Raw genomic sequence first — 57,671 nt, 5'->3', positions numbered from 1 at the left:
CTACCCATATTTTACCTTTATGAAGATCTACAATCTTCTTACAATGTGCTAAACCAATACCTGTTCCTTCATATTTACTGTATAAATTGAGCTTTGAGAAAATATTAAAAATCTTATCGTAATTTCCTTCATCTATACCAATACCGTGGTCTGTAATTTCAAATTGAAAAAACTCCGCATAAGGTTTACACATGATGACTATATGTGGGGGGATATTTTCTTTGTGAAATTTGATTGCATTTGTAAAAATATTTTGAAACAGTAGTCTTAATTCTGTCTCATTGCCAATCAAAGTATTGGGTAGAGTGTGAATCTCAAATGTTGTATTGGTATCATGAATTACTTTATCGAGATCTTTTATAATGTCATCGACTAAATTTTCACAGTTCACAACTTCTTCTTTTCGATGCAGGCCAATATTAGAATGTTCTAAAAGACCAAGGATCAATTTACCCATTCTATCTGCTGACTCCGCTACATATCCTAACATCTGTTGAGATGTATCAGAAAGGATATTTTCATTGTCAGCTATAATAAGTTCCGCAAAACTTTTAATACTATTTACGGGTTCCTGTAAATCATGAGAGGTAATGTAGGCTAGTTGTTCTAATTCATTATTCTTTTGTTGAAGAATTAGATTTTCTTTTTCCTTTTGTTCCAGTTCTTTCTTTTTAGTAACATTTACATGACAACCAACCATACGAATCGCATTGTCATTTTCATCCCATTCTATAACCTTACCTTCACAATAGACCCAAACGATACTGCCATCTTTGTGAAAATATCTTACTTCATTAGTATAGGGGATTTTTCCTTTAGATTTTACATGATTGTTAAACACTTCAAGAACTCCTGGTAAATCATCAGGATGTAAAATGCTTTGCCATTCATTTTCACCATTCAGTTCATCTACTTTATATCCTAACATACGTTTGTAAGTTGGGCTTAAATAAGATTTTCCTTCTGGAATATTCCAATCCCAAAATCCTGCAAGTGATCCTTCAAGGATATTGTCAAAAATGAGTTCTTTTTCTTGGAGTAATTCTTTGACATGTTTAAGCTCAGAGACAAGTTCTTGGTGTTGAGTATTAGAATGCATTTTTATAGAATATAGAGTGAGTATAGTAATGTTAAATTGAAAAATTATCTTTGAACATTCAAATAAAAATTACTGTAATCTAACTACATCTTTAATTCATTATATTTATTGAAAAAGTTGCCCCATTTTTATCTTTAGAATACAATTTAAAGTCATAATTATGCTTGACTAATATGTCTCTACAAAGCATAAGACCGATTCCTTGACCTGTAGGTTTACTACTATAGAACGGTGTGAAAAGTTTAGCTTCTATTTCTTTACTAATTGGAGTGCCTGAGTTCCAAATCTCTAAAGTTTGTGTTTCATGATTGAATGAAATAACAATTTCTCGATGGTGGCTGACTTCTAAAAGAGCTTCTTTTGCATTCTTTATGATATTAATAAAAAGCTGTTCTAAAAGTTGTTTGTCGGCTGATATGATAATGTCATTTTCTAATTTTAATTGAAGGGAAATGTCATGTTTTACTAAATCAGGTTTATAAATATCTACGATATATTGTAATATGTCCTTAAGGTTAATTTCTTTAAAATCAGGCTCAGGTATTTTGACGACAGATGCAAAGTTTTTCATAAACATTGCCATTGAATCGTTTCTTTCTTTGATAATGTTCAATGCATCAAGGTAGTCCACTTTTAATTCATCATCATTTGGTGCAAACAATTTTAAAGTATCCACAAAAGAATTGATAGCACCCACAGAGTTATTGACTTCGTGACTCATCATTCTGATCACTTTACTGTATGCTTGTTTCTCTTTTTTGATATCGTCTAAATAAAGGTCTTGTATAATAATAAATTGTTGTTGAAAACCTTGAAATATAAAAGATGATTTATGACACCTGTATTTCCGTCCACCTGAAAATTGAATTTCTTTTGCTTCCTCTAAAGGCAAATCAGCTATTGCATGTAATAATGGATGATTGCTTTCTAGAAGCGTCTTGTTTTTGATGATGTCAAAATCTAGTTCTAGCATATTAAATGCTGTTGGATTAGATTTGATAATTTTTTGGTCATAATCTAAAATGATAATACCATGAGGAGTAGCTTTTATCAAATGTTCTAGAAAGTAACTTTGTTCTCTTTGTTCAACTCTTTCATTATGCAATCGATCAATCATTTTATTGAATACAGTGACCAATTTATTGACTACTGGATGAGGAGTTGGAAGTAATCTTGATTGAAAATCGTCATTTTGAAGTAAACGCAATGCATTATTGAGTTCTTTTAATGGTTTACTGACAAAAAAGAAAAGACGAATATTCCATACCACAGCAATTCCAGCAACAATTTCTGCCGCTAAAAAATGTAGGGGGTATTCTATTCGATGTTGAAAAGTTAATCCGATTAAAGTTCCGACAATAAGTAGCGTTAATAAGCTATATTCAATCTTGAGCATCTGTAATTTCGTATTTTTCTATCTTTCTGTAGAGTGCATTTCTAGAAATACCTAACTGCTTGGCTGAAGGTGCAATTTTAAAACGATTATCACCCAATGCATTCTTAATCATGACAATCTCCATTTCTTCTAAGGTCATTCCATTTGGTACAATCTCTTCTTTAATTTCATCATTTTGGAAGGCATGAATGTTCGTAGGATTATTTTCAAAATCACTAATTTGTAGTACATCTGACATACTCATTAATACTGAACTCTCCACCCAATTCTTTAGCTCTCTAATATTTCCTTTCAAAGGTTGTTTTTGTAACCATTTTAATGTTTCAGGAGCAAATGATTTTCCAGTAATACCATAAGAATCTTCAAGTTGATCCAAAAAGTGTTGAGCTAATAGAGGAATGTCACTTTTCCTTTCTCTAAGAGGAGGGAGGACCACAGTGATTAAGTTAATTCTAAAGAATAAATCTTCTCTGAATTTACCTTCTTTGACTAAATCAGGTAAGGTTTTATTGGTTGCAGAAATGATTCTAAAGTCAGCCGTTTGTGTTTTCGAAGAACCTAATGGCTCAAACTTTCTTTCTTGTAAAACTCTCAATAATTTCACTTGAGAAGACAGGTCTAACTCGCCCATTTCATCTAAGAAGATACTACCTTTATCTGCTACACTAAAACGTCCTTCTCTATCTATATAAGCACCAGTAAATGAACCTTTTTTATGGCCAAACATTTCTGATTCAAATAAAGACTGAGAGATACCACCGAGGTTCACTTTTACAAATTCATTGTCTACTCTTGGACTGTTATTATGAATGGCTTCTGCGATTAACTCTTTACCCGTTCCGCTTTCTCCCATAATGAGAATAGGAGCATTTGTTTTTGCGACTCTACCAACCGTTTCTAATACTAGCAAAAGCTTAGGATCTTGTCCAATAATATTAGAAATATTGTATTCTTGCTCCAGTTTTTTTCGAGTAGGAGATTTCTCTATTGGTTGAGATTTATGTTTATTTTTTTCTACAGCAATGGCGTCTTTTATACTTTTTAGAAGATGATCATTTTCCCAAGGTTTATTAATAAAATCAGCGGCCCCATTTTTCATTCCATCAATTGCTAATGGCATGCTGCCCCATCCAGTAAATAATACCACAGGAAGGTTGGGTTGTATAGATTTTATTTTCTTTAATGCTGATAATCCTTCTTCACCTGTTGTTTCTACTTTAAAATTCATGTCTAACAAAACACATGAAAAATCAAACTCAGATAGGAGAGGATAGGCCTCTTTTGGATGAGGTGCTAGAATAGGTTTGAAGCCGTTCATTTTTAGAAATAAACCGACAGACTTTCTCACTGCCTCATCATCATCAATAATTAGAATGTAGTTTGCCATTTATGTAGTATTAGAATTTAAAAGTAGTCCAAATTATGATTAATTTGGACTACAAATTTATTTAATCAACCTAGAATTGAAGTATTATTTGTAAAATATTTTTTATGATTCTGTGCAAGTGCAACTAACACTACCCGAGGACGCACTTCCTTTAAGTTTAACTTCAATATTTTGTGCATTAAGAATTTGAAAAGAATGACTTACACTTTTTGAGTCCATATCTAATAATTGATCAATCACCTCTCCATTTTCATCCTCTATAATAATTGTGATTTTTCCTTTGTCTACATTTAAGCTGTAGGTTAAAACATTTGTTTCCTTATCACATTCAATAGTAAATCTCTCATTTCCATCAAAATAATCAAACATCAAATCCAGACTTTTTGAAGATTGATGGATCAATAAATTATTGTATTTAGGAGTGATCTTGTTTAGAGTAACACAACTAGATAAAGCAAAATTAATGAGTAGTAGAAAAGGTAGATATTTCATAGTATAATAACATTTAAAGTTCTTGAAGTGCTTCATTAGGAGTGATCTTCATAGCCAATTTACTTGGGTAATAACCACAAATAATTGTAATGAATAAAACAAAGCATAATGATAAAACCCCTCCCATAAAGTAATCTTCTAAAGCATAATTAAAAGCACCAGTTAAGGGAAATTGAACAGCAAATAAACTCCCCACGAAAACACCAATAATAAAGAGTAAAAAGACCTCGGAAAATATTTGTTGGAATATAGCATTTGTTGAAGCTCCCATAGCCCTTCTAATACCTATCTCAGATTTTCTTTTACTGATATTATACCATAATACTCCATATAGCCCAGTAGTGATATTGATTACAAGAAATAAACAGATAAATGTCATGATAAATAAAGGTATTAATTCCGCCTTATTTTTGGAATCCTGCATGTTCTCTAAATAATCTACTGACAACCTTAATTTTGGATGAATTTTTTCTAGTCCATTCACTACTTCCGCCTCAATAGTTCTAGGATCATTATCTGTTTTAATGAAAACAACAGGTTGATGCGAGTTATTTCTGGAATAATAAATAAGACCAATATTCATCTCATCCTCAAAATCATTTTCTTTATTATAATGATCAATAACACCAATTATTTTTACCTTACTATATTTATTAGAAATTTCATCTTGATCATTTAAATAGGGCTTCATTTTATCGTATAACTTCTGATTAACGATCATTGTTTTGTACCCTTTTTTGTGGTCAGTATCAACAAAATTTCTTCCTTTTACAAAATTGAAATCCATTAGGTCAATAGTTTCAATAGTAACATATTGTGAGGCAAACCATTGTGTTTCTACAGAATCTACATGAATTCTTTCAGTATTATAGCTATTAGAATAAGGATGAGAATAATCTATTTCAGCAAATTGATTTACTTTCTCATTTGATTTTAGATAAGTATTAATCCCATCAAAAATCTCATTGATCTCATTTTCATCTTGAACATCGGCATCCATTCGAATCGCCATAATGTTTTTTGTTTCAAAACCATTGGGTCTTGAATAATTCTCGTACTTTTTATAAAGAGTAGTAAATAAAAGAAAAAGAATAAGGAAAGAGAACCCTATTTCTACAATCATTAATGCGTTTTTTCTTTTTCTTGCCCAAAGTATATATAATAAATGCTTGATCATTGTTTATCAGATTTTAAAGCATTGCTAATGCCGAAGTTAGAAGTTTTGAAAGAGGGATATAATCCAGATAGCAAGCTGAATATGAAAACGCAGCCTAATCCATAAAGAAGTAATATTGGATAAATTTCAATTTGTTCTCCTTGTTCAAACCAAGAATATCTATTCATTAATTTTACACCAATGACTGCTAATATATAACCTATAATACCTCCTAAAAATGTGGTAAATAGATTCTCCACTAATAGTTGTTTTAAGATATCAATTTTAGAGGCTCCAAATGCTTTTCTAATGCCAATTTCTCCAGCTCTTTCTGAAATTCTTGTCACATTTAGGTTAATTAATGAAAGTGCTGGTACTCCCATACAAACCCCAAAAACTATGATAAGATAGATGTAATAAGTTTCTGGGTTATCCATACTAAACAGATTATCAAATAACCATTCCTTTTCAGTCATAAATTCAGCATTAATTTCTTTCTCATGCTTTGTAGGGTCTTTTGGTAGAGACACTACAACAGATTGAAATTCATCATGTCCAGCTTCTAGCATCTTTTCGTTAGGGTACAAAAAGTACATTTCAAAACTACCCAAGAAAGAGTGCCAATCTTCATCTGTTGTTTGATAGATATTTACAGGAGTATATGCATCAGCATATACATCAACTCTAAAATTATTTTCCTTTTCAACAACACCAACAATTTCATAAATAACAGAGTTGACTTTTATTTTCTTTCCAAGAGGATCTTTTTCGCCAAATAGATCAAGAGACATTTGATCTGTAATTAACATTATATTTTTTCTTTCAGTAATATCATTTTCATTGATCATCCTTCCTTTTTGTAAATTAAAAGGGAACATTTCCATGAAATTTTGATCAATACTCATCCTTTCTATTTTAAGTGAAAGTTCTTCATAATAGGCTTTACTAGAGGAATGATGCTCTGATATAGACATTTTTTCAGGTAAAGACATTTTAGAGAAATAATCTTTGTAAGCACTATAACTAAATGGAGAATTTGACCAACCTCTCTCTTCAGACCTAGTTATCTTTAAAATCTTTGCTATTAAGATCCGGTCAATATTTTTATAAGCTCCATTACTACCATAAGACGTTTCAAGAACAGATCCAATGAAAAGTACTACCATAATCGTAATACTAATACTAGAAAGAATGATAAATGAGAAGAACGGATTTTTCTTCAAGGAGTACCAAGCTAGTTTAATGTATGTTTTCATAAGTTAGGCAGTTTCTAAAGAGTTTTGTGCTTGAACAGATACTTGACGACCATCGAAAATTCTAATAATACGATCCGTCATTTTGGCTTGTTGTTCATCATGTGTTACCATGACGATAGTCGCTCCATCCTTATTTAGCTTCATCAACATTTGCATTACTTCATCACCCATTACTGAGTCTAGGTTACCTGTTGGTTCATCAGCAAAAATGATGGAAGGATTTCCCACGATAGCTCTTGCAATAGCTACTCTCTGACGTTGTCCCCCTGATAATTGAGAAGGTTTATGGTCCATTCTGTGAGATAAACCAACTTTTTCTAATGCCTCTTCAACTCTTCTTTTCGCTTCTTTCGAAGAAACTTTACGGTAAAGTAGAGGCATTCCTACATTTTCTCTAACACTTAAATCGTTGATCAAGTGAAAAGATTGGAAGACGAATCCTAAATGTTCGTTTCTGAATTTAGCTAGTTTTTTGTCCGATAATTTTAATGGGCTATTTCCATCAATTTCTAAAGCTCCTTCTGATGGAAGATCCAAAAGACCCATAATGCTAAGTAATGTTGATTTACCACATCCTGATGGTCCCATGATTGAAATGAATTCTCCTTTCTTAATTGAAAGAGAAACATTTTCTAATGCCCACGTTTCAACGGCATCTGTTTTGAATACTTTGCTGATATTTTTTAATTCAATCATGTTGGTAGATTTAATATTTTAAAATGACACGAGTAGAAAACTGTTTCGAACTGTACCAAAGTTCACTAATACATATGAAAAAAGCGTTCAAAAAATTTTAACCGGCTAATATTCAGTTGTTTGCATGATTTTATTGTGATTTAATTAAAGATTAGAGTGATTCAGTATTTTACAAAGTGTTCCGTTTTGTAGCACTTTACTATAATTTGTAATTCAGTAATTAAAAGTTTACTTTAGATTATACTTAACAAGCAACTATTGAATTCATGAAAAAACTTTTATTTTTTTGGGTAGGAATTACTCTATCCTTCTGTGATGTTTTGGCACAATCTTCAGAGTTACATAATAAATATTCTAACACATACATTGAGTATGATGAAATGATTGAATATTATTTAAAACAAAATGAAGGAGCTAAAATGCCAGATGGACCAATGTATTATTATTATAATACGAACTACGGTTATCTATTAAATGTCAAATATCAGGGAGAGGTTAGGCCAATAGCTAAAGAGAAAATGGATGCATTAGATAATCATCTAAAATCTTCAGGTTTTCCTATGACTGCAGATTCATTATTTGCTGATGAGGTTTTAGTTGAAGATGCGGGGATGAAATTCTGGATTCCTATCCAAAAACAATTATTTCATTTTTGGGAAGATGAATTACAGAAAGGAAATGATGCAATCATCAATATTAGGGTATATGGTTCTTTTGAAAGTGAAGAGTTTGTATGGCTTTATTCGATCAATTCTTTTGAAAGTGGTAATGCATATAATGCCTTATGGAATCATATTGATTCATCAATGAAAAGTAATGAATTTAAGAATGCATTTAATATCATTAATGTATTAAAAGAGATGCAGGAGGATATAGAAATATATGCTTATGAAGGTGAAGTTTATTACTCTTATTATTTCGAAAGTGAAGATGGAAAACATTTAGAAAATGCTTTAAAAAGTACAAATACGTATTTAGGAAAAGTAAAGAATGATGATAGAGCATTGTATGTGAAAGCATTAATTCTTTATGAAATGAAAAATTTTAATGAAGCTAGTGAATGCATACAAAAGGCAAAGAAAATAGCAAAAAAGAATAAATCAAATATGCTAGAAAGCATTGTTGAGCTAGAGAATACTTTAAAACAAGGATAGAAAAAAAGCAAAATAGACGAATAATCTATTTTGCCTTTTTTTATTGCATTACATAACGGATGTTTTCATGTGCTTCAAAATCATATAAAGTAACAGTGCGTAGCTGATAGTAACTCATCCAGTACAATTTTAAGGTATTGATATATGCATTTTTTGCTTGATCCTTTTCATCTGTAGACCATACTAACTCTCTTATGCTAATATCTCCCAATTCATATCTTTGAAGTGCAATAGAATACTTTTTTTGAGCGACATCATCCGCTTTTTTAATGTAATTCACTTGCTGAGCCATTGTTTCAAGTTGCTCACTGGCATTGATCACTTCTCGTTGAAAATCTAATTTCTCTTGAGCTATTTGAGATTGAGTCAGTTCATAGGTAGATGTTGCCGAATGTATTCTAGCTTTTGCTCTTCCCCAATCTAATATTGGAACGGCCAAAGTAACATTGACTTGTTGACTTTGAATTGTATTGCTGTAAGCATCTCCAATCACGTCTGCTTGATTACTCATTCCAAAAGCAACCTCAACATTAGCTTGAAAACGATTGTCTCTTTTGGCTTTAGCAATTTGACTTTTTCCTTCAATTAATCTACGTTCATAGTTAATGAAGTCTTTTCTATTTCTTTGTGCATATTCCCAAGCCACATCTGTATTGATATTTTTCAAATTATAAGAGGAGGGAACCATTAATGAAATTTGCTCTGCATTTATACTATCCACCCTTAAATAATTCATTAATGCTCGCATAGCTGTTCTGTAATTTAAATTTGCAGATGCATAAGCTTGTTCCGCAGAGATAACATTCAGTTCTACTTGTAATACCTCACTTTCACTAGCCCGACCAATCTCTTTTTTTGCCTTTGTAATTTGAACAATCTTTTTGTTGTCTTGGACATTTTGTAATGCAATTTGACTATTCCATTGTGCGACAAGGGCATCAAAATAAAATTGTGTGGTTTGTACAGCAATCCATTCCATATCTTCAATATATTGTTTCTCTGCTTCTTGAAGTTGGAGAGGAGCTAATTTTTTTTGCCATTTCAATGCGTTATATTGGAACAAAGGCTGGCTAATTCCAACATAAATTGGTTGCGCTTGATATTGGTGAAATTCAGATTGAAAATCATCAAAACGATTGATTTGACTTCCAATAAAAACTGATCCACCAGTTGCTGCAATTTGTTGTGTTAAATTCAATTGCATGCTAATGTTATTTTGTTCTACTGCCTGATAAATAACACTTCCATCAGGTTGAGTAATGGGATTATAGTTTTTACCATAGGAAGTAGGACTTCCTTGTAATACCATTTGTGGTCTTAAGTCTGTCTGAAATGATTTGAAATTTGCTCTTTCAATTTCCAATGCATTTCCTGCAATTTTCATGTAATTGGAGTTAGACTGAGCCAGGTCAATGGCTTGTTTTAAATTTAATATTTTCTGACCCATAGACGAAACAGAAAAAAACAGACCTATTAGAAGTAGGATAGAAGTTTTCATTTTAATATTGATTAAATGGTCAAAAAATTAGTTCAGTTCAATGATAGTTGAATTAATATATCGGTCAGTTGGCGAGATAATAATAGAATCTCCTTCTTGAATATTATTTTCTAATTCTATCCAATCAGCATTTCTAAATCCTGTTTTTACTTTTGTTTTTTCACCTCTTCCATTTCTAATGACAAAAATTTCTTCTTCTATTTTACCTTTGAAAGCACCTCTGTTTTTGACTCTCAAAACTCCTTTGTGTTGTTCACGAATGATGGATAAATCAACTAACATATCAGGGCGTAGAATATCAAGGTTTTTTTGGTCATTAAGCTGGACAAGGACGGTAATCATTCCATTTTCTGAAGAAGGAGAGATACTAGAAATGATGCCGGTGTACGTAGCTTTTGAAGATTTTACCATAACATCCATCCCAATTGAAAGTGTAGCAACATACTGTTCAGCTACTTTACCTCGAATTCTAAATTGATCAAGGTTAGCAATACGTGCTAAAACTTCACCTTCATTCACACTAGTACCTACTTTGTCTTGGATGAAAGTAATGACGCCTTCCATTCCACTTTTTGCTTTTGCCTGTTCTAGCTTTCTTTCTTGCTCTTGAATTTTTTTAAGTTGGATGGATAAAGACAATTCTAAAGATTTAATTTCTTGTAAGATCCCTTTTTCTCTTATTGATAAGTCATGTTGTAATTGTTCTTGTTTTAATTCTTCAACGGCTAATAAGGTTTGGGCTTGTTTTACTTTTTCTTGTGTAGAACCTCCAATGGCTAATAGTTTTTCTTCCCCCTTAAGGTCTTCTTTTCGACTACTTAATTGTAAAGCATTGATTTCAGCAGATTTTTTTAGGTTAAATAATTCTTTTTGAAGGCGTAATTTTTCCTTGCTGATTTCAACACGTTTCATCTCAGCTTCATCTTTCATGGAAGATAATTGTGTCTCTGCAGAAGCAATATTTAATTGTAATAAAGATTCATCTGCTTTTACATAATCACCAATACCTTTATGTGTGGCTTCAACAAAAGATGAAAAAGGAGAAGTAATAGCTTTTTGTAAGGTAGGTTCAACTTTACCACTTCCAGAAATCGTTAAGGCAACATCACCTCTTTCTACCATAGCAATAGAAATATCATTGCGATCTATCTTTTTAGATAAAAAGTTATTGATGATATACAGTAGCGTAAAAACAGCAAGTCCAGCTAACCCCAATTTGATGAATTTTTGCTTTTTATTCTTTTGTTGCTCTTCTTTTGTAATGATTCTGTCCATTGTAGTGTTCGATTTAAGTTATACACTTTGTACAATGAAAAGAATCAACCAATATGTGTTAATTATCTGTTTATTAGTTAGTTGTGGTTTGTTTTATAGCTTTTTTTAATGAGATATATGCTCTTAGTGGGAACAAAGTGTTCCATTTCGTAGCACTCTATTAATTTTCAGGTTCCCATTCCATAATTTGGCTAGCTCTTGTTTGTTTCTTGTTGAGGTAATTTTTCTTTACATATCCAAAATTTAGATTTATACCAAAACGGATACCAAGAGATTGACTGTTTTTCCAATTGGTTACATTTTGAATTACATCATCAGAAATAGCATATACTTTTATGCCAGGAAAGCCCACTGTAATAGCACCACCGACTCTTGAAACGCCACTTTTGTCGGCAGTATAATTGACGCCTAATCCTAAAAAGTCAGCAAAACGTTTATTCATACTCACAGAAACACGTGGATTGAAGTAATCGTCTGTATAACTAAACCCAAAAGTAGTTCCAACAATAAATTTATGCCCCAGATCAACACTTCCTGCAAAGTTTACATAAAGAGGTAGGTTAGTAGTATAGCTTTCAAAATCACCATCCTCAATCTCATGAAAATCAAAGAGTGAAACTAAGGAATCATATTGTTCGCTTGATTGATCATAATTGTCGGCATCAAGTAAATTTTGAGGATTGGACCCCGTTAATACTACTGAGTTATAACCTTGTCCCCCTAAGAAGTAATCTTGACGAGAACTTGACCATATGATTTGACCAATATTAGTTGCAGCAAATTCTAATAAAACACGATCTGTCAACTGGTAAGTGACCCCTAAATCAATAGCATAGCCATTACCAGCACCACCTGCTAAATAGGAACCGATTTCAGCATCTGTTAAATTTTTATTTTCATCTAATAACTTATTTAAACCTGCAGTTCTCATTGGACGATCTCCTACACTAACTGTAATAGGGTAGTTAGTCGCATCTTCTGTTTCTATCGTAATTTGTGCCTCATTTAAATTTATATTTAATAAACCTGATAAATATTTAGCATTTATACCTATCGTCCATCTGTCTTTAATATTGTAATTGAAACCAAAACCATATTCTCTGTAATGAGAAAGGTCAACAGTAGGAGCAACGTTAAATTGTCTATTGAGATTGTCAGAGTGTGCTGTCCCTTTTGCAAAAAGATCTCCTACATCTTCATTAATATGAGTGATGCTTGAAATTCTTTCTCGAACAAAAAGACTAAAACTAATTTTATCATTAGTTACAGTTAACCCTACTAGATCTACTACTGCTGTAGTCTCCATAACATTTAGGCTTTGTAATTTCTCAAAGAATTTTTCAAGATCGATATTTGTTCCATCTCTATCTTCAGTGAAAATATTATTATAGGAGAATGTAGTCGATTCAGCATTAGCATATATAGATGGTAATACAATCGATGTTTTATAGACACTTTTATGGGCTGGGTTTAATTGTAATGATTGAGGCATATCCTTCATAAAATAAAGCATCGTCTCTTGTTGTCCATAACACAAAATGCTGTACAAAAGAATAAGTAGTGTTGCGATATATTTCTTATAATCCATTCGGAGATACTTTTACAGATGCTGCAATTCCAGCTTTCACAAATAATTTTTGATCGGGGGTAAAAGGAACCACTCTTCCATCAGGAGTGCTAAATGTTCCTCTTAAAAGTAAGTAGTTTGCAGTCATTATCCGTTGGGCATCATCATGTGTGATCCGAAATGCTGCTTTTACTAAGGTTGGTTCTTGGATAATATTATTATCATCCAAAATAGCGGATTCCATAAAGGTAAAATCATGTTGATTCCCTTCAGGATTTACATCTAATCGATATGGGGCAGGATCATCAGGACTGTCAGCAGTATAAACTGAAATTGTACCATTTAATGGAAAGTAATTTAAGAACTCCAATTTTAAGATAGCAGAATCTAAAAAAGTAATACTTTCATTAAAATCATTATTTCCAGTAAGAGAAGCAGTAAAAACAACATTATCTAAACCTAATTTAAAAGGAATAGTTAAGATCAGTTGTCCTATCAAATGAGAATCACTTTCGATAAAATAGTCAATATCTTGTTTGAATTGTAGTTGAAGACTCCCTCTTAGAAGGATTAAATGAGGTTTTTGTCCGAGTAGGCTCTCTGGCTTATGAATAGAAAGTGTATCTACTCGTTCAATATTTGGAATCAAAGGACGATCAATTTCATTAGATGTAAATAAAATAGAGTATTCACTACTATCAATAGAACTGATTGCTAATGCTTCTATATTATTGGTTAAAATATCAATACCAAAAGTATTATAAGTAATAAAGTCCAAAGTAAGATCTCCAAGTTCTACAGTACCTTCTTCTAAAGTATTGTCAAAGATGTCAATTTCTAATTCTTGTTGCACAATAGGAATATCTATATCAATATCTTCTCTTGGGGTAAAATGAATTCCACCAATAGAAGTTAATTGAATCCCTGCATTATCATCAGAAGTAATTTGGAATTCGGTATTTACATTATTCGTTTTATTGGAAAGACGTAATGCAATGGTGTAGTTATTATTTCTATTTACTGTTATATCATCGACATCTAGTCTAGCTTCAGTTACTTCATTTGGGTTTAATTGAGTAGTCTGAGTTCTAGCGATTAAAGTGTCAGTATCATTAAACCTAATCAAATCAATAGTCAAAGTTGAAGTTGTGGATGTAGGGTTAATAAAATGAGCAGAAAAATAACCTTTATCAATATTTAGAATATTAATATCAAAATAGGGACTAACAGTATTAATGGGTAAAACGATATCATTAGTAAGTGGAATTCCTTGAAATGAAGCTAATAAAGGTATATTCAAACCACTAAAAATAGTGAAGTAATCATTATTCAATACCTCATGACCTATTAAAAGAGGCTTAACTTCTTCTTTTTCTTCTTCTTTTTCCCAACTTTTATACTTGATATACCAAGGAATAGAATCTGTATATAAATCTTCAATATCATCTTGACTTATTAAATCCTCTAAGTCAATTTCACCATCCAATAAAGGTAGGGCAATGAATTTTGTGTCTAAATCTTTAATGCCAATATTATCAAACTCACTAGCGTTAAATCCGCAAGATGTAAACAATGTTATAGAAAGCAGTAAAAATTTAAAGTATGGTTTCATGTTTTTATAAAAGATTGAAACATGAAAATACATTTTTTTTATCTATTGCTAAGCATATTTCTTGGAAAAATCATTAAATGTAAAATTTCTAATCTAAAAATAGGATTATTTAATTTTGTTAAATTATTTCAAAAAGTGTATAAATTACATGAATATTGCTAAATAAGTATAGGTGTGCTAAATAAGTATACTTATAATGTGTGTCATACACTTAAATATTAAAGAAATATATATTCATTTATATGAAAATTTCAGAAATAGCATGTCCACAATGTCATCACGAAGAATATACAAAGAGCGGTTTTGTAAAAGGAAGGCAAAGATTTAAATGTAAAAAGTGTGGGTATAATTATACTGTAGCAAAAAAAGGAAGAGAAACCGACCGAAAGTTTGTAGTGAAGGCATTACAACTTTATCTGGAAGGGGTTAGTTTTCGTGAAATTGAAAGGATTGTAGGGGTTAGTCATGTTTCAGTGATGAATTGGGTAAAGAAATATAATATTCCTCGTTTAGAGTCAGATGCTTATGCTCCAAATTATAAAGTTATGAATCACAGTGAGCTATTGACATATATAATTAATAGAGAAAATTTAGAAAATGGAACATCGCTGATCACTCAAGTAGGAGATAAGTACATGGTGATTTCATGGGAAAATAAAAAATAGCTATACTAAATTAACGTAAGTATATATAAATGATCATTTTTTGTTGCTCAATATCTATATTCAAAATCGAAAACTTCAGTAATAATTTATTTTACTAGGTCTTACATAAAGATCTATTACTCAAACTTTACACACTAAATGATCAGCAGAATTAACAACTTGGAAGACTACGCTGTAGCATACAGACGTAGTGTGAGCGAACCTGAAAGATTTTGGTCAGAGGTCGCGGAACAATTTGTATGGAGAAAGAAATGGGATAAGACAGTAGAACATGATTTTGATAACTACAATGTAAGTTGGTTTACAAATGGTAAACTAAACATTACCGAAAACTGTCTAGATCGTCATCTACTTTCAAGAGGTGATAAAACAGCAATTCATTGGGTTGCCAATGATCCACATGAGAAAGATAGAATATTCTCTTACAGAGAACTACATGAGCAAGTATGTTTATTTGCTAATGTTTTAAAGAGAAATGGAGTAGGCAAAGGAGATAGAGTCTGTCTTTATATGCCGATGGTTCCAGAATTAGCAATTGCTGTATTAGCATGTGCTAGAATTGGTGCAATCCATTCTGTAATTTTTGGTGGTTTTTCTGCTCAAGCTTTAGCAGATAGAATCAATGATGCAGGAGCGAAAATTTTAATCACTGCTGATCAAGGTCCAAGAGGAAAGAAAGTCGTTGAATTGAAACAAATCGCAGACGAGGCATTGTTCCAATGTCCTGATGTAGATAAAGTAATTGTTTATCAACGTACAGGTGGAGATGTGAAAATGGATCCTGAGCGTGACGTATATTGGCATGATGAAATTAAATCTGTACCAACAGTTTGTGATCCTGAAGTGATGGATTCAGAAGATCCTTTATTTATTCTGTATACTTCTGGTTCAACAGGTAAACCTAAAGGTGTAGTACATACTACAGGTGGATACATGGTTTATACATGGTATTCGTTTAGAAATGTATTCCAATATCAAGAAAATGATGTGTATTGGTGTACTGCTGACATTGGATGGATTACAGGTCACTCCTATATTGTTTATGGTCCTTTGTTAGAAGGTGCAACTTCAGTAATGTTTGAAGGTGTTCCTACTTTCCCAGATGCTGGTCGTTTTTGGAGAGTTGTAGACCGTTTAAAAGTAAATATCTTCTATACTGCACCAACTGCAATTAGAGCACTAATGGCACAAGGCCTTGAGTATGTAGAATTATATAAATTAGATAGTTTAAGAGTTTTAGGTACGGTAGGGGAACCTATTAATCGTGAGGCTTGGGAATGGTATCACCAACATATTGGTAAAGGCCGCTGTCCAATTGTGGATACTTGGTGGCAGACTGAAACAGGTGGTATTATGATTTCACCAATTGCAGGTGTGATCCCAACAAAACCAACCTATGCTACATTACCTTTGCCTGGTATTCAGCCTGTATTAGTAGATGCTGATGGTAATGAAATTGAAGGAAAAGGTGTAGAAGGTAACTTATGTGTGAAATATCCATGGCCTTCAATGTTAAGGACTACATGGGGAGATCATGAGCGTTGTAAAAACACGTACTTCTCTACATTCAAAGGTTTGTATTTTACAGGTGATGGTTGCCGACGTGATGAAGATGGCTATTATAGAATTCTAGGTAGAGTAGATGATGTAATGAATGTATCTGGTCACCGTTTAGGTACTGCAGAAGTTGAAAATGCGATCAATATGCATACTGCTGTAGTAGAATCAGCAGTTGTAGGGTACCCTCATGATATCAAAGGACAAGGTATTTATGCTTATGTTGTTTGTGATTCAGAGCAATTGGAAGTGAGTACAATTACAGAGCTAAAGGAGCAAATTTTAGAGGTTGTAATTGACAAAATTGGAAAGATTGCCAGACCTGATAAAGTACAAATCGTTAGAGGATTACCGAAAACGAGGTCAGGAAAAATCATGAGACGTATTCTTAGAAAAATCGCTGAAGGCGAGACAGGTAACTTTGGTGATACCTCAACTTTATTAGATCCATCAATAGTTGAAGCAATCAAAGAAGGTGCCGTTAAAGATGGTGCGGTGAATGCTTAAAATTGAATAAGAATAGATCTATTGGCTAGTAGTTTGCGGACTACTAGCCTTTTTCGTTTTTAGAGCCAACGAATAATTAAAAAGCATCCTCTAAATGCAAAGTATCAATCAATACTTCTTTATCCAACATAATACTAACAATGTCATAACGAACCATGGAGTAGGGTTGAGTGTAATTTTCCAAAAAATAAATGGCAGCTTCTTGAATACAGTGGATCTGTTTGTCTGATACATGTTCTTCAGGAAAACCAAATGCACTGTTTTTTCTTGTTTTCACTTCTACAAAAATGATAAAATTACCTTTTCGGCATATGATATCAATTTCATTCCTTTTGTATCGATAGTTTTGAGTAACTATTTGATAGCCTTTAGAGAGTAGTAATTCTACTGCTTTTTCTTCTCCTATAGAACCAGTAAGTTGTTTGTCTGTTTTAGTTGATGTCATCCATGTTGTATTTTTGGAGTAATCGGTGCCAAGAATCTTTATCTATATTATCGACAATTTCAGAATTGATTTTTTTGTATAATTTACTATTTCGAGGCATAAAGAAGGAATAATAATTCTGTTTGAAATTAGCTTGAGAAATATCAAATGAATTTCCAGCACCTTTTTCTTTAATGATATAACGCATAATTGGTTTGTCATGTACAAATGCTACAATTTCACCATTATTGAGTGCGTCTAGTCCATCGTCAGGAGTAATAAATGTTGTAGGGTTAATTTGATGTTTTAATAAATAACTTTCTGCTCCAGAGTGAGCAGTAACACCAATATTACCTTTCATTTTTCTAAGTTCAGCAACAGATTTAATTTTTGCTTCTAATTGATTTACTGTTAGTGTTGATGTAATTGTGGCTGTAAAACTAGAAATTAAACTTATGGCTACAAACATCCATACCATTGAAATAACTCTACCTAATGTTGTTTTTGGAGTTTTATCGCCATAACCAACTGTTGTAATGGTAACAGTAGACCACCAAATACCATCCATAATGCCATCAATACCATCCCTGAAATCTGTATGATTATATTTTTTTTCTACCCACCATACGATTGTACCAAAAATGAAAACAATAATTATCAATGTGAAAAATAACTTCATGAAGCCCAATGAAAACAAATTACTAAAGAAAAGTGTGATCTGATCTTGTTCATTTTTCTTCACGACTACACCAAGGGAAGTGGTCATAAAAGGATAGGTGACATCAAGTTGTCTTATTCTCGTCGAACTTACAGGCATGGGGTTAGCCGAAATATCAATTTGTCTTCTTGATAAAGCTAGAATTAAGCCGGGCATGTGTTCGTATTCAACAAACTCATACACAAGGTGCAAGTCCTCTGCTACCATATGCCATAAATCAATGCTCAAGCCATAGAAAGTCCCATCCACGCTTTTGATGACAAAAGGAGGATCTTCTCTTACCCCAACTCTTAAGATGTGATTTTCAAGAATTTTCTTTCTTGACGCTAAACCGTTTTCTTGTGAGTATGTAGCTAATGGGACAGCAATTAAAAAAAACAAGAGCAATTGACGAATCATGCAGTTGTAAAAATGAGATGATTTTGGTAGAACAGTTTTACTATTATTAAATATAAAAAAGAATTTTCAAAGTTCTTAGTTTTTTGAAAATGAAATCAGTATTAATTGGAAGTGTAATGAAAAAGTAAAGCCAGATCATAATTAAAAAGTACTTCAAAATATAAAATGATTTTTCGATTAAAGTTATCTTATTAAATTAACTAATTGTAATTTACTGATATTCAGCTTGAAGTGGAAACTTAAGGAGAGTGAATAAAGTTGAAATGATTATAACAAAAACCTAATTAAAATGAAAAATCATTTCACAACTTGGCTAATTATCATTATTGTATTTATCCTATCATTAGAACATACTTACGGAACAACACCAAAGTCATCTATTGTTGAGGCAAAAACAGGAGAAATTATTTTGACTGGAGGGTGGACCTACACAGGTTTTATGATGTCTTGGGAAGTTCTTTCAGAAAAAAATGCTTCACATTTTAATATACAAGCTTCTATGGATGGGATCATTTGGGATGATATTGGGGAAGTAAAAGTAAATCACTCTTTAGGTGAAAAAGCCAAGTATGAATATCTTATTACTTATGTTCAATATCAACATTTTCGATTAGTTGTACACAATACTGATGGTTCTTTAGATTACCTTAATGTTGTGGGAAACGGTCGAAAAAATAATATATCTAAAAAATAAATTTTTTAAAATACATGAATTAAAAAAAGATACCTAAAGTTGAAGATTAAATCATAGATTGACACCTTTAATTACCTATTGAATAATAGACGATTAAAGGTGTTGTTTTTACAGTGATATTATTGATTTTTTAAAGTGAATGTTAAAATGAAAGAAGAACTATTTTGCAGTTATTTAATAATATTAAATTCATAATTTTAGCAGCCTTATTTGTGTAATTGCTTAAACGAATATAATTAATAAATTTGTTTTAGTATGTTTGTCTCAGAGCAAGTAAATAACCTCAACGACAACATGGACAAATATTCCTATATCGCAAATGCTCATGGGGATTACATCGAGCAGATGTATGAGTCATTTAAGCAAGATCCAAACTCAATTGATGAGTCTTGGAAGAGATTTTTTGAGGGTTTTGAATTCTCATTAGAGAAATTCGGAGAAAACCCAGACTTAGACACAAAGACAACTAGCGCTAACGGTGCGAGCAAAACTGCAGGTGGTGTTTCAGAAGAAATGCTTCAAAAAGAAGTAGCGGTAAGACAATTAATTAATGCTTATCGTTCTAGAGCTCACCTTTTATCAGATACGAACCCAGTTCGTAAAAGAAAAGACAGACATGCTCGTCTTGAGTTAGAAGACTTTGGCTTATCTTCAGTAGATCTAAACACAGTATTCTCAGCAGGTTCTTATTTGGGAATGGGTTCTGTTCCTTTAAAAGACATCTTAGCACGTTTAAAACAAATCTATTACGGTTACATCGGTTTTGAATTTATGTCAATCCGTGAACCAGAAGTTTTATCATGGATTCAAGACAAAATTGAAAATGAGTACCCTTCTCATGAATTTTCAGACCATGATAAAAAACGTATCTTAAGCAAGCTGAATGAGGCAGTTGTATTCGAAAACTTCCTACATACAAAATTTGTAGGTCAAAAGAGATTCTCTTTAGAAGGTGGTGAATCAACAATTGCAGGTTTAGATACAGCGATTTTTACAGGTGCTGACCTTGGAGTAGAAGAGGTAGTTATTGGTATGGCTCACCGTGGTCGTCTAAACGTATTGACAAACATCATGGGTAAAACATATGATGAGGTGTTCAATGAGTTTGAAGGACAAGCGGTTCCAGATGAAACTATGGGTGATGGTGATGTAAAATATCACTTAGGTTTCTCTTCACAAATCGAAACACATAACGGAAAGAAAGTACGTTTGGACTTATCTCCAAACCCGTCTCACTTAGAAGCAGTTGACCCTGTTGTTTTAGGTGTTGTACGTGCGAAAGTAGATTCTATTTACGATAAGGATTCAAAACGTATTCTTCCAATCTTAATACATGGTGACGCGGCAATCGCAGGTCAAGGTATTGTATATGAAACAGTACAAATGTCAAATCTTGATGGTTATTCTGTAGGTGGTACTATCCACTTTGTGATCAACAACCAAGTAGGATTTACAACTGACTTTGACGATGCTCGTTCATCTATCTACTGTACAGACGTTTCTCAATTAATTGAGTCTCCTGTACTTCACGTAAATGGTGATCATCCTGAGGAAGTTGCTTATGCAATGAAATTAGCCGTTGAATTCCGTCAACGTTATAACAGAGATATCTTTGTAGATATGGTATGTTACCGTCGTCACGGACACAACGAATCTGATGAACCTAAATTTACACAACCAAAGCTTTACAACATTATTGCAAAGCACCAAAACCCTCGTGAGATTTACGTTAAGAAATTAATCGAGCAAGGTGAAATGAACGCTCAATTGGCAAAATCGATGGACAAAGAATTCCGTCGTTTGTTGCAAGATCGTTTGAATAATGTTCGTCAACATCCACTTCCATATAGACCTCAAGAATTAGAGATCCAATGGAAACAGTTGAAAAGAGGTAAAGAGGCTGATTTCGATGAATCACCAAACACTTCTATTTCAACGACAACAATTGAAGCGGTAGGTCATGCCTTAACAACTGTACCTGACGGTTTCAAACCATTGAAGCAAATTGATAAGCTATTAGCAGAGCGTAAAGAAATGTTCTTCGATAAAAAGGAATTCAACTGGGCAGCTGCTGAATTATTAGCTTATGGTTCGATCTTATTAGATGGTAAAATTGTTCGTTTATCAGGACAAGACGTTCAGCGTGGTACTTTCTCACACCGTCATGCAGTTTTAAATGATGCAGAGACAAATGAGAAATACAATTCACTAGCGAATATCAGCAAATTACAAGGACCTTTCTACATCTATAACTCATTATTATCAGAATATGGTGTGTTAGGATTCGAATACGGATATGCAATGGCTAATCCTAGTTCGTTGACAATTTGGGAAGCACAATTTGGTGATTTCTCAAATGGAGCGCAAACTATGATTGACCAGTTTATTACTTCAGGCGAAAGTAAGTGGGGTAGATCAAATGGATTAGTGATGTTATTACCTCACGGTTATGAAGGTCAAGGTCCAGAACACTCAAATGCTCGTCCTGAAAGATACTTACAATTAGCGGCACAATACAATATCGTAGTAGGTAACTTTACTACTCCAGCTAACTTCTTCCACGCAATCAGAAGACAGTTAACTTGGGACTTCAGAAAGCCATTAATTGTAATGTCTCCTAAGTCAATGTTACGTCATCCGAAGTGTGTTTCTTCAATTGAAGACTTCACAAAAGGAAAATTTGAAGAAGTTTATGATGATGTAACAGTAAAAGATCCTAAGAAAGTAGAAAAAGTACTACTTTGCACGGGTAAAATTTACTACGACTTAATGGAAAGAAAAGAAAGAGATAATCGTGATGACGTAGCCATCGTTAGAATCGAGCAAATTCATCCTTTCCCTGAGAAGAAAGTAAATGCCATTTTAAAGAAATATTCGAAACGTAAGTCATTAAAGTGGGTTCAAGAAGAGCCTGTAAACATGGGTTACTGGACGTTTATTATGAGATCATTCAGAAACGAAGAGGAGTTGATCAACATGAAGTTAGTTTCTCGTAAACCTTCAGCATCTCCAGCAACTGGTTTCCCTAAAGTACATAAGGAGGAATTAGAGCGTATCGTCTCTGTTGCTTTCGATAAAGAGGACCTATAAACATTAAATTATGATTATTAAAGAAGTAGCTTTTAATTCTCCTGAACACGATTTAACAGTAGCATTACGTGATGAGGTTTTACGTAAACCACTTGGGTTAGAATTTTCAAAGGAGGAATTATCAGAAGAGTTCGATAGCTATCACTTAGCAGCTATGAACGACAATGATGAAGTTGTTGCTTGCCTTGTATTAAAACCAATTTCTCCTGAAGAAATTAAAATGAGACAAGTGGCTGTGAGAGAGGATCAGAGAGGAAAAGGCTTAGGCTCTTTAATGGTTCAATTTAGTGAATACTTCGCAATGGATCACGGCTTTCACCTAATGTCACTTCATGCTAGAGAAGTAGCAGAGAAGTTTTATGACGCAATGGGTTATGAAAAGGAAGGTGAGAAGTTTGAAGAAGTAGGAATACCTCATTATAAATTTATAAAAAAATTAGATTAGAACTCTCGCGAGCAATCGCACAAAATATATAATTATGAGCTTACAAATGAACGTTCCAGAAGTAGGTGAATCGATCACTGAAGTAACGGTCGCAAGATGGTTAGTCGAAGACGGAGACACTGTCGAATTGGATGATGTACTTTGTGAATTAGAGTCTGACAAAGCCACTTTCGAATTGGTAGCTGAAGCAGATGGTGTAATAAAAATCGCTGAAGGTGCTGAAGAAGGTGAAACTTTAGAAATCGGTGCTCATTTATGTACAATCGAAGAAAGTGCTGGCGCTCCTAAAAAAGCAGCAGCAACGGAAGAGAAAGCAGCAGCTCCAGCAGCTTCTGAAGGTCCAAAAGCAACAGGTGAAGTTTTAGAAATGGTAGTACCTACAGTAGGTGAATCTATTTCTGAAGTAACAATTGCTACATGGGCGAAAGAGGATGGAGACTATGTTGAATTAGACGATCTTCTTTGTGAAATCGAATCAGACAAAGCGACATTCGAATTAACTGCGGAGGAATCTGGTATCTTAAGAATCGTTGCTGAAGAAGGCGAGACTTTAGAAATCGGTGCTCCAATTTGTAAGATTGAAGTAATGGAAGGTGGTGCTCCAGCGGCAGCAACTTCAGAGGCTCCAGCAGCTTCTACTCCAGCAGCGGCAGTATCAGGTGATACTACTTATGCTACAGGTCATGCTTCACCAGCAGCAGCTAAAATTTTAGCAGAAAAAGGTATTGATCCAAACACAGTAAAAGGTACTGGTGTTGACGGTCGTATTACTAAAGAAGATGCTGAAAAGGCACAGAAGCCAGCTGCAGCTCCTAAGAAATCCGCTCCCAAAGCAACGGAAGCTCCAGCTCCAGTAGCTGCTCCAGGTGAAAGAGTTCAAAGAAGAGAGAAAATGACTGCTCTTCGTAAAACAGTTGCTCGTCGTTTGGTTTCTGTGAAGAACGAAACAGCTATGTTGACTACTTTCAACGAAGTAGACATGAAGCCTGTTATGGATCTTCGTAAGAAGTACAAAGAGATGTTTAAAGACAAGCATGAGATTGGATTAGGTTTCATGTCATTCTTTACGAAAGCTGTAACTGTTGCCTTACAAGAATGGCCAGCAGTAAACGCTTACATCGATGGTAACGAGATTGTATACAATGATTATGCAGACGTTTCTATTGCAGTATCAGCTCCAAAAGGTTTAGTTGTGCCTGTTATCAGAAATGCAGAGTCATTGAGCTTAGCAAACATCGAAAAAGAAGTAAGACGTTTAGCCTTAAAAGCACGTGATAATAAATTGACAATTCCAGAAATGGAAGGAGGTACATTCACGATTACAAATGGTGGTGTATTTGGTTCAATGTTATCAACTCCAATTATCAACGCTCCACAGTCAGCAATCTTAGGTATGCATAACATCGTTGAGCGTCCAGTTGCGATCAACGGAGAAGTACATATCAGACCGATCATGTATGTTGCTTTATCTTATGACCACAGAATCATTGATGGTCGTGAGTCGGTAAGCTTCTTGAAGCGTGTGAAGGAGTTATTAGAAGATCCAATTCGTTTATTATTGGATGTATAAATCTGAATAAACAGACATAACAAATATATATTAGAGGAGTGCTGGAAGTATTTCTGGCATTCCTTACTCTTTAAAAAATACCTTATTAAGGACTAGATATGACATACGACTTAACAGTAATCGGTTCAGGTCCCGGTGGCTATATTGCTGCCATCCGTGCTGCACAATTAGGAATGAAAGTAGCTTTAGTTGAAAAATACTCAACTTTAGGTGGTACATGTTTAAATGTTGGATGTATTCCTTCAAAAGCATTATTGGATTCATCAGAATTATACCATCAAGCAGTTCACCGTTTTGCAGATCATGGTTTAGAAGTTGAAACTCCAAAAATTGACTTTACAAAAATGATTGCAAGAAAGGGCGAGGTTGTAAAACAAACAACTGACGGTATCTCTTTCTTGATGAATAAAAATAAAATTGACGTTTACCAAGGTTTTGGTTCTTTTGTGGATAAAAACACAATTAAAATCGATGGGGAAGAGTCAAAAGTAATCAATACTCAAAAGACAGTTATCGCTACAGGTTCTAAACCAGTAATGCTACCTTTCATCGAGTTTGATAAGAAAAGAGTAATTACATCTACAGAGGCTTTGAAATTAGAAGAAATTCCTAAGCATTTGATCGTTATCGGTGGTGGTGTAATTGGTCTTGAATTAGGTTCTGTTTATGCTCGTTTAGGTGCTGAAGTAACTGTAGTAGAATATGCGGATTCATTAATCCCTACTATGGATGTATCTATGGGTAAAGAGATCCAAAAAGTATTGAAGAAAGAAGGCTTCAAATTCAACTTGAAGACAAAAGTAGAGTCTGTAAAAGTGGAAGGAGAGGAAGTAGTGGTTAAAGCTACTGACAAGAAAGGGAAAGAAGTGGAAATCAAAGGTGATTACTGCTTAGTTTCTATCGGTCGTAAGCCTTATACAGATAAATTAAACTTTGAAGCTATCGGTGGTAAAATGGACGATCGCGGAAGAATTGACGTAAATGAAAATTTACAAACTTCTGTTGAAGGTGTTTATGCTATCGGTGATGTGATCAAAGGTGCAATGTTAGCACACAAAGCAGAAGAAGAAGGTGTATTTGTAGCTGAACATATGAATGGTCAAAAACCACATATCAATTACAAATTAATTCCAGGTGTTGTATATACTTGGCCAGAAGTTGCTTCTGTAGGTTATACTGAACAAGAACTGAAAGAGTCTAAACGTGCTTACAAGGCAGGTTCATTCCCATTCAGAGCTTCAGGTAGAGCGAGAGCATCAATGGATATCGATGGTTTGGTGAAAGTATTAGCTGATAAGGAAACAGACGAAATCCTTGGTATGCATATTATCGGTCCAAGAGCGGCAGATTTGATTGCAGAAGGTGTTGTAGCAATGGAATACAGAGCTTCAGCGGAGGATGTTTCAAGAATGTCACATGCTCACCCAACTTACTCTGAGGCAATCAAAGAGGCTTGTTTGGCAGCAACAGGAGATAGAGCATTAAATATGTAATAGATCCTTAGGATAAATATAAAAGGGAAGTAGTAGACTAATTAAGTTTATTACTTCCCTTTTTTTTGTAAATATTAGATCGGTCAAAAGTGAGTGATTTTCTATTTCACTTTATTCCATCTTTGATTTTAAGTCAGAACTCTTATAAGAAAATAAATTCGTAATATCTCTATCGATTAGTATTATGAACGATGGATAAAATCATTATTTATATCGTATAGTCTTTTATGTGGAGATTAACTGTTAAAAATTATATATGTAGTTAATAAATTCTGATGAATTATTGCCTAAAACTAAACTAGAATGTTGTTTAATTTTTAATTTATCTTCATAACTAAAACATTGATTTGTTAACAAATTAATGATATAATTTGAATAATCTACAAGAAATAATAAAAATTTCTCCAAATTTTCAGCACATGTAAACTCTATTTCTTCTGATTTATAATTTGTAAGTAAATATTCATCAGCTTTTAAAAGTATAATACTTTCATTGCTTTTAGAAAGGCAAAGTTTCATGTGATCAATTTCACCAAAAATTAAATAATTATCAGATTCTTCTATATCCTCATAAAATATAAAATTACCCATACCAAAATTACTTGCATCGTATGCATAAATAAAATCTTTTAAGAGATTTCCTGTTTCCTCATGCTTTTTAGTTAAACTCCAAATTTCTAAGGTGAACTCTGATTCTTCATCATCTTCTGTATAAAAATACATTTGTTCTAAATTTGGTAAACTACTTACTATTTTCTCACTTATTTCTGATAAAAATGATTTCTCCATTTTAAAAATATGGTTTTGATTGAAATTATAATGTATTACTTTATTAGTATACAATTCTATAGATAGAGTGAAATCCCCAAAGTAGGAGAATCTAGTAATGTATTAAAATTGAAAAAGTCATTTCTGAAATCTTTTTCATAACCTGTTATTTTTGCATTAATAGTTGAATAGGAGAGATCAAATAACGTTAAATTCATGCTAAACTTTTTTGAAAAGAAATATAAGAAACCAATATTTCCACCCACTAAAAAAGTAGAATTCTTATCAAAATTAACTTCCTCGATAAATAAACCATATGCTACATAAGGTTGAGTGTAAATATAAAACTTGTCTTGAATAGGAAAATGTATTCTTGTAAATGCACCAAACATCAAGTTGTTTTTCTGTAATGAAGTTTCATCTACAATAATATTTTCATTGCTCGTTGCATATTCTATATAGCCACCTAATGCAATTTTTGGTGTTAGCATAATTCCCACAGAAGGCCTAATGCTGAATGAAGTTGTAGTTTGACTTTCTCCAGAAACAGTAGTAGTTGTACTCGTAAAATTAAAAGTACCATCTAAAAGTAAAGTTCCTTTCTCTTGAGCAATTAAAAATCTTATGTTGAAATATAATAAACTAATTATCAGAAGGATGAATTTCATATAAAAAAATTAGATTAAACAGATGCTTAAAGGTAGTAAGTATTCAATGATTTACGAATGAAAAATTATTACAAATTTAAGTACTATACCTTATGACATTATCGAATTGATATTGTTTTCTAAAATAAATATATGATCTCTAAAAAGTCCATATCCTTGAACGTTTTGTCCATTTCCTTCCAATTTCAACCTACTACATTTGTATCATAAGGTTAAAAAAAAGAAACACTTTTAGCCTTGAAGAAATAAACTTTTAACACAGATCAATATTAACCCATTATCATGAGAAATTTTAAAATTAACACGATTGAATCAGCTCCTGAAGAAAGTAAAGCATTATTAGAAGGTAAGCAGAAAAGTTATGGTTTTATTCCCAATTTATCTGCAACAATGTCTGAGTCACCTCAGTTATCTTTAGCATATGATAATTTACATACTGCTTTTGTTAACTCATCTTTTAATAATGAAGAATTAACAGTAATATGGCAAGCAATTAATGTAGAAAACGAATGCCATTATTGTGTTCCGGCACATACTGCAATCGCAAATGCAATGAACATTGACCCTGCAATTACAGAAGCCTTAAGAAATGAAACAGTATTACCTAATGAAAAATTAGAGGCTCTAAGAACTTTTACTGTAGCAATGGTAAAAGAAAGAGGCTTTGTGAGTGATGCTCATTTAAATGCTTTCTATGCTGCAGGTTACACACAAAGAAATGTATTAGATATAATTTTAGGTTTAGCCCAAAAAACGATCAGCAACTATACAAATCATGTTGCTCAAACACCACTAGATTCCGCATTCCAACCATTTGAATGGACAAGAAAAGAACTAGCCGTATAGATGAACAAACAGAGAGAAAGAGGGGTGATAGTATTTATCACCTCTTTTTGTATTTTATGGAGATAATTATATTTGCAGTATGAAAAAAGAAGAGGCGATTAGTTTTGTATATAATGGAAGACCATTAATTGAGAAAGTAAAGATTGAAGTACCTTATAAAAAGGAAAGAGTCTTCCAAAATGAAGGTTGTTTCCTATATATGAAAGATGCTCACATCAAATTACATTCTTCTCAAGATAATGTAGAGGTGAAAATCAAAGAAGCCATTCTTTTGAGGTGTGATACTTACTTTTTGGAATTTTTAAAAGCTCAAAAAGAAAAAGACAGTGTAGAAGTAATTGCAGTACACTTGTATCCTGAGTTATTGAAAAAATTATATATCAACGAATTACCTAAACTTTTTGAGAAGAAAAATACCAATCCAAAAACGAAAATAGTTGAAGATGAAATTCTCATTTCAAGATTTATTGATTCCTTAGAATTTTACTTTGATAATCCATCTTTAGTGAATGATGATCTGTTGGAATTAAAAATTAAGGAATTGATATTATTATTGATACAAACTAATAATGTGGACTCTGTATTAGAATTAGTCAATGACCTTTATTCACCTAGAACAACACAACTCAAAAAGGTGATAGAACTACATGCTTTTTCAAACCTATCTGTAGAGGATCTAGCCAAAATGTGTAACATGAGCTTATCTTCTTTTAAAAGAGAATTTCAAAAAGCTTATGATGAAACACCTTCAAAATATATCTCGACGCAACGAATTTTTAAAGCAAAAGAACTCTTAAAGAAAACAGAGATGCCAATAAATGAGATTGCTTATGATTTAGGATATAATGATCCATTATATTTTACAAGAATATTCAAAAAAAAAGAAGGTGTTTCTCCTTCTCGATATAGATCTGATAGCCTTAAAATATCTCTTTAAAGTATTTGATTATCCTACTTAGTTCAATTTTCTCATCGTAAATTCTCAAGGTATTTATTAAATTCATAACGTACTTTCATAGGTTGTTTATTCGATTTTTTCGTTTTTTACTTTAATTTTTTTCTTAAAGTTGAGTACAAACTTTGAAATCGTTCCTTTACTAAATAAATGATCTACTTACTTATGAATTATTTAACTATGAGAAAAGTCTATTTATTTTCGCTCTTATTCTTTTGTTCGCTTATTTTTTCTTGTTCAAGCGAAAGTGACGATACTGTAAACCCAAATACAAATGCAGGAAATCAAAATCAGAATTCAAATAATGATGACGATGATGATACTACTGAAGAAGAAGATCCCCTTGCTGTTTATCGTAAGATTTATGCTGCCTCTGATATTTATATCGATGGTGAATTTGTCGTAATTGAAGTGGATGGTTTACCTGATCACGGAAGTCCATATTATCAAGATACAGAGTGGAGTGAACGTTATGAAGCATATAACTCTCAGGATTTTAGGCTAAACCCTAATAGAATTTCATCATTCGACCGTGTAGTGAAGATACCGTTAAATCCAGAGGAAGCTTCTAATCATCAATCTACCTCATTAGGAACAATGGGTATTGCTGTTAACGGTGTGTCATTTTATAATCAATATGCAGGTCCTAATGATCAGCCTCTGACTAATGAAATTTATAGTTTTGATCAATATAATGGTCACCCTCAACAGTCAGGTGAATACCATTACCATATTGAACCGTCTTATTTAACAGCACAAGATTCAATTGGAAATGAAGGGTTATTAGGCTTTTTACTCGATGGCTTTCCTGTTTATGGTCCTTATGAAAATGGAACGGCGGTGACGAATGATGATTTAGATGATTATCATGGTCATGAACATGCTACGGAAGATTATCCTGATGGCATTTATCACTATCATATTACTGCAGAAGATCCTTATATCAATGGAAATGGCTATTATGGAACACCCGGTACTTCGACAAACTAGTCTATTTTTATTCTTCTTATTCTTGTTTTCATGTACAAATAAACATGAAAACAAGAATGTCTATCTATTTGAAACTGTTTATGCAAAAGATGTAGAATCTAATTCTTCTAGAGGTATTTTTTATGTCAATGGTCATAAATTTACTGGAAGTATTTATTGGACTTATCCCAATGGCATTGATACATTAAGAGTTAGAAGATATGTGGATGGAAAGAAAGAAGGACAATGGTCAAGATATTATCCCAATAATGTAATAGAAGATTTACGCTTTTATCATTCAAGTCAAAAAGTTGGTGAACAAATAGGATATTTTCCTAATGGGAAAATTCATTTTGTAAATCATTTTGAAAATGATGTTTATGAAGGCAATGCCAAAGAATGGAATATTCATGGCTTGTTAATTAAGGATCAAAACTATAAGAAAGGTCAAGAGGAAGGAAAACAACAGGTGTGGTATAATAATGGGAAAATCAAAGCGAATTATATCATGAAGGAGGGAAGGAGATATGGCCTTTTAGGAACAAAAAATTGTATCAATGTATCTAATGAAACTTTTTAAAAGTATAGGTTTTGGAGTTGTGGTATTTGTCTTAGGAAGTTGTACGACTTCAGAGAAAAAACTGCCTTTTTATAATACACCTGATTTTACCCCTCATTTTCTATCTTCAGACACAGAAATAGAGCAGAAGATATCTCATTCAATTGCAGATTTTAAGATGAAAAATCAGTACAATGAAACGATTACACAAGAAATCATTGAAGGGAAGATTCATGTAGCAAATTTTATCTTTACAAGTTGTGGGAGTATCTGTCCAGTAATGACAGAAAATATGAAAATTGTGGATGATGAATACGCAGAGGATGAGAATGTGAAGCTAATGTCTTATACTGTGACACCTTGGATTGATAACGTAGATGTTTTACATGAATATGTCAATGCAAAAGATATTACTTCTAAAAATTGGCATTTTCTGACAGGTTCAAAAAGTGAAATTTATCAATTAGCCCGACAGTCTTATTTTGCAGAGGAAGACTTAGGTTTTACAAAAGATAGTACTGAATTTTTACATACTGAACATTTTATTTTAGTGGATCAAAATAAGAAAATAAGAGGGATTTATAATGGTACATTAAAATTGGAAATGAGACAGTTGGTAAAAGATATTGCGACACTAAAAGAAGAAGCCTAAACTTTCATGTTTAGGCTTCTTGTTAATCAAAATGTATAACCGATTTGTACCACAAACCGCAGTCCTGCAGTCCAGGTTCGGAAATTACCATCATTACTAATTTCTTCTCCTTCTAATAACCCTTCTAAACCAGGATATTTTTCGAGTAATCCATCTCTTACTTCTTCTAGTATGTCAGCTTCTTCTGGAATATGTAAATCACTATTGATCTTCATTTTTCCATGGTAAATACCATATCCTGGGCCAATCATAATTAGATCAATTGCCAATCGTTTTTTTACGATAAATTGATAGCCAAGCTCTAATCCGATATTAAAAATCGTTAGACTTCCTCTGATTTTTGTATCAGATGTACCTGGTGCAACTGGTTGTCCACCAATACTATCTAAGGAGATATCATTTCTTAGATTATAACTATAATAGGTGAAATATGGACCCCAATATAATCCATCAGGAGCAAAACCTCTGTTTCTTTTCTTAAAATAACGTCGATAATCAGCAGCAATACTGAACCCTTTATTTTCAAAGTCCTTAGCAGTACCATTACTCAAATTAAGACTAATAATTTTAGGAAAGGCTAACCATCCCGCATTTAAGGATACAGATTGGAAATCACTAATTCTTCTTTCATATCCAAAAACATAATTGCCTTCTCCCCATAAAAGATAAGGTGTTAGATTAAACCTCACGACGTTTTTTTTCATCATTGTTTTTGTTGAATCATGAACGTATTCCGGAGGATCTGAAAAGGTCTTTTTTTGAGCAAAAGTAGTATTAAGAATAAGAAAGATTGAAAAGAGTAAAAGATAGGTTTTTTTCATTTTTTGAGCTTAAAGTAATTCTATATTGAATTTACTCTTTTATTAGTAAAGATACTAATTCTATTAACCCAAAATCTAAAACTGCACCAATTGGTAATCCAAGGAAGAATCCATATATAATTAATCTCCTAAAATACATACCTGCGAACCCATAAAATAACTCTTCAATCTTAGCAGGATCCATTTCGTTTATTTCGGTGACTACCATGCCTTTGAAGTCAATAGTTCGAATTAAGGAGGCAGTATGTGGCGATGCAGCTTTCATTAAACCGTCTAATACTTTAGAAAGAAGGTAATTTTTGGTCTCTCGAGTTAGACATTTATTAAAGTCATTCAAGAATAGTGTAGAAAACTCTTTAAGTAACTGTTCAATCACTTCTCGATTTTGGACATTTTCAAGAGACTTGGCAATTCCTTTTTCAGCATCATATACTAATTGTTCATGATTGATAATATTTTTGATGCCATTTTGTTCAAGGTGTTGTGCAACTTCAAAGGCGATACTACTAATGAGCTTTTGTGATGACCTCGATTTAAGAATTACATCAAAAGTACTTTCAATTCCTTCTTTTAATTGATCTTCACTTGCATGTTTAAAAATCTCATTGACCTTTTTAGAAAGGATGATTTTTTTAGTAATCTGTTTAATGATCTTTGAAAGATCGGTAATGATTAAATCTCTTTTTTCATCATTATTTAATTGATCTGTAATGTGATTTCTTACTATCGTAATTTCTGGAGCAAGGTTTTTACTGAGTTGTTCATATAATTCCGTTTCAGTAATGTCACCTACACTAAGTATATTTTCAATTTTAGACTCAAAAATTTCATCGACTATTCTATTCAATACAAATTGGACACTCGTCAATAATCGTTGATTGCGTAATAGTCCAAGAATAGTTTCTTTAATTGGCTCATTATTGATGGCAACATTTAAGTCTTTAATCTTCGTTTGACGAGATATAATTGAGATTTTATCTTGAATCTTTTTAGTGATATCAGGCAGACCTCTCAAAAGAAGATCTGGAATTTTTTTATCAGTTAAAGCTAAAGTTGTGCGCTTGATATTTCCTTCGTATAAAGATGCAATTCTACGTTTTTCTACCACGGCAGCGTACACATCATCCGCAATTTTTTCATTATTTTCCTTTAAATGATGAATTACTTTTCCGATTAATTGTTCAACGATTTGAATACTGTTGGCTTGAAGTGCTTCATACGGTTTACCTCCAAACAAAGTACGAATAGGTTGTTCTTTATTCGAGATGTTGACCATTTGTTTCTCAAAGAATTCCAATAATTTAGATTGAAATTCTTCTTTTTCAATTTCTTTAATGAGTAGGTGCCAAATACTTTCCTTTATTTTCAATTTATTGTCACTGAAAATAGGAATTTCATTTAATGATAAGGTTCTATATTCAATTAATTTATCACGATAGATTTTCTTTAATTCATGGAACAATTCATCCTTCAAAATCCATTGATGAGCATTGTCTAATTGTCTGCTTAATATTTGTTTTACAGACTCAAACATTTGATCAATAAACTTATCAGAAATAGCGTCATCAAGCATTAAGTCATTATTTAATAATTCAATGACTTTATTAGTTAGAAATTTTGATAAAGTATCATAAACAGCGTCTCTATGAGCATAATCTACAAATTTTGTTTGTAATGATGCTACCGGAAAAGTATCGATTTTGACTAACTCTTCTTCTAATTTTTTAGCAAAACGCTGGGCATATTCATGACGCTTTTCGTAAAGATTTTCAGAAAAAGAACTACTTACTCGGTTAGATAAACCTTCTTTTTCAGTTTCTAAAAGTATATCTAATGTTCGGTAATCTGTATCAACAAACGTTTTATAAATACTCTCTTTTAGAGAAGAAAGTTTACTTTGAATATCATTGCCAATAGATTCTTCATTTAGAAGTTGTTGCCCCACAAAATTACCCATATTATTGGCGAAATTTTCTTTATTTGCAGAAACCACACTTGGAGTAAATGGAATCTTCATTCCTAAGAAATATTTGGCAGTGTAAGGTCTGAAAATCATTTTAATAGCAATCCAATTCGTTGCTAATCCTGTCACACCATATACTGTTACAATACCGAGCCCTAAAGTTAAAGGAGTCTCACCAAAATGAACAAAAGCCGTTAGACCGCCAGCAAGTGCACCAAGAAAGGCCCCAAAGTAAGTAATTGGCTTCATGTTTTCACCCATAAAACCTTTTACCATCTGCGGAAGTTGCTGATGTTTATTTTGAAGATTATCTGCAACGATTCTACTTACTTGTCCTTTTAAAAGACGGTTAATATTTCTGTCAATATACCCAATGATTCCCTTCGTTAATTTTCGAGGAAGTGAAGCACTATTTTGAGCTATTTTTACTAAATCATGAATTGGGCGTTTTTTACCTTTTTCAAATTCTTCTTTTGCAAATGAAATGGAAAGTCTTTTGAGTTTAGGTGTCCATTTTTCAATGGTATTTGTATTAATGAATCGAGAAAAAGGTTTTTGATCTGTTTCTTTTTCTATCAATTGCTCTAATCCTTTTGATAGCCCAATTTTTTCATTGGTGATTAACTTTTGAGAATATTCTTCAGCTCTATGTCCAAAGTTTTCAATAGTTTGACCTGTAAATAAAGAATAAAGAGGCTGGTCTTTCATTCTCTCTAAGCGATCAATGACAATCTTTTTCCCTTTTTCTGTAGATTTTTTTTGATATAAAAACTTAGAGATTAACTGTTCATCAATTAAAAAGTTGACCAATTTGGAAAGATCTCTATGCTGACGATCAGAAGACCAGATACTTTCGATTTTTCTGTCCATAATGGAAGACATCGATTTAGCACCTTGTCCTAAAAGTTTTTCATCAATCAACGTCTTTAATAAAGCATGAACGGTATTAATGATTCCTTTTTGATCAAATTTTTTGACAAGCGATCCAATGCTATTTTTCTTTAGATAATTCAGCATAAATTCAGCGCCTTGTTCTGCTAGAGCTGCTGAATTTTCTTTCGCTTTTTGATTATTGGCTATATGAATGATTTCATCCACCACTTTGAAACGCTCACTGACACTATCTACAAAAAGACTCATCAGCCAACGGCCTATAAAAGAAGATTCTTCCTCAAATGCTTCATTGACCAAATGATTGATTTCTTTTCTATTCTCCTGAATCCATTCTACCACTGCATCCAAAATAATTGGAATGTTAGTACGTAGAAATTTCTCAAAGCTCTCACCAATAGCGGGAGGAAGGATATCAAAAATAGTGGTCTCTTCATGACGGATCACATCAATCAAAATATTGATTAATCGTTTGATTGGTGCATTTTCACTTGGATCTTGAAGTTCTTTGTCTAAAATTCGATGAACTTCAATAGCGATATTTTTATGATCTCCACTTCCTAATAGTTCAGAAAGACTCTTTTGGGAAATACTCTCACTTAATGCTTTGATCAAGTCATCACTTTCTATTAATTTTAAGAAGCGATCAATAAAATCATTCAACGGCAACTCATCATTTTTGATAGAATCGTGTAATTCATCAAAAAAATCACCGGAATATAAACCCACAGCATCAAATAAAATAGGGGAGATAACATTTTTTACTTGTTCTCTTTTGAATTCATGCCATACATCATTGGTAAAAATCTCAATCAGTTTTTCTTTTTGAAGAATAGCAACAATAAGTTCGAATGCTCGATCACAAATATATCTGATTTGTTGTGTTGAGGTAAAATCAGAAATTAATGTATTTTCTAATAATCCCTCTAAACCTACACGAATTGTATTTTTAGCTTGATCTTCTAATAAGGCAAGAAATCGGTCGATCGATGTGTCTATTTCAGGTATTTGTCCAATAAGGTCACTTTCAGAAAATTCATTTTTGAGATGTGATTCAATGAATTCCGATAACATTGTGAACAAAGCATCTTGAAATGCTTCTTTTTTTACTTCTTCACTAATATTGTCATGACGAATGATCTCAGACTCTACAAGTTGACTGATGTTTTGGATAAATTCTTCTTTCGTTTGTTCAACAATACTAGGAATACCCAAGACTTTCTCGAATAGCATTCTTAAAGCCAAGTCATTTGTAGTGTATCCAACAACGGAACCCGAAAATATTTTTAATAGAATTTCACCGATCATATATTTAAAGCAACCCCTAATTAAGTTGCAGATATTGTGCTTGTTATGGTTAATTTGTAGACTAAAAATTAAATAAGTAACACTTAGTCTATTGATTTATCTATATAAATATAAACAAAAATGGGAGATCATCACTAGGGAAATCTCATTAAAAAAGGATTTGATCTCATGGAATAAAAAAAATCATTCGAAATCAAACTTTCTTGCAATTTTACACTGTATTCGTTATAGATTCCTTATTGTGTTACGAAATAATTGTTAAAACTGTTGTCTTGATCCTATTTGAATTAAGTTAAATTCTTGATAAAGAATCTTTATTTAACATGATATTATCCATTTAGATGGTTTTACCAAAGAATGTAAATGTAGTTTTTACAATTGATGATCGATTTTTAATTAATTTTTATGGGAGTGTAAAATGTAAACAAATGTTTTTATTTGTTAAAATGTGACTCTAAAGTGATGATATTGTACAAAACTGATAAGTGTCATTCTTACTTTCTAAAATCTAAATCTATATTGCATACGGTTTAGGATTTTAAGTGACAAGAATTGAAGTATTATTCGTCCTCTCAATTTTTTGAAACAAACTGGTCTACTTAAAAACTATTTATATTAACAATTTTGACTCTATACGATGAGTGAAACTATAGAAAAAACGGTTGTGAACGACGTTCAAACAAAACAGAAAAACAACACAGGCCCATTCTTAATAATGGTAGGCTTGATGTTCGTAGTTGGTTTCTTAACAGTAGTAAACCAACAATTCCAAGCTCCTCTACAAGAGGCATTGCTTTCAGAAGCAGGTAGTTTACAAAATACATTAGCTACTTTTATTACTTTTGCCTTTTTTATGGGTTATCCTACAATGGGTAGTATCGCTTCTTCTTGGGTAGACAATAAAGGTCATAAGACAACTTTAATTAGAGGTCTTGTTATGCTTGTAATTGGTCTTGGTATCGAAGCATTATCTGCTAAGTTTGCGGATCTTCCATCAGTAGCAATTGGTGAAGGTATGGTTCCTCAAGCATTCTTTATTTTCCTATTAGGTTCTTATGCTTTAGGTTGTGCATTGGCTGTTTTACAAACTGTGATCAATCCATTTATCGCTGTTTGTGTTGTACCAGGTACATCTTCAGTAACTAGACTTAGTATTGCAGGTGCTTTAAACTCAATCGGTACGACTATCGCTCCAATTTTTGTAGCAAGTATCATTTTCGGTGGAGTAGCTCCTCAAGTAGCTCAAATCTTATTACCACTATCTATCCTAATGGGTGTTCTTATTGCAGTAGCAGTAGTTTTAGGTAAAATTGAATTACCTAACCCAATGGCATCAGATGATGGAGAGGAAGTTGATCCTTCAACATTAACAAAATCAATATGGAGCTTCAAACACTTAACTTTAGGTGTTATTGCAATCTTCGTTTACGTAGGTGCAGAAGTTGCAGTAGGTTCAAATATCGTATTACACGCAAAGCAAATTGGTTTACCAAAAGAAACATATGCTTTAATGGCTACTTTATACTGGGGATCTATGTTAGTAGGTCGTTTAGGTGGTTCTGTTTTAGCTAAAGTTCCAGGTCAAACACAATTATTAGTAACTGCAGCAGTAGCATTAGTATTAACAGTTGCTGGTATGTTAACACAACAATTATGGTTATTAGTAGGTATTGGTCTAATGCACTCTATCATGTGGGGTGCAATCTTCGCTTTAGCGATTGATAAATTAGGTCCTTATACTGCTAAAGGTTCAGGTGCATTAATGATTGGTGTAGCAGGTGGTGCTATTCTTCCTTGGTTACAAGGTGTAAGTGCTGATGCTTTAGGTGATTGGCAAATGACTTGGGCTATTGTAATCTTATGTGAAGCATACTTAGTTTACTACGCTTTAGTAGGTTATAAATCAGACGATGTTGAGGCTTAATTAAAGTTTTAACATTGGCAATGAACTCCCTTATATTCAATTATGAGGGAGTTTTTTATTTATAGATTTAAATGAACCACATTTAATAGGCATTAAAAAAAGCCCGTTCTATAAGATCGGACTTTTCCTCATTCTGTAACTGATGAACTATTGTGCTATCTATTATACTCTACCTTTTTCGATAATTTGTTTTAGTTATTCCTAGGTTTAACAGGAATGATCTCTACTTGAATATGAACATGTTACAAATTTACATTCATTTAGGGTTGTGCACATTGGATAAATACCTAATTGTCATAGGTAAAATACCTATTTATGCCTTTTTAAGGTGTTTAAGGGCACAAAAAAAGGGTGAATTACTCACCCTTAACCTCTAAGTTGTATTTCTTGATATAAAAAATCGAGTACTATTATGCTTTTAAATCTTCAAATAACTTGTGTTTAATTGCATACATTACAAGTCCTGCAACATTTCTCTGCCCTGTTTTATCCAATAAATTACGCTTATGTGCATCAACAGTTCTAGGAGAAATATATAATTTTTCGGAAATCTCTTTGTTTGAACATTGCTCTATTATCAAACGTAAAACTTCTTTTTCTCTAAGGGTTAAGACAAAATGAGCATCATTGGCATTAGCTTCTTTTGCTTCTGTTTCTTTGTAACTTGTAATAATATTTTTAGTGGCAGAAGAACAATAATAACTATCTCCAGCGATCACTGCTCGAGCAGCTTTAAGAATCTCTTCTTCTGTACAATCTTTGAAAAGATAGCCATCTGCACCTGCATTGACCATATTTTTGATGTATTCACTATCCATCATCATGCTCAAAGCAATGACTTTTATTTCAGGAAAGGTTTCCTTAATTTTTTTAGTTGCACTAATGCCATCCATACCTTTCATCGATATATCCATAAAAATAAGATCTACATCCATAGCATATAAAGCTTTGAAAGCACGTTCACCACAATCAGCTTCTGCTATGACTTCAAAATCATCACAATTCTTAAAATAAGAACGAATTCCATGTCGAATTACACTGTGATCGTCAACTAATAAAATTTTGGTTTTCATAATAAATAGCTTTTGTAATTTCTTGGATTAATTAGTGAATGTTTTTAGTTCGATAATTACACAAGTTCCATAATTAGCGGAAGATTCAATCTCTATAGTTCCGTTAATTGAATTGATTCTATCTTTCATACTCTGTAGTCCTAGTCCTTTTTTTGCATTGGCTAACGTTTTTTCGACATCAAAACCTTCACCGTTATCTTCAATCATGAGTGTGATCTGATCTAGATTCTGGTTTAATGAAATAGATACTTCACTTGCATTACCATGCTTAAAGGCATTATGAATCGCTTCTTGAGTAACTCTTAATAAAATATGTTGTTGGGCAAAAGAAAGTACATTCTGATCCATTTTATGGAAGAAATTGACCTTCTTCAGTTGTAAAGTTTGGTAGGTATCTACAATTTTTCCAATAGAACCAATAAATCCCAGTTTTTCAATAGAAGTAGGCATAATGTTGTGAGCGATATTTCGCCCTTCCTTTGTGGCATCTCTTACTTGTTCACGTATCCTTTTGAGAACATTAATTTGTTCCTCATTTAATGTTGCCGTATTTTTAATAAATTCATCTAACTGGTATACAGAAGCAGTCAATGTCTGTCCTAAACCATCATGAATTTCTTTTGCAAAACGTTCTCTTTCCTTGTCCTCAGTTTGAAGAACAGCCTTTTGAATATTATCACTATGGTTTTTGAAGAAGGTAATATCGGAATGTTTTCCAATAACACGGATTACTTTTCCATTGACATCTTTTTGAATTGCCGCTTTGAGAAGTACCCAAATAATTTTTCCATCTACATCTAACATTCTGAAAATGGATTGAAAACCGTCTTTTATAAGAATATCCCTTTGCAAGGTTTTAATTGTATTGGGTCGGTCATCAGGGTGAATGAGATTCAATAAAGTAGAAATATCACCTTCACTCTCATTTTTGTCCATACCCAACATTTGATAAAAGGCTTTCGAATAATGTACTTTTCTCGTTACATGATTCCAATCCCAAATGCCTTCTTTTGATGCTTCAAATGAAAGTCTCTGTCTTTCCTCGTTTTCAAGAAGTGCTAGTGTGTCATTGGCGGAATTTTCAAGATTTAAAGGAAGGTCAGAAAGTAAAGAAACGTCCTTTTCATCTTTTATTTTTCCTTTTAGAATTTCATTCAATGATTTAGCCTGTAAAAGGGCGTGCAATTTCTTTTCGTTTGTCAAAAGATCAGTGACCTTTTTCTTCAAGCGTATGACTTCACGAGCGTTGTCTTCATTGTTTTGATGGTCCAATTCAAACGAAACCCAGATGTAATATGTATTGAATTTCGTTAAAGAAATGGAATGCGTTTTATGACTTTTCTGATGTAAAAGTTGACCAGACCAAGAATTGTTGTCTGAGGTTAATACTTTAGGTGTTTTGTCTTTTAGGGTACCAAAGTCGTAATACTGATGAATAGAAGGGAAAGATTTGTCCCTTTTGTTCGTACTCAATACTTTGCCTAAATCGTCTAGAATAGCAATAAATAGCAATTGATTGAAGATATAATCGTGTAATTCTTCAATCCTTAAAGGTGCGTTTTTATTAGATTCGTGGGCAGTCATACATTCAAAAAAAAGGGTCGTAATAGTAATTAGGTTTATATAAATTTACTATTAATCCTTCTCTTTTGAAAGAGGAATGTATGATCTGCTTAGTTATTAAAGAAACTTGGCATTAATGTGAATTCAGGGATTTCAACATCAAATAATGTATCATCCTCAATTTTTTTCATAATATAAGAACCAGACATTTTACCACATGGTGACGGGAAATGACAGCCAGAATTGTACTCAAAACTTTGACCTGGAATTAAGATAGGTTCTTTTCCAACAACACCTTTTCCATTGACAACATTTCGAACTTCACCAGTGATGTCATTAATCTCCCAGTTTCTTTTCAGTAGCTGAATCTTGTTAGCACTTAAGTTTTCAATCTTAATTTTATAACTAAAAACATAGTGTCTTCTAGAGGGATCGGAATACTCTGGAAGGTAGAAAGTTTCTACACTTACCTTGATTCCTTCTGTAATTGCAATTTCCATAGTAGATTATAATTCGTGTTATTCCTAACTAATATAATACATAAAGGTTTACTTATTAGTGATTTATGTTTTCTTTTAAACTTTTTTATGTAAGTGCTTATATATTTTTAATCCAATTTCTTGTATTTATATAAGTACTTATATAAATTTGATCAAAACTTAAGCGCATGGATTTTTATCAATCAGCGGGAACTTTGGTTTTGGGAAGTAGGCTAAGAAGAATAGGGGAAAGGTTTCTCTCTGAAGTTGCGAAAGTCTATGAAACAAAAGGAATTGAATTTGATCCTTCATGGTTTCCGGTTTTTTATTTACTCGACGAAAACAAAAAAATGTCGTTGAGAGCAATTGCTGATCAATTAGGAGTCAGTCATTCTGCAGTAAGTCAATTGACCACTGCATTGATGAAAAAAGAGCTTCTTTTGATGGAAAAAGACAAAAATGATGGAAGAAAACGTCTCATTTGTTTGACTTCGAAAGGAGAAGAATTAGTGGAAAGTAGTAAACCAATTTGGTCTTCTATCCAACAAGCAATGAAAGAGATCAGCAAAGAAAATGAATGTCAAATTTTAAGAGAATTAAGCATTCTTGAAAGTTCTTTAAAAGAGAAATCATTATCTGAACGCGTATTAGATAATTTAGATAAATAGATACATAGTACAAAGTACTTACCACATACTAATCACATAATACTAACATGGGAAAAATATTCAAATATGGTATTGATCACTTAACGGTGAACACTGCATTGGATATTGCTAGAGGAAAAATCTCTGGCGTTTTAAATAATACAGCGAAAGATAAAGTACTGAAAAGTCAAGCCGCTGTTCAAGAAATTGTAGACAAAGGAGATGTTGTCTATGGTGTAAATACAGGCTTTGGACCTCTTTGTACAACCACAATTTCTGAAAAAGATACTTCTACTTTACAACACAAGATTTTACAAAGCCACAGTGTTGGTGTAGGTGAAGCCATTCCAAAAGAAGTTTCAAAAATCATGTTGATCACTAAAGTACATGCTTTAGCGCAAGGATTTTCAGGGATCGCTTTAACTACATTGGAAAGAATCATCTGGCATATCGAAAAAGATATTGTACCAATGGTTCCTGAAAAAGGTTCTGTGGGTGCATCAGGTGATTTAGCTCCTTTATCTCACTTATTCTTGCCACTTATTGGTTTAGGTGAAGTATATGATGAAAAAGGAAATAAGGCTTTAGCATCTGATGTCTTGCATCGTTTAGGTGTGAAATCTCTTCAACTAGGACCAAAAGAAGGTTTAGCTTTAATTAATGGTACACAATTTATTTTGGCACATGCTGTAAAGGTAGTGGAGAAATTAGCCAATGCATTGGATACTGCAGATATCATTGGAGCGATGTCATTGGAAGGTTTAATGGGTTCAGCAAGACCATTTGAAGCAGCTTTACATCAAATCAGACCTTACAAAGGAACACGTCATGTAGCCTCAAGATTACATAATATGCTACAAGGATCAGAAATATTAGGTTCTCATGTGGATTGTGACCGTGTGCAAGATCCTTATTCATTAAGATGTATGCCTCAAGTGCATGGTGCTTCAAGAAATGCTTGGTTACACTTAAAAGAAATGGTAGAGGTGGAGTTAAACTCTGTGACAGATAACCCTATTATTTTAGATGCTGATAATGCTATTTCAGGTGGTAACTTCCATGGACAGCCATTGGCAATTCCATTAGATTATGCAGGTGTTGCTGCTGCTGAATTAGGAAACATCGCTGACCGTAGAAACTACATGATGATTGAAGGTCGTTTTGGTCTTCCAAAGTTATTGATGGCAGATGTTGGATTGAACTCAGGATTTATGATTCCTCAATATACATCTGCAGCTTTAGTGACTGAAAACAAAACATTATGTTTCCCGGCTTCAGCTGACTCAGTTCCAACTTCATTAGGTCAAGAAGATCACGTATCAATGGGTTCTGTTTCTGGTCGTAAAACTTTACAGATCATCAAAAACCTTGAGCAGATACAAGCTGTTGAATTATTATACGCAGCACAAGCATTGGACTTTAGAAGACCATTAAAATCTTCTCCAATCATTGAAGCTGCTCATGCTTATGTTCGTGAAAGAGTATCACATGCTGATGAAGATAGAGTATTAGCGTATGACATCAAAGCAATGCACGATATCATCGAAAGTGGTGCATTAGTTCGCATTTCTGAAGAAGTAGCGAAGAAGGAAAAAATCAACTTAGAAGGGGAATTCAAAGCAGAATTCACTTACTAAATTTTATGTTTCAAGTGTTTAGCCATAGCGGCACTTGGAACTATGTATCGGAGAAGTCTCCTGACTTCGAAATACTCTTTGGTTTGTTGGTTCGAAGTCAGGAGACTTCACCAATGACCAATCACAAGTTACGCCTGTCGGCTTAACACTTGAGATAGATAAAAGAAACACTAACCATATTAATAGATATAAACCATGGAAGCGAAAACACAATCACAACAAAAGTTTGAAGCTTTTTTAGAAAAATACGCAAAACACCCACACTACATTCCTCCAACTGGACCAGAATTAAATGCGAAGTCTTGGCAAACGGAAGCTCCTTTAAGAATGTTTTTGAACAACTTAACAGATGAGGTAGCAGAAGACCCAAATAACTTAGTCGTTTATGGTGGTACTGGACAAGCAGCTAGAAACAGAGAATCTTTAGAAAAGATCATCAAAATATTACTTGAATTAGACAACGAACATTCATTATTAGTACAATCAGGTAAACCTGTTGGTGTGGTAAGAACACATGCAGAAGCACCACGTGTATTGATTGCTAACTCTAACTTAGTACCAGCATGGGCTACTTGGGAACACTTCCAAGAGTTAAAAGAAAGAGGTCTAATGATGTATGGTCAAATGACGGCTGGTTCATGGATTTATATCGGTACTCAAGGTATTTTACAAGGTACTTATGAGACATTTGCTTCTTGTGCACGTCAACACTTTGGAGGTGACTTAAAAGGTCGTCTTTTAGTGACAGGTGGTATGGGCGGCATGGGTGGCGCTCAACCATTAGCGGCTACTATGTGTGGTGCTGCAATGTTAGGTGTTGATATTGACCCTGCTCGTATTCAAAAGCGTATCGATACGAAATATATTGATAAAATGACACACTCTTATGAAGAAGCGATCCAATGGGTAATGGAAGCGAAAGAGAAAGGTGAAGCTTTATCAGTTGGTTTAGTTGGTGATATCGGAGATGTTTTAGAGCGATTAATCCAAGACGGAATTACTCCTGATGTATTAACTGACCAAACTTCAGCACACGATCCTGTTTATGGGTATGTACCTAACGGAATGTCATTAGAAGAGGCTGAAAAATTAAGAGAAACAGATCCTGTTTTATATAAAGAAAAGTCATTGAAATCGATGGCTCGTCACGTACAGTACATGTTAGACTTAGAAGAGAAAGGAGCAATTACTTTCGATTATGGTAACAACTTACGTGAATTTGCAAAGCAAGGTGGTTGTGAAAATGCTTATAACTTCCCTGGTTTTACTCCAGCGTATATTCGTCCATTATTCTGTGAAGGAAAAGGACCTTTCCGTTGGGCCGCTTTATCAGGAGATCCTCAAGATATTAAGGTAACTGACGAAGCCTTAAAAGAAGCCTTCCCTGAAAATACACACTTGATCAAATGGTTAGAAGAGGCAGATGAAAAAGTGGCTTTCCAAGGACTTCCATCTCGTATCTGTTGGTTAGGTATGGGTGAAAGAGAGAAAGCAGGTGTGATTTTCAATAACCTAGTAAAAGAGGGTAAATTGAAAGCTCCAATTGTTATTGGTCGTGATCACCTAGACTGTGGTTCAGTTGCTTCTCCAAACCGTGAAACGGAATCGATGTTAGACGGTTCTGATGCTGTTTCAGATTGGCCTTTATTGAACTTAATGTCAAATGCGACAGGTGGTGCTACATGGATCTCATTCCACCACGGTGGAGGTGTAGGTATTGGTTACTCTCAACATGCTGGTATGGTGGTATTAGCAGACGGTACTGAAAGAGCAGAGAAATGTATTCGTCGTGTACTTCACAATGATCCTGCAATGGGTATCTTCCGTCATCATGATGCTGGATATGATATTGCTACTCAAGTTGGTGAAGATCATGATTTGATCATTAAATAAATTTTTGAGTGAGGAGGTATTTCACTCATTCTGTTTCAAGTGTTAAGCGATAGCGTCACTTGGAATTTGTTATTGGCGAAGTCTCCTGACTTCGAAATAAATAAACTTAATTGTTTTACGTTTCGAAGTCAGGAGACTTCACCGATTGTTAATCACAAGTGACGCCTATCGGCTAAACACTTGCGATATTGTTTAAATCATATTGTTGAATTGTATTTTCATACAAATGAAAAAATTAATTGGGCCGTTCTCACAAGTAGTTACACTTGCAGGTTTGCCTTTAAAAGGTGCATTAGAAGATGAGCAGTTAGAGATCATCGAAAATGCAGGGGTAAGCATTGATGAGAAGGGTAATATAGATGAAATCAAGGCGTTTGAATCTTTCAATATTTCTGACTTTGATGAAGTAGAAAAAGTGGAAGGTGAAGGCGTTTTACTTCCGGGCTTTGTAGATTGCCATACCCACATTTGTTGGGGTGGTAATAGAGCAAGGGATTATGCGATGCGTGTGGCAGGGAAACCTTATCTTGAAATTGCCAAAGCAGGTGGAGGTATCCAAGATTCTATGCGTAAGACACGTGCTGCTTCAGAAGAGGAACTAAAAAGCGTTACAATTGAAAGAGCAAATAGACATTTATCTCGTGGTGTAACTACAATTGAGGTGAAAAGTGGCTATGCTTTGGATATTGATAATGAATTGAAAATGCTTCGTGCGATTAAATCTGCTGATAAAGAAATTAAGGCAGATTTAGTATCTACATGTTTGGCAGCCCACATGAAACCAAAGGATTTTGAAGGTACTTCTCAAGAGTATTTAGATAGAGTTCTTGAAGTGTTGTTACCTGCTATAAAATCTGAGGATTTAAGTAAGAGAGTAGATATTTTTACAGAAGAAACAGCATTCAATGTTGAGGAATCTGAATATTACTTGAATAAAGCAAAAGAACAAGGATTTGAGATTACTGTTCATGCAGATCAATTCTCAACCGGAGGTTCAAAAGTGGCTGTAGAAGTTGGTGCTTTATCTGCGGAACATTTGGAATCTAGTACAGAGGAAGAAGTGAAAATGCTTGCAGATTCTGATACGGTAGCGACTGTTCTTCCTGGTGCTTCTTTAGGTTTGGGAATGCAGTATCCTCCATGTAGAAAATTATTGGATGCAGGTGCTTGTTTAGCGATCGCTTCAGATTGGAATCCAGGTTCAGCGCCAATGGGTGATATGTTGATTCAAGGGGCATTGTTAGGTGCAATGGAGAAACTAAGCACTGCCGAGGTATTTGCAGGTATGACCTTCCGCTCAGCTAAAGCTTTAAACTTGACGGATAGAGGTCAGTTAGAGAAAGGAAAGTTAGCTGATATGCAAATGTATCCTTGTGCTGATTATCGTGAAATCTTGTACAACCAAGGGATGTTGCCTCCTTCCAAAGTTTGGAAGAGAGGACAATAGATAATATAGAGAAGGGGCATTGTTAGCAGTGTCCCTTTTTTTCATTAAAATAAAGTTTTAAATTAGTCTCAAATCTATTTTTTAAGCAGACTTCACTAACATGAAAACAACTCCTCAGAAAGCGAAAAATAAACTATACCTACTTGTAGGAATACTCGTCATAACTAGTATTGCTTTTCGAGTAATCAATGAAGTAAACTTTGAACAAACCTCACTCTTATTTGTAGGGTTGCCAGCTTTAATGACATTGATGGTTATTAAATATTCAGGGAAACCTAAAAGCACTTATGGTATGGTATTTAAAGTGATTACATTATTTCTCTTAATGTCTTCTATTCTTTTTGGTGAAGGTGTTATCTGTATTTTAATAGCTGCACCAATTTTTTATGGTTCTGCTTTTTTAATATTATTTCTTTGGCAGTGGATTCAGAAAAGAAAGAAACAAAATAAGGCATATTCTCTAATCATTTTTCCTGCTCTTTTTGTTTTATTTCAACCTCAAGGAATTATCAATTCACCTGATGTTGAAACTGTTACTGTAACCAAAGATATGGGTAAAAAAGTATCATTAAAAGCTCTTTATCAGTTACCTAATTTCAAAATTGATTATCCTGTTATCTTTAATATGGGATTCCCTCAACCTGTGAAAATTACTGGAGAAGGTATGAGTAAAGGAGATCAAAGGCATATTCAGTTTTTATCATACACTAAAGGAATGGGCACGTTAAGTTTAGAAATTGAGACTATTACTGAAAAAGAAGTAGTGTTTAAAGTCATCCATGACGATACCCATATTAACCATTGGTTGACTTGGGAGAAAGTGAAGGTAGAAGTAAATGATTCAAACGTGTCTTGGACGTCTCAGTATACTTGTGATTTGGGTCCACAGTGGTACTTTAATCCAATAGAAAAATGGGTAGTAAAAGTGATGAACGAACATTTAATCAATTCATATTTTGACAGAAATAGAAATAATTAGAACAGTATTCGTTCTCTTAGCTTTATTTTTTATGGGGTATTTAACCCTTAGAGATCAGCAAGAGGAAAAAAGGAATTGGGCAAGGTTTAATGCGTCATTATTTGTTGGTTCTTGGCTTCCAATTGTCAATTTTATTCTAGTAGATAAGGGATTATGGCACTTTACAGAAATTAATGCTTTTAAAATGCCATTTGACTTCTATTTTTTATGGGTGATTTTATGGGGAGTCATACCTTCCTTTTTCCTTCAAAAGAAGCATATATTGATGTTGCTTGTCGCAGTTATTTGGATGGATATTATTTTTATGCCCTTATTACAAGACTATGGCATATTGGTGTTACAAGAAAATTGGTGGTTAGGGGAAGTCATACTGATTCTTACTGTATTTCTACCTGCTTATTTTTGGGCGTATTGTAGTTATCATTCTATTCATCTCTGGTATAGAGCATTAAGTCAAGTAATAGTGATGGTAGGATTATTAATAATAGGCCTTCCATATCTTTTGTATTACTATCAATTAATTCCAGAAATTAAGTATTTTTGGTCACCAATCCTTTTTCAGTTACTGCTAATTATAGTATTTCCAGCATTGGTCGCCGTTCAAGATTTAGTAATTAAAGGTAAAGGTACACCCTTCCCCTATGATAAAACACAAAAATTAGTTACAAATGGAGTGTATGCATATTGCAGAAATCCCATCCAATGGTCGATGACTCTATTATTTATACCACTCAGTTTATTTCATGAAACTTATTATTTACTGATAGGCTCAATTATATCGATCACTTATGTTTTTGGCGTATCAGAATTTCAAGAATATCCTGATATGAATGAAAGGTTTGGTGATGAATGGAAATCCTATATAAACTCAGTACCCAAATGGTATTTTTTATGGATTCCCAAATGTATACCTCAAGGGACTATATATTTTGATATGAACTGTCAGCAATGTTCTAACATAGCACAATGGTTTATTAAACAAAATATACATACTCTCAACATTCAACCTGCTAGCAGTTATGCAGGAACAAAACTAACAAGAGTGACATTTGTTGATCATCATTACAATGAATTTAAAGGAGTTAATGCAATTGGTCATGCTTTAGAGTACATTAATTTAGCTTATGCGACTTTAGGTTGGTTCCTTCGTTTATATCCCTTTAATTATTTATTTCAATTAATTGTCGATGCCACAGACATTGAAGAGAAGGTTGAAACCTGTGATGTAAATTGATTTGAAATAATATTTCCTCTTATGAAAAACATATAACCCTCTATTTAAACAACCTTAAAAAAATAGAGCTTTACAATTATGATAGTTAATAATTAAAAAAGATTTTTGTCAATTACCATGAAAATCGATTTAAAGAAATAAATAAGTTGGCAGAAGCTTAAGAATAAAGGGACATGTAATATGTTCCTTTTTTTATTTCCATTATATTGAAAATTAATTTTTACTGCTACTGTCTAACATTTCAACATGGAACAAAACTATTCAAAGACTATTCAAGACATAAGTGGACCAAAAGGCTTCCCACTTGTCGGAAATTTATTTCAAATTCAACAAGAAAAAATACATCAAAACTTAGAAGATTGGGCCAAAGAATATGGAGACTTTTATAAAGTGAGTTTTCCGGGTGCGAAGATCGTTGTGATGTCAAATCCTGAACATATTCAATTTTTATTGAAAAATAGACCCAACAAATTCCGTCGTTTATCTAAGATGAAGGAAATAATGGATGAATTGGGATTCTATGGTGTTTTCTCTTCAGAAGGAGATACTTGGAAGAAACATCGAAAAGTAACGACACAAGCTTTAAGTCATAAGAATGTGAAAAATTACTTTCCATTGATATTAAAAATTGGTGATCGCTTAGAAAGTTATTGGCGAAAACAATTGAAGGGGAAAGAAATGATGACTGATTATGATATCTCTCCTGATTTTATGAATACAACAATTGATTTGACAACAAATCTAGCATTTGCTTATGATCTAAATACTATTCATGATAGGAGGGAAGTAACACAACAACATATTTCTAAAATTGTTCCTAAACTTAACGAAAGAACAAATTCTCCAATACCTTTTTGGAGATATATTAAGACACCTTCAGATAGAGATTTTGATAAGTCAATGAATACACTACATGACATCATTGGAGGATTTATTGAAAAGGCACAAGATAAGATTGATAAGCATCCAGAATTAAAAGAAAATCCAACTAATTTTCTGGAAGCATTACTTAGTTCTCAAAGCAAAGAAGATCCTTTTACTTGGGAAGAAATTTATGGAAATATCTATACCATGTTATTAACAGGAGAGGATACAACTGCGAATACATTGTCATGGTTCACTTATTTTATTGCTTCAAATCAACATATCCAAGAGAGGATATATGATGAAATAAATGAAGTTTTAAAAGGTAATGAGGATATCACTTCGATCGATATTTTAAAAGAGTTTCAATACTTGAATGCGACTTTGCAAGAAGTCATGAGAATGAAACCAGTGACGCCTCTTCTTTATTTTCAATCCAATGAAGAAATGGTCATCGGTGATGTTTTATTTCCAAAAGATACGTTTTTTATCACCTTGATGAGGTCAGGAGGAATGAATGATAATTATTTTTCTGAACCTGATGCTTTAAAACCAGAACGTTGGTTAGCTAAAGCGAGTGGATGCCCTATGCATGGTAAACATAATGAAGAAGGAATTATGACTTTCGGTGGTGGTCCAAGATTCTGTCCAGGAAAGTTTTTGTCGGAAACCGAAATGATGGTTTTTGCTATTAAAATGTTGAAAAACTTTAAAATAGAACTGGATGTTTCTGAAGAAAAAGTACAAGAAAAATATGACTTCACGATGACTGTAGATAATCTGAAAGTCAAGATGATAGATCGAAATTATTCAAATCAAAGTAAAAGAAAAGAGGAAGAAATAGCCTCTAAGGCATAAAGTCTAAAATGTGTTTTTATCTTTTCTAAAATTATAATATGTTTACATAAATTTTTTCGACTTTACCATTATTAAACTTCTGGTTAATCGATTTACCAAGTAATTACTCGTAACTTTTAATACACTATGACACAACTTCAATACTCAAAAACGGTCAAGGATTTAAATGGTCCAAAAGGAGTTCCCGTATTTGGGAATATCTTTGAATTAGATAAAACAAAGATTCACCTTTTGTATGAAAAATGGGCTAATGAATTTGGAAGCTTGTACAATCTAAATTTCTTAGGAAGAAAACTAACGGTATGTACTGATCCTGAATTGAATGCCTATATTTTAAAAAACAGACCGACCAAATTTAGACGATTCAAAAAAATGGCGGAGGTTATTGAGGAAGTTGGGATTAATGGAGTATTTGCTGCAGAAGGTGAATCTTGGAAGAGACAAAGAAAGGTGACTCAGAAGGCTTTGAATAATAAGAATGTGAGATCTTTCTTTCCAGGAATTGTAAGAGTCGCAGATCGCTTGTCGAAGCATTGGGCAACTATTGCCAACACAGAAAACTACGAGATTGATAAAGATTTCCAAAAAGCTACGGTTGATGTTACCACCAATCTTGCTTTTGGATATGATATGAATACAGTGGAAAATGATGTGGATAAAACACAGGAACACATCAAAAAGATTTTCCCTAAAATGAACAGTAGAATCAATAGTCCTATTCCTGTTTGGCGATACATTAAATCAGCTTCAGACAAAAAGTTTGAAGAATCGATGGAGTATATCAAGTCTGCTTTCGGAGGATTTATTGACAATACACAAAAAAGAATTGAAGAAAACCCTGAAATATTAGAAGCACCAACAAATTTTTTGGAAGCAATGATTGCTTCTCAGGATAAAGAAAATCCATTTACATGGGAAGAAATCTTTGGTAACCTTTATACAATGCTTTTGGCAGGGGAGGATACCACTTCAAATGCCCTATCATGGATTACTTATTTCTTAGCAGCTTATCCTGAAGAACAAAAGAAAGTGCAAGCCGAAATTGATCGTTTATTGAATGGTGAAAAAGTGGATGAATTTGATCAATTGGAAGCTTTTGAATATACGGCAGCTGTTATCAGGGAATCTTTAAGAATGAAGCCAGTCACTCCACAGTTATATATGCAAGCATTGGAAGATGTAGTTGTTGGAGATGTATTTTTCCCAAAAGGAAGCTTTATTGTTACCCAATTAAGCCATGCTCAAAGATCAGATGAACACTTCAAAGATGCGGATACTTTTGCTCCAGAGAGATGGTTAGTTCCAGTGGAAGCTTCAGGCTGTCCTTATCACCAAAACCATAACGAATCAGCAATGAAATCATTTGGTGGAGGCCCTAGACTTTGTCCAGGTATGTTTTTATCAGAGGTAGAAATGAAGACTTTTATTATTCGATTATTTAAAGAATATAATGTCGAATTAAATGTTCAAAATAAGGAAGTGACTGAGTTATTTGCATTTACGATGTCACCTGAGAATTTGAGAGTAATATTGAAGCCAAGGAACCTGGAGTCAGCTGTAAATAATCCGACATTAGATGCGTTAGAATTAAAGTAGAAATATTAACTTTTGTATTTATATTTTAATTTATTTTAGTAAATTAGAAAGCAAAGTTAGAGTGATGTTTTTTCTCTTCAACTTTGCTTTTTTACTTTTTAATTGAAATAATGAAAAGATTTCTATTTTTTACTGTACTTCCATTTATACTATTAGCTTCTATTACTACTTACTCATATCCATATTTACCAATTATTAAATCCTTTTCAAAAAGTGATTATAAAGCAGGTAGGCAAAATTGGGATATTGCTTTTGATAAATATGGTATTACCTACTTTGGTAATAATGATGGGCTATTAAAACATGTTGGTGATAGTTGGGAGTTATTAAAAACATCAAAAAATGATAACGTCAAAAGTATTTTCATAGAGAATGATACAATTTGGGTAGGTGGTTCTACGCAATTTGGTTTTTTTACTAATAACGTAAAAGATCGACTAGAATACCATGAGATTTCATCGGGTATTAAAGGACAAATTTGGGAAATTGAAGCAATCAATGAAAAGTTATATGCTCAAACGGAAGCAGGAGTTTTTATTTACAATAAAATAAATAAAACTAGTGTTTTTGTAGAAGAAGACACGAAAGGTTTTTTCGATATTGTTAATTATAAAGGAGCTATTTGGGGTATTGATCGTAAACACAGGATAGGGTATCTTTCCAAAGAAGATAAATTTATTGTTCAAGATAGTGTCCCAAACCTACAATCCATTCAGTCGATATTTATACATAAAAACAAAATCGCTTTTTTAAAAAATAATAGCACTATACAATATTATTCATCAAAAGGAGAAAGTACTGAAGTTCATTTACCTGATGAAATTGTCAATTCGTCTATTTTTTCATGCCAACCTTATAATGAAAATGAAATACTTTTTGGTAGTATAACTAAAGGAATTTACGTTTATGATGTAGAAAATAAGCAGGTGAGCGTTAATATTTCCTCTTCTGATGGATTGATGGATAATACAGTATTAGCGATTCAAAAAGATGACTTCTCAAACATATGGGTAGGTTTAGATTATGGAATTAGCTACATCGAGAGCCAAAAAATCCTTAAGCCTATATTCAATCAAGGAGCAACGTATGATTTCTTAGTAGATAGAGATACTACTCTGCTAGCCACTAATAAAGGTGTTTTTCAATCGGTTAGAAATGAGAAATTCCATCTTTTAGAAGGTCTTCATGGTCAAGCATGGAGTATTAAAAGTATTAATGGAGAGAAAATGATTTGTCACAACAATGGTGTATTTCTTTTGAAGGATAGTAAAGCAAATTCAGCTTTCAATGAAACAGGCGTGTTAGATATAGCAAATTTTGAAGGAACCAATAAATATATCGTTTCAGCCTATACAGGACTCCTTTTTATGGAGATGAAAGAAGGAAAGCTAATCGAAATTGGTAATCTCTATTATTGGGGGAATCCAGAAATCAAATTTGATAGAGATGAAAATGCAATATGGGCAAAATCAAGAGATGGAGAATTGAAAAAGTTCTCTTTGATGAATAAAGGAAATGAAATAGATACAGAAGTGTTTGATGAAAATTATTCTATTTTTCAGGTGAAGGGTGAACTTTTGTTTTACAATAATGAATACCTATTACAATACAAAAATAGGAAGTTCAAAAAAGTCAATAAAGAACCTTATAGTCAAATTAAAGGAGAAGGTTTGAGTAGTGTGGATGTAGGTCCAGACGGTCATTCTATCAGTTATATTCAAAATGGAAAATTGGAATTGCTTATTAATATTTTAGATGGGAATTACTATTCTTATGAAAAAGTATTAAGCTCTTTAGAAAATCATCTTTTAATTGGTTCTGAAAAAATTAAATTCTTTGGAAAGGTTTTATGGATACCAACGGATAGAGGAGTAGAGATCTTGAATCCTAACGATAAATCGAAAAGATTAGAAAGTCCATTACCTCTTATATCAAGATTAATCACTAAAAATATAGACAATAAGACGAGTCAATTTACCTATCCTTATGCCTCTAATGAAGTAAATTTAGATGAAGATGTTGTAGATGTTGAATTTAAATTTGCACAGCAAAAAAGCTTAAGAGATCATGTGGTATTTCGTTGTAAATTAGATGGATATGATCCGGATTGGTCAGATTGGACAACTCAAACATCAAAAGAATACACAAAAATTAAAGGAGGTAAGTATCATTTTATTCTTCAATCAAAATTAAATGGAGGTAATTTAAAAGAAACTAAATTAAGGGTAAATGTATTAAGAAATTGGTATGAGACTGATTGGGTCTATTTACCTATTTTCTTTTTATCTATTGCTATAGTATTTGGCTTTATGAAAATCTATGTGATGTATACCAAACGTCAAATCGCAACTTTACATAAAAAACAAAAGAATGATCTTGAAGCAGAAAAGTTAACCATTAAAAATGAGCAATTATTGAAGTATACTGAAATGCTTACGCATAAAAATGCTTTTCTGAGAGATCTATATGAAGATTTGGAAAATATTGGACATCGTAAAACTGAGCTTTGGAGAAAGAAAATTGATAGTGAATTAAGTTCAGATAAAAAGAGTCTTATTTTTCATGAGTTATTCAATGAAGTAAACCATGAATTTATCCATCAATTAGAATTAGATTATCCAAAACTCACACAAAATGAAATTCGTCTAGCTTCTCTAATTAGGTTTAATTTGAATAATTCTGAAATAGCAAATATCATGAATATCACTCAGAAATCTGTTGTTGTAAATCGATATAGATTGAAAAAGAAGTTGCTGTTAGAGAATGAAATAGACCTAGATCAATTTATTAAAAATTACAACACAGATCCTGTAAATATCTGATAATCAATTGTAATGTTGTGTCTGTATATGATCTGTATATTGTTTTTATAAGTGTGTAGACTACATTTAATACGAGCCATTTAGACTTTATTCCTGTGTTTCTATATGTTTGGATTAATGAAATGAAACAGACATTAACCGCTATAACAAAGTGAACAACTACTGGTTTTGAATTTGATTAAATCTATTTAGGATCCATCTAGATTTAATTTTTATTGCTATTGTAATCTAAATTATAATGGAAGGTACAACCTTATTTATTACAGCTATGAATTTAATTTACTAGTACATCTACACTTTTGAAGGTTTTATGTCTTGTCAATCTCTCAATTAAATCTAAATGAAAACAACTATTATGAGATTAACATTAACCTTTCTCTTTACAGTCATTACTATGTTGTACTACAATTGTAATGTCTATTCTCAAGGATACTTACATACAGAAGGTAAGAAAATCGTCGATTCGAATAACAATGAAGTTATTCTAATTTCAATGAACACAGGTAACTGGATGGTACAAGAAGGTTACATGATGGGTACAGAAGGTGTTTTTGGGCCACAACATGAAATTAGGGCAGGTATTGAGGATCTAATTGGTCCTGCAGATACCGATTTATTTTATGAAGCTTGGTTAGATAATTACCTATCCAAAAAAGACGTTGATTCTTTAGCGGCTTGGGGTTTTAATAGTATTCGTTTACCCATACACTATAATCTTTTTACTTTACCAATCGAAGATGAACCTGTACCGGGTCAAAACACATGGCTTACAAAAGGTTTTGAATTGACAGATCAAGTATTAGAATGGTGTGAAGCAAATAATATGTATTTAATTATTGATCTTCATGCAGCACCTGGTGGACAAGGTGCAAATGCAGATATTTCTGATTATGATGCCACAAAGCCTTCTCTATGGGAAAGTGCTGAGAATAGATCAAAAACGGTAGCACTTTGGCGTAAGATTGCTGAAAGATATGCCAATGAACCTATGATTGGAGGGTATGATTTAATCAATGAAACCAATTGGGATATTCCTAACAACACCTTGTTAAGACAATTGTCAGAGGATATTACTTATGCTATTAGAGAAGTCGATAATAATCATATCATTTTTATTGAAGGGAATGGTTTTGCAAATGATTTCACAAATATGACACCTCCATGGGATACAAATGTAGTATATGCACCACATAAATATTGGAGTAAAAATGAAACGGAAGATATTCAATGGGTATTAGATATTCGTGAGCAGTACAACGTACCATTATGGTTTGGTGAAACAGGTGAGAATTCAAATGCATGGTTTACAGAAGCATCAAAATTATGGGATCAACATGGTATTGGTAGAGCTTGGTGGCCAATGAAAAAGTTTGGGTCTGTAGCAGGAATTATTACTGTAGAGAAAACACCAGAGTATGATCAATTATTAGATTATTGGCATGGTAGAACTAATGTGAGACCATCAGCAGCTTTTGCCAAAAGTGCATTAATGGGTATGATAGAGCAACAAAAACTGGAGAATTGTAAAATTAACTATGATGTTCTTGATGCCTTGTTTAGACAAACAACGACCAATGAAACAGTTCCCTATTCATCAGTTTCTATTCCAGGAACAATTTACGCTCCTGAATACGATTATGGTACGCAAGGTTTTGCCTATTCAGATAATGAATATGCTGATTATCATCTAACTACGGGATCTTGGAATGGCTGGAACAATGGCTGGATCTTTAGAAATGATGGAGTGGATATTGAGCCTAGCTCAGATAATCAAGAAAGTAATGGTTATATGGTAGGTTGGACCGAAGAGGGGGATTGGATGCAGTATACGGTGAATGTGAATCAAAAAGGTGCTTATAGACTTCGATTAAGATATGCTACAAATTCAGGAGGGATTTTCCATATTGAGAGTAATGGAAAAGATGTTTCAGGTCCTATCTCTGTTGGTTCAACAGGCTCATATACAAATTGGTCATCGCACAATGCTGAGTATGTAATGCTTGATGCTGGAGAAAATAAAATTAGATTTGTAATTGACCAACCTGGATTTAATTTTACAAAATTTGAGTTACACAGTCCCGTTAGCCAAAGTTCTGTAGATACAA

44 protein-coding genes (2 of these 44 only partly in view) are annotated in these 57,671 nt (G+C 33.0%); 24 read left to right on the top strand and 20 right to left on the bottom strand.

Annotated elements, in window-relative coordinates; all coding sequences use genetic code 11:
• The 7 genes from ACXAHM_RS05845 to ACXAHM_RS05815 all read right to left on the bottom strand — a co-directional run.
• Positions 1-1,099: the 5' portion of a sensor histidine kinase gene (locus ACXAHM_RS05845; RefSeq protein WP_474959475.1), read on the bottom strand. 50 nt of this gene lie to the left of the window's left edge; 1,099 of the gene's 1,149 nt are visible here — the first part of the coding sequence; the start codon lies at positions 1,097-1,099; its stop codon lies off the left edge, out of view.
• 91 nt (positions 1,100-1,190) lie between these two features.
• On the bottom strand, positions 1,191-2,495 hold the full coding sequence (locus ACXAHM_RS05840) for a sensor histidine kinase (protein WP_474959474.1): 1,305 nt from the start codon (positions 2,493-2,495) through the stop codon (positions 1,191-1,193).
• Positions 2,482-3,882 (bottom strand): sigma-54-dependent transcriptional regulator, encoded by a 1,401-nt coding sequence (locus ACXAHM_RS05835; RefSeq protein ID WP_474959473.1) that lies wholly within the window; start codon positions 3,880-3,882, stop codon positions 2,482-2,484. Before ACXAHM_RS05835 ends, ACXAHM_RS05840 begins: the two co-directional genes overlap by 14 nt.
• Before the next feature lie 102 nt (positions 3,883-3,984).
• Complete coding sequence (locus tag ACXAHM_RS05830; RefSeq protein WP_474959472.1) at positions 3,985-4,374, bottom strand: hypothetical protein; 390 nt, start codon at positions 4,372-4,374, stop codon at positions 3,985-3,987.
• A 13-nt stretch (positions 4,375-4,387) separates the two neighbouring features.
• Complete coding sequence (locus ACXAHM_RS05825) at positions 4,388-5,551, bottom strand: ABC transporter permease (protein WP_474959471.1); 1,164 nt, start codon at positions 5,549-5,551, stop codon at positions 4,388-4,390.
• Positions 5,548-6,786, bottom strand: a complete 1,239-nt coding sequence (locus ACXAHM_RS05820; protein ID WP_474959470.1) for an ABC transporter permease — start codon at positions 6,784-6,786, stop codon at positions 5,548-5,550. Before ACXAHM_RS05820 ends, ACXAHM_RS05825 begins: the two co-directional genes overlap by 4 nt.
• Before the next feature lie 3 nt (positions 6,787-6,789).
• Positions 6,790-7,482: an ABC transporter ATP-binding protein gene (locus ACXAHM_RS05815; protein WP_474959469.1), complete on the bottom strand. Its 693-nt coding sequence runs from the start codon at positions 7,480-7,482 to the stop codon at positions 6,790-6,792.
• Positions 7,483-7,748: 266 nt separating this feature from the next.
• On the opposite strand from ACXAHM_RS05815, the gene ACXAHM_RS05810 reads away from it, so the two are divergent.
• Entirely contained in the window at positions 7,749-8,636 is an 888-nt protein-coding gene (locus ACXAHM_RS05810; protein WP_474959468.1) for a hypothetical protein, read from the top strand.
• Positions 8,637-8,676: 40 nt separating this feature from the next.
• Here the strand turns inward: ACXAHM_RS05810 and ACXAHM_RS05805 are convergent, their stop codons facing one another.
• From ACXAHM_RS05805 to ACXAHM_RS05790, 4 genes are all read right to left on the bottom strand, one after another.
• On the bottom strand, positions 8,677-10,134 hold the full coding sequence (locus tag ACXAHM_RS05805; RefSeq protein WP_474959467.1) for a TolC family protein: 1,458 nt from the start codon (positions 10,132-10,134) through the stop codon (positions 8,677-8,679).
• Positions 10,135-10,161: 27 nt separating this feature from the next.
• Complete coding sequence (locus tag ACXAHM_RS05800; protein WP_474959466.1) at positions 10,162-11,409, bottom strand: efflux RND transporter periplasmic adaptor subunit; 1,248 nt, start codon at positions 11,407-11,409, stop codon at positions 10,162-10,164.
• A 160-nt stretch (positions 11,410-11,569) separates the two neighbouring features.
• Complete coding sequence (locus ACXAHM_RS05795) at positions 11,570-12,997, bottom strand: DUF5723 family protein (protein ID WP_474959465.1); 1,428 nt, start codon at positions 12,995-12,997, stop codon at positions 11,570-11,572.
• On the bottom strand, positions 12,987-14,588 hold the full coding sequence (locus ACXAHM_RS05790) for a hypothetical protein (RefSeq protein WP_474959464.1): 1,602 nt from the start codon (positions 14,586-14,588) through the stop codon (positions 12,987-12,989). The genes ACXAHM_RS05795 and ACXAHM_RS05790 overlap by 11 nt, the downstream gene beginning before the upstream one ends.
• A 242-nt stretch (positions 14,589-14,830) precedes the next feature.
• Between ACXAHM_RS05790 and ACXAHM_RS05785 the strand changes: the two genes are divergently transcribed.
• Together ACXAHM_RS05785 and acs are read left to right on the top strand one after the other, a co-directional pair.
• On the top strand, positions 14,831-15,253 hold the full coding sequence (locus ACXAHM_RS05785; RefSeq protein WP_474959463.1) for an IS1/IS1595 family N-terminal zinc-binding domain-containing protein: 423 nt from the start codon (positions 14,831-14,833) through the stop codon (positions 15,251-15,253).
• 138 nt (positions 15,254-15,391) lie between these two features.
• Entirely contained in the window at positions 15,392-17,317 is a 1,926-nt protein-coding gene (gene acs / locus ACXAHM_RS05780) for an acetate--CoA ligase (RefSeq protein ID WP_474959462.1), read from the top strand.
• 76 nt (positions 17,318-17,393) lie between these two features.
• Here acs and ACXAHM_RS05775 read toward each other — a convergent pair whose 3' ends face one another.
• Together ACXAHM_RS05775 and ACXAHM_RS05770 are read right to left on the bottom strand one after the other, a co-directional pair.
• The gene (locus ACXAHM_RS05775; protein ID WP_474959461.1) at positions 17,394-17,762 is read right to left on the bottom strand and encodes a YraN family protein; all 369 of its coding nucleotides are present in this window, start codon (positions 17,760-17,762) and stop codon (positions 17,394-17,396) included.
• On the bottom strand, positions 17,749-18,858 hold the full coding sequence (locus ACXAHM_RS05770; RefSeq protein ID WP_474959460.1) for a transporter substrate-binding domain-containing protein: 1,110 nt from the start codon (positions 18,856-18,858) through the stop codon (positions 17,749-17,751). Before ACXAHM_RS05770 ends, ACXAHM_RS05775 begins: the two co-directional genes overlap by 14 nt.
• A 289-nt stretch (positions 18,859-19,147) precedes the next feature.
• Here ACXAHM_RS05770 and ACXAHM_RS05765 point away from each other — a divergent pair, with 289 nt between their 5' ends.
• The 5 genes from ACXAHM_RS05765 to lpdA all read left to right on the top strand — a co-directional run bounded on the left by ACXAHM_RS05765 (position 19,148) and on the right by lpdA (position 26,150).
• Positions 19,148-19,552, top strand: coding sequence for a hypothetical protein (locus tag ACXAHM_RS05765; RefSeq protein WP_474959459.1), 405 nt, complete (start codon positions 19,148-19,150; stop codon positions 19,550-19,552).
• Positions 19,553-19,846: 294 nt separating this feature from the next.
• Positions 19,847-22,642 carry a 2-oxoglutarate dehydrogenase E1 component gene (locus tag ACXAHM_RS05760; RefSeq protein WP_474959481.1) on the top strand — a complete coding sequence of 932 codons (2,796 nt, stop codon included), beginning with the start codon at positions 19,847-19,849 and terminating at the stop codon, positions 22,640-22,642.
• Between the two features lie 10 nt (positions 22,643-22,652).
• Positions 22,653-23,087, top strand: a complete 435-nt coding sequence (locus ACXAHM_RS05755) for a GNAT family N-acetyltransferase (RefSeq protein ID WP_474959458.1) — start codon at positions 22,653-22,655, stop codon at positions 23,085-23,087.
• A 34-nt stretch (positions 23,088-23,121) separates the two neighbouring features.
• On the top strand, positions 23,122-24,657 hold the full coding sequence (gene odhB / locus ACXAHM_RS05750; protein WP_474959457.1) for a 2-oxoglutarate dehydrogenase complex dihydrolipoyllysine-residue succinyltransferase: 1,536 nt from the start codon (positions 23,122-23,124) through the stop codon (positions 24,655-24,657).
• Positions 24,658-24,755: 98 nt separating this feature from the next.
• Entirely contained in the window at positions 24,756-26,150 is a 1,395-nt protein-coding gene (gene lpdA, locus ACXAHM_RS05745; protein WP_474959456.1) for a dihydrolipoyl dehydrogenase, read from the top strand.
• A 243-nt stretch (positions 26,151-26,393) separates the two neighbouring features.
• Here the strand turns inward: lpdA and ACXAHM_RS05740 are convergent, their stop codons facing one another.
• Positions 26,394-26,939: a hypothetical protein gene (locus ACXAHM_RS05740; protein ID WP_474959455.1), complete on the bottom strand. Its 546-nt coding sequence runs from the start codon at positions 26,937-26,939 to the stop codon at positions 26,394-26,396.
• A 56-nt stretch (positions 26,940-26,995) separates the two neighbouring features.
• Entirely contained in the window at positions 26,996-27,586 is a 591-nt protein-coding gene (locus tag ACXAHM_RS05735; protein ID WP_474959454.1) for a hypothetical protein, read from the bottom strand.
• 282 nt (positions 27,587-27,868) lie between these two features.
• Between ACXAHM_RS05735 and ACXAHM_RS05730 the strand changes: the two genes are divergently transcribed.
• From ACXAHM_RS05730 to ACXAHM_RS05710, 5 genes are all read left to right on the top strand, one after another.
• Positions 27,869-28,432, top strand: a complete 564-nt coding sequence (locus tag ACXAHM_RS05730) for a carboxymuconolactone decarboxylase family protein (protein WP_474959453.1) — start codon at positions 27,869-27,871, stop codon at positions 28,430-28,432.
• Between the two features lie 79 nt (positions 28,433-28,511).
• Positions 28,512-29,369 (top strand): helix-turn-helix domain-containing protein, encoded by an 858-nt coding sequence (locus ACXAHM_RS05725; RefSeq protein WP_474959452.1) that lies wholly within the window; start codon positions 28,512-28,514, stop codon positions 29,367-29,369.
• A 198-nt stretch (positions 29,370-29,567) separates the two neighbouring features.
• Positions 29,568-30,377: a YHYH protein gene (locus ACXAHM_RS05720; protein ID WP_474959451.1), complete on the top strand. Its 810-nt coding sequence runs from the start codon at positions 29,568-29,570 to the stop codon at positions 30,375-30,377.
• Positions 30,349-30,936 (top strand): toxin-antitoxin system YwqK family antitoxin, encoded by a 588-nt coding sequence (locus ACXAHM_RS05715; protein ID WP_474959450.1) that lies wholly within the window; start codon positions 30,349-30,351, stop codon positions 30,934-30,936. The genes ACXAHM_RS05720 and ACXAHM_RS05715 overlap by 29 nt, the downstream gene beginning before the upstream one ends.
• Complete coding sequence (locus ACXAHM_RS05710; protein ID WP_474959449.1) at positions 30,923-31,567, top strand: SCO family protein; 645 nt, start codon at positions 30,923-30,925, stop codon at positions 31,565-31,567. The genes ACXAHM_RS05715 and ACXAHM_RS05710 overlap by 14 nt, the downstream gene beginning before the upstream one ends.
• Before the next feature lie 26 nt (positions 31,568-31,593).
• Here the strand turns inward: ACXAHM_RS05710 and ACXAHM_RS05705 are convergent, their stop codons facing one another.
• Together ACXAHM_RS05705 and ACXAHM_RS05700 are read right to left on the bottom strand one after the other, a co-directional pair.
• A complete protein-coding gene (locus tag ACXAHM_RS05705; RefSeq protein ID WP_474959448.1) occupies positions 31,594-32,388 on the bottom strand; it encodes a DUF3575 domain-containing protein in 795 nt (264 codons plus the stop codon).
• 31 nt (positions 32,389-32,419) lie between these two features.
• A complete protein-coding gene (locus ACXAHM_RS05700; protein WP_474959447.1) occupies positions 32,420-36,550 on the bottom strand; it encodes a DUF445 family protein in 4,131 nt (1,376 codons plus the stop codon).
• A 637-nt stretch (positions 36,551-37,187) separates the two neighbouring features.
• Between ACXAHM_RS05700 and ACXAHM_RS05695 the strand changes: the two genes are divergently transcribed.
• Positions 37,188-38,474, top strand: coding sequence for an MFS transporter (locus ACXAHM_RS05695; protein ID WP_474959446.1), 1,287 nt, complete (start codon positions 37,188-37,190; stop codon positions 38,472-38,474).
• Between the two features lie 410 nt (positions 38,475-38,884).
• Here ACXAHM_RS05695 and ACXAHM_RS05690 read toward each other — a convergent pair whose 3' ends face one another.
• The 3 genes from ACXAHM_RS05690 to apaG all read right to left on the bottom strand — a co-directional run bounded on the left by ACXAHM_RS05690 (position 38,885) and on the right by apaG (position 41,610).
• Entirely contained in the window at positions 38,885-39,547 is a 663-nt protein-coding gene (locus ACXAHM_RS05690; protein WP_474959445.1) for a response regulator transcription factor, read from the bottom strand.
• 27 nt (positions 39,548-39,574) lie between these two features.
• Positions 39,575-41,131, bottom strand: a complete 1,557-nt coding sequence (locus ACXAHM_RS05685; protein ID WP_474959444.1) for a sensor histidine kinase — start codon at positions 41,129-41,131, stop codon at positions 39,575-39,577.
• A gap of 89 nt (positions 41,132-41,220) precedes the next feature.
• A complete protein-coding gene (apaG, locus tag ACXAHM_RS05680; RefSeq protein WP_474959443.1) occupies positions 41,221-41,610 on the bottom strand; it encodes a Co2+/Mg2+ efflux protein ApaG in 390 nt (129 codons plus the stop codon).
• 167 nt (positions 41,611-41,777) lie between these two features.
• On the opposite strand from apaG, the gene ACXAHM_RS05675 reads away from it, so the two are divergent.
• From ACXAHM_RS05675 to ACXAHM_RS05630, 10 genes are all read left to right on the top strand, one after another.
• On the top strand, positions 41,778-42,257 hold the full coding sequence (locus ACXAHM_RS05675) for a MarR family winged helix-turn-helix transcriptional regulator (protein ID WP_474959442.1): 480 nt from the start codon (positions 41,778-41,780) through the stop codon (positions 42,255-42,257).
• 47 nt (positions 42,258-42,304) lie between these two features.
• A complete protein-coding gene (gene hutH / locus ACXAHM_RS05670) occupies positions 42,305-43,873 on the top strand; it encodes a histidine ammonia-lyase (RefSeq protein WP_474959441.1) in 1,569 nt (522 codons plus the stop codon).
• Between the two features lie 195 nt (positions 43,874-44,068).
• On the top strand, positions 44,069-45,766 hold the full coding sequence (gene hutU / locus ACXAHM_RS05665; protein WP_474959440.1) for a urocanate hydratase: 1,698 nt from the start codon (positions 44,069-44,071) through the stop codon (positions 45,764-45,766).
• Positions 45,767-45,992: 226 nt separating this feature from the next.
• Entirely contained in the window at positions 45,993-47,213 is a 1,221-nt protein-coding gene (gene hutI / locus ACXAHM_RS05660; RefSeq protein ID WP_474959439.1) for an imidazolonepropionase, read from the top strand.
• Positions 47,214-47,313: 100 nt separating this feature from the next.
• Complete coding sequence (locus ACXAHM_RS05655) at positions 47,314-48,192, top strand: hypothetical protein (protein ID WP_474959438.1); 879 nt, start codon at positions 47,314-47,316, stop codon at positions 48,190-48,192.
• A 31-nt stretch (positions 48,193-48,223) separates the two neighbouring features.
• On the top strand, positions 48,224-49,426 hold the full coding sequence (locus ACXAHM_RS05650; RefSeq protein ID WP_474959437.1) for a methyltransferase family protein: 1,203 nt from the start codon (positions 48,224-48,226) through the stop codon (positions 49,424-49,426).
• 246 nt (positions 49,427-49,672) lie between these two features.
• Positions 49,673-51,148 (top strand): cytochrome P450, encoded by a 1,476-nt coding sequence (locus ACXAHM_RS05645; protein ID WP_474959436.1) that lies wholly within the window; start codon positions 49,673-49,675, stop codon positions 51,146-51,148.
• Positions 51,149-51,274: 126 nt separating this feature from the next.
• A complete protein-coding gene (locus tag ACXAHM_RS05640) occupies positions 51,275-52,744 on the top strand; it encodes a cytochrome P450 (protein ID WP_474959435.1) in 1,470 nt (489 codons plus the stop codon).
• Between the two features lie 110 nt (positions 52,745-52,854).
• Entirely contained in the window at positions 52,855-55,566 is a 2,712-nt protein-coding gene (locus ACXAHM_RS05635) for a ligand-binding sensor domain-containing protein (protein ID WP_474959434.1), read from the top strand.
• Positions 55,567-55,921: 355 nt separating this feature from the next.
• A protein-coding gene (locus ACXAHM_RS05630; protein ID WP_474959433.1) for a carbohydrate-binding protein crosses the window boundary here: on the top strand, positions 55,922-57,671 show its 5' portion. The gene runs 2,603 nt beyond the window's last position; only the first 1,750 of its 4,353 coding nucleotides appear in the window; the start codon lies at positions 55,922-55,924; its stop codon lies off the right edge, out of view.

The sequence above is a fragment of the Flammeovirga sp. AWQ4_249 genome (assembly GCF_056161045.1).
The sequence above is the reverse complement of the archived record's forward strand: the minus strand, read 5'-3'. Positions and strand labels throughout refer to the sequence as shown.

What these genes read in the sequence shown, in the direction of transcription:
- apaG (WP_474959443.1), bottom strand. Translation starts at nt 41,610, where the DNA reads ATGGAAATTGCAATTACAGAAGGAATCAAGGTAAGTGTAGAAACTTTC.
- ACXAHM_RS05645 (WP_474959436.1), top strand. Translation starts at nt 49,673, where the DNA reads ATGGAACAAAACTATTCAAAGACTATTCAAGACATAAGTGGACCAAAA.
- ACXAHM_RS05795 (WP_474959465.1), bottom strand. Translation starts at nt 12,997, where the DNA reads ATGGATTATAAGAAATATATCGCAACACTACTTATTCTTTTGTACAGC.
- ACXAHM_RS05785 (WP_474959463.1), top strand. Translation starts at nt 14,831, where the DNA reads ATGAAAATTTCAGAAATAGCATGTCCACAATGTCATCACGAAGAATAT.
- ACXAHM_RS05820 (WP_474959470.1), bottom strand. Translation starts at nt 6,786, where the DNA reads ATGAAAACATACATTAAACTAGCTTGGTACTCCTTGAAGAAAAATCCG.
- ACXAHM_RS05735 (WP_474959454.1), bottom strand. Translation starts at nt 27,586, where the DNA reads ATGAAATTCATCCTTCTGATAATTAGTTTATTATATTTCAACATAAGA.
- ACXAHM_RS05815 (WP_474959469.1), bottom strand. Translation starts at nt 7,482, where the DNA reads ATGATTGAATTAAAAAATATCAGCAAAGTATTCAAAACAGATGCCGTT.
- ACXAHM_RS05635 (WP_474959434.1), top strand. Translation starts at nt 52,855, where the DNA reads ATGAAAAGATTTCTATTTTTTACTGTACTTCCATTTATACTATTAGCT.
- ACXAHM_RS05760 (WP_474959481.1), top strand. Translation starts at nt 19,847, where the DNA reads ATGGACAAATATTCCTATATCGCAAATGCTCATGGGGATTACATCGAG.
- ACXAHM_RS05720 (WP_474959451.1), top strand. Translation starts at nt 29,568, where the DNA reads ATGAGAAAAGTCTATTTATTTTCGCTCTTATTCTTTTGTTCGCTTATT.
- ACXAHM_RS05740 (WP_474959455.1), bottom strand. Translation starts at nt 26,939, where the DNA reads ATGGAGAAATCATTTTTATCAGAAATAAGTGAGAAAATAGTAAGTAGT.
- lpdA (WP_474959456.1), top strand. Translation starts at nt 24,756, where the DNA reads ATGACATACGACTTAACAGTAATCGGTTCAGGTCCCGGTGGCTATATT.
- ACXAHM_RS05650 (WP_474959437.1), top strand. Translation starts at nt 48,224, where the DNA reads ATGGGGTATTTAACCCTTAGAGATCAGCAAGAGGAAAAAAGGAATTGG.
- ACXAHM_RS05705 (WP_474959448.1), bottom strand. Translation starts at nt 32,388, where the DNA reads ATGAAAAAAACCTATCTTTTACTCTTTTCAATCTTTCTTATTCTTAAT.
- ACXAHM_RS05775 (WP_474959461.1), bottom strand. Translation starts at nt 17,762, where the DNA reads ATGACATCAACTAAAACAGACAAACAACTTACTGGTTCTATAGGAGAA.
- ACXAHM_RS05805 (WP_474959467.1), bottom strand. Translation starts at nt 10,134, where the DNA reads ATGAAAACTTCTATCCTACTTCTAATAGGTCTGTTTTTTTCTGTTTCG.
- ACXAHM_RS05790 (WP_474959464.1), bottom strand. Translation starts at nt 14,588, where the DNA reads ATGAAACCATACTTTAAATTTTTACTGCTTTCTATAACATTGTTTACA.
- odhB (WP_474959457.1), top strand. Translation starts at nt 23,122, where the DNA reads ATGAGCTTACAAATGAACGTTCCAGAAGTAGGTGAATCGATCACTGAA.
- ACXAHM_RS05800 (WP_474959466.1), bottom strand. Translation starts at nt 11,409, where the DNA reads ATGGACAGAATCATTACAAAAGAAGAGCAACAAAAGAATAAAAAGCAA.
- ACXAHM_RS05715 (WP_474959450.1), top strand. Translation starts at nt 30,349, where the DNA reads ATGGAACACCCGGTACTTCGACAAACTAGTCTATTTTTATTCTTCTTA.
- ACXAHM_RS05830 (WP_474959472.1), bottom strand. Translation starts at nt 4,374, where the DNA reads ATGAAATATCTACCTTTTCTACTACTCATTAATTTTGCTTTATCTAGT.
- hutH (WP_474959441.1), top strand. Translation starts at nt 42,305, where the DNA reads ATGGGAAAAATATTCAAATATGGTATTGATCACTTAACGGTGAACACT.
- ACXAHM_RS05810 (WP_474959468.1), top strand. Translation starts at nt 7,749, where the DNA reads ATGAAAAAACTTTTATTTTTTTGGGTAGGAATTACTCTATCCTTCTGT.
- ACXAHM_RS05770 (WP_474959460.1), bottom strand. Translation starts at nt 18,858, where the DNA reads ATGATTCGTCAATTGCTCTTGTTTTTTTTAATTGCTGTCCCATTAGCT.
- ACXAHM_RS05695 (WP_474959446.1), top strand. Translation starts at nt 37,188, where the DNA reads ATGAGTGAAACTATAGAAAAAACGGTTGTGAACGACGTTCAAACAAAA.
- acs (WP_474959462.1), top strand. Translation starts at nt 15,392, where the DNA reads ATGATCAGCAGAATTAACAACTTGGAAGACTACGCTGTAGCATACAGA.
- hutU (WP_474959440.1), top strand. Translation starts at nt 44,069, where the DNA reads ATGGAAGCGAAAACACAATCACAACAAAAGTTTGAAGCTTTTTTAGAA.
- ACXAHM_RS05840 (WP_474959474.1), bottom strand. Translation starts at nt 2,495, where the DNA reads ATGCTCAAGATTGAATATAGCTTATTAACGCTACTTATTGTCGGAACT.
- ACXAHM_RS05655 (WP_474959438.1), top strand. Translation starts at nt 47,314, where the DNA reads ATGAAAACAACTCCTCAGAAAGCGAAAAATAAACTATACCTACTTGTA.
- ACXAHM_RS05710 (WP_474959449.1), top strand. Translation starts at nt 30,923, where the DNA reads ATGAAACTTTTTAAAAGTATAGGTTTTGGAGTTGTGGTATTTGTCTTA.
- ACXAHM_RS05640 (WP_474959435.1), top strand. Translation starts at nt 51,275, where the DNA reads ATGACACAACTTCAATACTCAAAAACGGTCAAGGATTTAAATGGTCCA.
- ACXAHM_RS05755 (WP_474959458.1), top strand. Translation starts at nt 22,653, where the DNA reads ATGATTATTAAAGAAGTAGCTTTTAATTCTCCTGAACACGATTTAACA.
- ACXAHM_RS05765 (WP_474959459.1), top strand. Translation starts at nt 19,148, where the DNA reads ATGAAAAATCATTTCACAACTTGGCTAATTATCATTATTGTATTTATC.
- ACXAHM_RS05730 (WP_474959453.1), top strand. Translation starts at nt 27,869, where the DNA reads ATGAGAAATTTTAAAATTAACACGATTGAATCAGCTCCTGAAGAAAGT.
- hutI (WP_474959439.1), top strand. Translation starts at nt 45,993, where the DNA reads ATGAAAAAATTAATTGGGCCGTTCTCACAAGTAGTTACACTTGCAGGT.
- ACXAHM_RS05700 (WP_474959447.1), bottom strand. Translation starts at nt 36,550, where the DNA reads ATGATCGGTGAAATTCTATTAAAAATATTTTCGGGTTCCGTTGTTGGA.
- ACXAHM_RS05725 (WP_474959452.1), top strand. Translation starts at nt 28,512, where the DNA reads ATGAAAAAAGAAGAGGCGATTAGTTTTGTATATAATGGAAGACCATTA.
- ACXAHM_RS05825 (WP_474959471.1), bottom strand. Translation starts at nt 5,551, where the DNA reads ATGATCAAGCATTTATTATATATACTTTGGGCAAGAAAAAGAAAAAAC.
- ACXAHM_RS05685 (WP_474959444.1), bottom strand. Translation starts at nt 41,131, where the DNA reads ATGACTGCCCACGAATCTAATAAAAACGCACCTTTAAGGATTGAAGAA.
- ACXAHM_RS05675 (WP_474959442.1), top strand. Translation starts at nt 41,778, where the DNA reads ATGGATTTTTATCAATCAGCGGGAACTTTGGTTTTGGGAAGTAGGCTA.
- ACXAHM_RS05690 (WP_474959445.1), bottom strand. Translation starts at nt 39,547, where the DNA reads ATGAAAACCAAAATTTTATTAGTTGACGATCACAGTGTAATTCGACAT.
- ACXAHM_RS05835 (WP_474959473.1), bottom strand. Translation starts at nt 3,882, where the DNA reads ATGGCAAACTACATTCTAATTATTGATGATGATGAGGCAGTGAGAAAG.